The organism is Adonisia turfae CCMR0081, from assembly GCF_011009555.1.
GTDB classification, from domain to species: domain Bacteria; phylum Cyanobacteriota; class Cyanobacteriia; order Phormidesmidales; family Phormidesmidaceae; genus Leptothoe; species Leptothoe turfae.
Genome location: NZ_QXHD01000004.1, coordinates 1,036,314 through 1,093,984 on the forward strand (window position 1 = coordinate 1,036,314; position 57,671 = coordinate 1,093,984).

49 protein-coding genes, 1 tRNA gene and 2 pseudogenes are annotated in these 57,671 nt (G+C 46.6%); 30 read left to right on the top strand and 22 right to left on the bottom strand.

The annotated features are described in order from the left end of the window. The coding region (locus DXZ20_RS08670) for a TolB-like translocation protein (RefSeq protein ID WP_163703442.1) at nucleotides 1-1,193 on the top strand (1,193 nt) is incomplete at its 5' end. A gap of 24 nt (nucleotides 1,194-1,217) precedes the next feature. Here DXZ20_RS08670 and DXZ20_RS08675 read toward each other — a convergent pair. From DXZ20_RS08675 to DXZ20_RS08690, 4 genes are all read right to left on the bottom strand, one after another. Then, a complete protein-coding gene (locus DXZ20_RS08675; protein ID WP_006518130.1) occupies nucleotides 1,218-1,466 on the bottom strand; it encodes a helix-turn-helix domain-containing protein in 249 nt (82 codons plus the stop codon). 508 nt (nucleotides 1,467-1,974) lie between these two features. Further along, the gene (locus DXZ20_RS08680; protein WP_163697656.1) at nucleotides 1,975-4,683 is read right to left on the bottom strand and encodes a CapA family protein; all 2,709 of its coding nucleotides are present in this window, start codon (nucleotides 4,681-4,683) and stop codon (nucleotides 1,975-1,977) included. Nucleotides 4,684-4,844: 161 nt separating this feature from the next. Continuing rightward, nucleotides 4,845-6,161, bottom strand: a complete 1,317-nt coding sequence (locus tag DXZ20_RS08685) for a serine hydrolase (RefSeq protein ID WP_163697658.1) — start codon at nucleotides 6,159-6,161, stop codon at nucleotides 4,845-4,847. Nucleotides 6,162-6,213: 52 nt separating this feature from the next. Then, nucleotides 6,214-6,984: an RNA methyltransferase gene (locus DXZ20_RS08690; RefSeq protein ID WP_163664718.1), complete on the bottom strand. Its 771-nt coding sequence runs from the start codon at nucleotides 6,982-6,984 to the stop codon at nucleotides 6,214-6,216. A 92-nt stretch (nucleotides 6,985-7,076) separates the two neighbouring features. Between DXZ20_RS08690 and DXZ20_RS08695 the strand changes: the two genes are divergently transcribed. Further along, nucleotides 7,077-7,244, top strand: a complete 168-nt coding sequence (locus tag DXZ20_RS08695) for a DUF2256 domain-containing protein (protein WP_163664717.1) — start codon at nucleotides 7,077-7,079, stop codon at nucleotides 7,242-7,244. 16 nt (nucleotides 7,245-7,260) lie between these two features. Here DXZ20_RS08695 and DXZ20_RS08700 read toward each other — a convergent pair whose 3' ends face one another. Both DXZ20_RS08700 and DXZ20_RS08705 read right to left on the bottom strand, forming a co-directional pair. Next, nucleotides 7,261-7,884, bottom strand: coding sequence for a chorismate lyase (locus DXZ20_RS08700; protein ID WP_431732023.1), 624 nt, complete (start codon nucleotides 7,882-7,884; stop codon nucleotides 7,261-7,263). 193 nt (nucleotides 7,885-8,077) lie between these two features. Then, nucleotides 8,078-8,159, bottom strand: a tRNA-Leu gene (locus tag DXZ20_RS08705). A gap of 201 nt (nucleotides 8,160-8,360) precedes the next feature. Between DXZ20_RS08705 and accC the strand changes: the two genes are divergently transcribed. The 3 genes from accC (at nucleotide 8,361) to argJ (ending at nucleotide 11,718) form a co-directional block, all read left to right on the top strand. Further along, nucleotides 8,361-9,704 carry an acetyl-CoA carboxylase biotin carboxylase subunit gene (gene accC, locus DXZ20_RS08710; RefSeq protein ID WP_163664716.1) on the top strand — a complete coding sequence of 448 codons (1,344 nt, stop codon included), beginning with the start codon at nucleotides 8,361-8,363 and terminating at the stop codon, nucleotides 9,702-9,704. 32 nt (nucleotides 9,705-9,736) lie between these two features. After that, nucleotides 9,737-10,273 carry a hypothetical protein gene (locus DXZ20_RS08715; RefSeq protein ID WP_163664714.1) on the top strand — a complete coding sequence of 179 codons (537 nt, stop codon included), beginning with the start codon at nucleotides 9,737-9,739 and terminating at the stop codon, nucleotides 10,271-10,273. A gap of 92 nt (nucleotides 10,274-10,365) precedes the next feature. Next, complete coding sequence (argJ, locus tag DXZ20_RS08720) at nucleotides 10,366-11,718, top strand: bifunctional ornithine acetyltransferase/N-acetylglutamate synthase (protein WP_163697659.1); 1,353 nt, start codon at nucleotides 10,366-10,368, stop codon at nucleotides 11,716-11,718. Nucleotides 11,719-11,898: 180 nt separating this feature from the next. Here argJ and DXZ20_RS08725 read toward each other — a convergent pair whose 3' ends face one another. Continuing rightward, the gene (locus DXZ20_RS08725) at nucleotides 11,899-12,384 is read right to left on the bottom strand and encodes a tetratricopeptide repeat protein (protein WP_163697661.1); all 486 of its coding nucleotides are present in this window, start codon (nucleotides 12,382-12,384) and stop codon (nucleotides 11,899-11,901) included. 365 nt (nucleotides 12,385-12,749) lie between these two features. Here DXZ20_RS08725 and DXZ20_RS08730 point away from each other — a divergent pair, with 365 nt between their 5' ends. The 3 genes from DXZ20_RS08730 (at nucleotide 12,750) to DXZ20_RS08740 (ending at nucleotide 15,757) form a co-directional block, all read left to right on the top strand. Further along, entirely contained in the window at nucleotides 12,750-13,190 is a 441-nt protein-coding gene (locus DXZ20_RS08730) for a nuclear transport factor 2 family protein (RefSeq protein WP_163664709.1), read from the top strand. Between the two features lie 18 nt (nucleotides 13,191-13,208). Continuing rightward, nucleotides 13,209-13,964, top strand: coding sequence for a hypothetical protein (locus tag DXZ20_RS08735; RefSeq protein ID WP_163697664.1), 756 nt, complete (start codon nucleotides 13,209-13,211; stop codon nucleotides 13,962-13,964). A gap of 626 nt (nucleotides 13,965-14,590) precedes the next feature. After that, nucleotides 14,591-15,757: an aminotransferase class I/II-fold pyridoxal phosphate-dependent enzyme gene (locus tag DXZ20_RS08740; RefSeq protein WP_163703443.1), complete on the top strand. Its 1,167-nt coding sequence runs from the start codon at nucleotides 14,591-14,593 to the stop codon at nucleotides 15,755-15,757. A 732-nt stretch (nucleotides 15,758-16,489) separates the two neighbouring features. Here DXZ20_RS08740 and DXZ20_RS08745 read toward each other — a convergent pair. The 3 genes and pseudogenes from DXZ20_RS08745 to DXZ20_RS08755 form a co-directional block, all read right to left on the bottom strand. After that, nucleotides 16,490-16,783: pseudogene (locus DXZ20_RS08745) on the bottom strand (hypothetical protein); the annotation flags it as partial. A gap of 14 nt (nucleotides 16,784-16,797) precedes the next feature. After that, entirely contained in the window at nucleotides 16,798-17,664 is an 867-nt protein-coding gene (locus DXZ20_RS08750; protein WP_163697666.1) for a universal stress protein, read from the bottom strand. A gap of 142 nt (nucleotides 17,665-17,806) precedes the next feature. Further along, complete coding sequence (locus DXZ20_RS08755; RefSeq protein WP_250564950.1) at nucleotides 17,807-19,309, bottom strand: SulP family inorganic anion transporter; 1,503 nt, start codon at nucleotides 19,307-19,309, stop codon at nucleotides 17,807-17,809. Nucleotides 19,310-19,706: 397 nt separating this feature from the next. On the opposite strand from DXZ20_RS08755, the gene DXZ20_RS08760 reads away from it, so the two are divergent. The 4 genes and pseudogenes from DXZ20_RS08760 (at nucleotide 19,707) to DXZ20_RS08775 (ending at nucleotide 23,164) form a co-directional block, all read left to right on the top strand. After that, nucleotides 19,707-20,525, top strand: coding sequence for a TlyA family RNA methyltransferase (locus tag DXZ20_RS08760; RefSeq protein ID WP_163697668.1), 819 nt, complete (start codon nucleotides 19,707-19,709; stop codon nucleotides 20,523-20,525). Between the two features lie 84 nt (nucleotides 20,526-20,609). Then, nucleotides 20,610-20,842, top strand: a pseudogene (locus tag DXZ20_RS08765) (Uma2 family endonuclease); the annotation flags it as partial. A 196-nt stretch (nucleotides 20,843-21,038) separates the two neighbouring features. Continuing rightward, nucleotides 21,039-22,475 (top strand): sensor histidine kinase, encoded by a 1,437-nt coding sequence (locus tag DXZ20_RS08770; protein ID WP_163697670.1) that lies wholly within the window; start codon nucleotides 21,039-21,041, stop codon nucleotides 22,473-22,475. Then, complete coding sequence (locus DXZ20_RS08775; protein WP_163697672.1) at nucleotides 22,472-23,164, top strand: response regulator transcription factor; 693 nt, start codon at nucleotides 22,472-22,474, stop codon at nucleotides 23,162-23,164. Before DXZ20_RS08770 ends, DXZ20_RS08775 begins: the two co-directional genes overlap by 4 nt. 96 nt (nucleotides 23,165-23,260) lie before the next feature. Here the strand turns inward: DXZ20_RS08775 and DXZ20_RS08780 are convergent, their stop codons facing one another. From DXZ20_RS08780 to pgl, 5 genes are all read right to left on the bottom strand, one after another. Next, a complete protein-coding gene (locus tag DXZ20_RS08780; protein ID WP_163664697.1) occupies nucleotides 23,261-25,069 on the bottom strand; it encodes an ABC transporter transmembrane domain-containing protein in 1,809 nt (602 codons plus the stop codon). A gap of 185 nt (nucleotides 25,070-25,254) precedes the next feature. After that, nucleotides 25,255-25,956 carry a lecithin retinol acyltransferase family protein gene (locus tag DXZ20_RS08785; protein WP_163664695.1) on the bottom strand — a complete coding sequence of 234 codons (702 nt, stop codon included), beginning with the start codon at nucleotides 25,954-25,956 and terminating at the stop codon, nucleotides 25,255-25,257. A gap of 47 nt (nucleotides 25,957-26,003) precedes the next feature. Further along, nucleotides 26,004-26,462 (bottom strand): FHA domain-containing protein, encoded by a 459-nt coding sequence (locus DXZ20_RS08790; protein WP_163664693.1) that lies wholly within the window; start codon nucleotides 26,460-26,462, stop codon nucleotides 26,004-26,006. Between the two features lie 83 nt (nucleotides 26,463-26,545). After that, on the bottom strand, nucleotides 26,546-27,301 hold the full coding sequence (locus tag DXZ20_RS08795) for a double zinc ribbon and FHA domain-containing protein (RefSeq protein WP_163664691.1): 756 nt from the start codon (nucleotides 27,299-27,301) through the stop codon (nucleotides 26,546-26,548). 183 nt (nucleotides 27,302-27,484) lie between these two features. Continuing rightward, the gene (gene pgl / locus DXZ20_RS08800; protein WP_250565686.1) at nucleotides 27,485-28,246 is read right to left on the bottom strand and encodes a 6-phosphogluconolactonase; all 762 of its coding nucleotides are present in this window, start codon (nucleotides 28,244-28,246) and stop codon (nucleotides 27,485-27,487) included. Nucleotides 28,247-28,464: 218 nt separating this feature from the next. Here pgl and DXZ20_RS08805 point away from each other — a divergent pair, with 218 nt between their 5' ends. The 4 genes from DXZ20_RS08805 (at nucleotide 28,465) to DXZ20_RS08820 (ending at nucleotide 33,057) form a co-directional block, all read left to right on the top strand. Next, a complete protein-coding gene (locus DXZ20_RS08805) occupies nucleotides 28,465-29,199 on the top strand; it encodes a glycosyltransferase (protein ID WP_163664689.1) in 735 nt (244 codons plus the stop codon). A gap of 14 nt (nucleotides 29,200-29,213) precedes the next feature. Continuing rightward, nucleotides 29,214-30,083 (top strand): DNA repair protein RecO, encoded by an 870-nt coding sequence (gene recO / locus DXZ20_RS08810; RefSeq protein WP_163664687.1) that lies wholly within the window; start codon nucleotides 29,214-29,216, stop codon nucleotides 30,081-30,083. Then, nucleotides 30,073-31,569, top strand: a complete 1,497-nt coding sequence (locus DXZ20_RS08815; protein WP_163703445.1) for an MFS transporter — start codon at nucleotides 30,073-30,075, stop codon at nucleotides 31,567-31,569. The genes recO and DXZ20_RS08815 overlap by 11 nt, the downstream gene beginning before the upstream one ends. A 327-nt stretch (nucleotides 31,570-31,896) precedes the next feature. Further along, on the top strand, nucleotides 31,897-33,057 hold the full coding sequence (locus DXZ20_RS08820; RefSeq protein WP_163664685.1) for a glycosyltransferase family 4 protein: 1,161 nt from the start codon (nucleotides 31,897-31,899) through the stop codon (nucleotides 33,055-33,057). Between the two features lie 68 nt (nucleotides 33,058-33,125). Here the strand turns inward: DXZ20_RS08820 and DXZ20_RS08825 are convergent, their stop codons facing one another. The 7 genes from DXZ20_RS08825 to DXZ20_RS08855 all read right to left on the bottom strand — a co-directional run bounded on the left by DXZ20_RS08825 (nucleotide 33,126) and on the right by DXZ20_RS08855 (nucleotide 38,811). Further along, a complete protein-coding gene (locus DXZ20_RS08825) occupies nucleotides 33,126-33,722 on the bottom strand; it encodes a TIGR04282 family arsenosugar biosynthesis glycosyltransferase (protein WP_250564947.1) in 597 nt (198 codons plus the stop codon). Nucleotides 33,723-33,876: 154 nt separating this feature from the next. After that, nucleotides 33,877-34,722, bottom strand: coding sequence for a DUF547 domain-containing protein (locus DXZ20_RS08830; protein WP_163697675.1), 846 nt, complete (start codon nucleotides 34,720-34,722; stop codon nucleotides 33,877-33,879). Between the two features lie 78 nt (nucleotides 34,723-34,800). Beyond that, on the bottom strand, nucleotides 34,801-36,846 hold the full coding sequence (locus DXZ20_RS08835; RefSeq protein ID WP_163697677.1) for a glycosyltransferase family 2 protein: 2,046 nt from the start codon (nucleotides 36,844-36,846) through the stop codon (nucleotides 34,801-34,803). A gap of 342 nt (nucleotides 36,847-37,188) precedes the next feature. Next, entirely contained in the window at nucleotides 37,189-37,491 is a 303-nt protein-coding gene (locus DXZ20_RS08840; protein WP_163697679.1) for a DUF2973 domain-containing protein, read from the bottom strand. A 17-nt stretch (nucleotides 37,492-37,508) separates the two neighbouring features. Beyond that, a complete protein-coding gene (locus DXZ20_RS08845) occupies nucleotides 37,509-37,856 on the bottom strand; it encodes a DUF2605 domain-containing protein (RefSeq protein WP_163664675.1) in 348 nt (115 codons plus the stop codon). Nucleotides 37,857-38,052: 196 nt separating this feature from the next. After that, entirely contained in the window at nucleotides 38,053-38,322 is a 270-nt protein-coding gene (locus DXZ20_RS08850) for a TIGR02450 family Trp-rich protein (RefSeq protein ID WP_006518167.1), read from the bottom strand. A gap of 60 nt (nucleotides 38,323-38,382) precedes the next feature. Then, complete coding sequence (locus DXZ20_RS08855) at nucleotides 38,383-38,811, bottom strand: hypothetical protein (RefSeq protein ID WP_163697681.1); 429 nt, start codon at nucleotides 38,809-38,811, stop codon at nucleotides 38,383-38,385. Nucleotides 38,812-38,944: 133 nt separating this feature from the next. Between DXZ20_RS08855 and DXZ20_RS08860 the strand changes: the two genes are divergently transcribed. The 14 genes from DXZ20_RS08860 (at nucleotide 38,945) to DXZ20_RS08925 (ending at nucleotide 57,426) form a co-directional block, all read left to right on the top strand. After that, complete coding sequence (locus DXZ20_RS08860) at nucleotides 38,945-40,054, top strand: ABC transporter ATP-binding protein (protein WP_163697683.1); 1,110 nt, start codon at nucleotides 38,945-38,947, stop codon at nucleotides 40,052-40,054. Between the two features lies 1 nt (nucleotide 40,055). After that, nucleotides 40,056-40,856, top strand: coding sequence for an ABC transporter permease (locus tag DXZ20_RS08865; protein WP_036021651.1), 801 nt, complete (start codon nucleotides 40,056-40,058; stop codon nucleotides 40,854-40,856). A 139-nt stretch (nucleotides 40,857-40,995) separates the two neighbouring features. Beyond that, complete coding sequence (locus tag DXZ20_RS08870; RefSeq protein ID WP_163697685.1) at nucleotides 40,996-42,867, top strand: GldG family protein; 1,872 nt, start codon at nucleotides 40,996-40,998, stop codon at nucleotides 42,865-42,867. Between the two features lie 12 nt (nucleotides 42,868-42,879). Next, nucleotides 42,880-43,521, top strand: coding sequence for a DUF4340 domain-containing protein (locus DXZ20_RS08875; protein WP_163660706.1), 642 nt, complete (start codon nucleotides 42,880-42,882; stop codon nucleotides 43,519-43,521). Nucleotides 43,522-44,373: 852 nt separating this feature from the next. Beyond that, the gene (locus tag DXZ20_RS08880; RefSeq protein WP_163660704.1) at nucleotides 44,374-46,599 is read left to right on the top strand and encodes a GumC family protein; all 2,226 of its coding nucleotides are present in this window, start codon (nucleotides 44,374-44,376) and stop codon (nucleotides 46,597-46,599) included. 145 nt (nucleotides 46,600-46,744) lie between these two features. Next, complete coding sequence (locus tag DXZ20_RS08885) at nucleotides 46,745-47,773, top strand: polysaccharide biosynthesis/export family protein (RefSeq protein ID WP_250564715.1); 1,029 nt, start codon at nucleotides 46,745-46,747, stop codon at nucleotides 47,771-47,773. 155 nt (nucleotides 47,774-47,928) lie between these two features. Next, nucleotides 47,929-49,194 (top strand): lipopolysaccharide biosynthesis protein, encoded by a 1,266-nt coding sequence (locus DXZ20_RS08890; RefSeq protein ID WP_163660700.1) that lies wholly within the window; start codon nucleotides 47,929-47,931, stop codon nucleotides 49,192-49,194. Nucleotides 49,195-49,240: 46 nt separating this feature from the next. After that, complete coding sequence (locus DXZ20_RS08895) at nucleotides 49,241-50,176, top strand: glycosyltransferase family 2 protein (RefSeq protein ID WP_163660698.1); 936 nt, start codon at nucleotides 49,241-49,243, stop codon at nucleotides 50,174-50,176. An 86-nt stretch (nucleotides 50,177-50,262) separates the two neighbouring features. Continuing rightward, complete coding sequence (locus tag DXZ20_RS08900) at nucleotides 50,263-51,624, top strand: O-antigen ligase family protein (protein ID WP_163660696.1); 1,362 nt, start codon at nucleotides 50,263-50,265, stop codon at nucleotides 51,622-51,624. Between the two features lie 343 nt (nucleotides 51,625-51,967). After that, nucleotides 51,968-53,053, top strand: coding sequence for a glycosyltransferase family 4 protein (locus DXZ20_RS08905; RefSeq protein WP_163697687.1), 1,086 nt, complete (start codon nucleotides 51,968-51,970; stop codon nucleotides 53,051-53,053). Between the two features lie 142 nt (nucleotides 53,054-53,195). Next, nucleotides 53,196-54,248, top strand: a complete 1,053-nt coding sequence (locus DXZ20_RS08910) for a glycosyltransferase family 2 protein (RefSeq protein ID WP_163697689.1) — start codon at nucleotides 53,196-53,198, stop codon at nucleotides 54,246-54,248. A gap of 154 nt (nucleotides 54,249-54,402) precedes the next feature. Next, nucleotides 54,403-55,389: an NAD-dependent epimerase gene (locus DXZ20_RS08915; protein WP_163660690.1), complete on the top strand. Its 987-nt coding sequence runs from the start codon at nucleotides 54,403-54,405 to the stop codon at nucleotides 55,387-55,389. Between the two features lie 142 nt (nucleotides 55,390-55,531). Continuing rightward, nucleotides 55,532-56,281, top strand: coding sequence for a sulfotransferase family 2 domain-containing protein (locus tag DXZ20_RS08920; protein WP_163660688.1), 750 nt, complete (start codon nucleotides 55,532-55,534; stop codon nucleotides 56,279-56,281). Nucleotides 56,282-56,361: 80 nt separating this feature from the next. After that, entirely contained in the window at nucleotides 56,362-57,426 is a 1,065-nt protein-coding gene (locus tag DXZ20_RS08925; protein ID WP_163660686.1) for a sulfotransferase domain-containing protein, read from the top strand. Nucleotides 57,427-57,671 lie beyond the last annotated feature (245 nt).

The window sequence follows — 57,671 nt, forward strand, 5'->3', positions numbered from 1 at the left end:
TTCCAGCCCCCTACGGCAACGAGTTTACAGTTAGCCTTCCCGAAGCTAGCGACCGCTTTAGTGGGCCAGAAGCCAAATTTATGCCCTTTAAGGCTAGTTTTAAGTCTCGCAAGCGAGCCTTCGCCTACATTGGTGTAGAAGGCGAAGATCAAGGCCGCCTGATGCTCTATAACCTCAGCACTCAGTCCCAAACAGCTTTGACCCCCAAAAATCTAACGGTTATGGACTACAAGCCCTACACCCAGGGCGATCGCATTTTGTTTGCAGCCATAGAACGGGGGCAAAACACTCAACAAGACCAGGCACTATACACCGTAACCACTGGTTTAGGGGACGACACAAACAATTCAAGTGGTCAAATTGAGACGTTACTTGATAGCAGCGAATATCAGAATTTAAAATTTGATCTCTCTCCTGACGGCAGTACCATTGTTGTACAGCGAGTGAGTCGCAACAATCCAGGTAATTTTGGCCCTTGGGTCGTTACCCAAGATCAGCCTCCCCGCCGTCTAGAGACTGAGCCTGGCGGAGATTTTATAATTGCACCTGACAGTCAGTCACTCCTCCTGCAACAGGGAGAAGGCACCGCTATCATTGCTTTGAACAATGCTCCAGACGAGCAAAGTGGCGAAACGTTAGACTTTTTACCCCAATATGGGCTGGTCATGGATGTGGCCAGCAATGGCTCTGCAGCAGCCATGGTGAGCTTTAACCAGGATGACCCGGACAAACGCTTCACTCAAACATTATTTTGGGTATCCAATCAGGGCGATGAAAAGCCCCTAATAAATGTGACAGGGTCGATCTTAGATGCGCAGTTCGACCCCACTAATGAACTTTTATTCTGTTTAACCAGTCAATTACTTGAGGGTGAAACCTACCAAGTACAGCCATCTATTGCGGCCATTAACTTGAGCACTGGCGATGTAGAAACACTCCAGACATTATCGCCTCAGCCATCGGTGCACATGAGCCTAGCCCCTGACGGTTTGGCTCTACTTTTCGACGAAACAACACCAAGTGCCACAGCTGACAACTCGGTGGTTCTAGATGACGGCATTGCGATCGCAACCTCAAAGATATGGTTGCTACCGCTTTATCAGACAAGCGACGACCGATTAAACAAGAGGCCTCAGCCAGTTGAACCACAGGCACTACCTTTTGCCGGCATCAATCCTGTCTGGATTCCCTAGCGCACTTAACGCGCCTACGGTTAACTAGCGATGATCAGCAGTCGCCTCAGCACCTCGTTCCAGATACATGCTGAGAAAAATGCTAGCAGCTGACGGCTCTAATGTTTCAAGAGCGACAATGATCTCTGGCACAGAGTCTGCCAGTGGATCGCTGACTTCATTCACCCATTGGTTGACCGTCGAACGGGCTACACCCATTGTCACGGCCAGACGATTTTGACTAATTCCGTACTGAGTAAGTACATGCTTTAATGCTTTTCCTGCCCTTCCCATAGCGGTTATAAATCTCACAAAGATTACAACATGATTGGCTGGCTCAATTTATATTGACCTGCCTATGTTCTTTCTTCCGAGCCCCTGCACAACATCAGTATAAAACGGCTCACGAATGTGCCTTTTGTCTCAAAAATCTGCGCGCTTACCCGTATTTCTAAGCTTTCTACAAGGATTAGGGTGAGAAAGTAAAAGTATACCCGAATCTTTTACGAAGTGGTAAACCCCTTGTATCAAAACCGAAGAAATACTGAGTTCACATGTACTATGTACATTTCTGAAACAGATCTTAAAACCCTTTTGGAGGAAGAGTTTCAAGAGTTTGCCCACGTTTTCTTTTACTAAGAGCAAATGCCTGTCTCGTTCTAACAAATGAGCACAGTGATGTATCGAACCATTATGTTTTGTATATCGTTAACATACAAAACATCAATAATTCTTCGTCAATGTAGCTCTAGCAACCAGAGAGTGCCTATAAGTATATTCAAACGTTACTGTTATCTAAAAATTACCCAAGAGGTCCTACCAAGGGCTCATCATGGGGAGAGATAGCACCCGATGTATCCCTTATGTCTTCAGTTTCATCATCAGGCTCTACAGACACCTCTGGAGCCCCTATAGGAAAGACATCATCAGGAGATGCAGTAGGAACGTCAACCTCAGATGGGTCAAAGTTATTTAAACGTTCCTGGATAGGATTAAATTCTTTGTGGGGAGATGATTTTTCACCCCAATTTTCCAACATGTCATAGCCCGGCAAAGGCCCATCATTGGGAGCCAGAATATCATCCCCTTCCTGCTGGGGTATTAACTCCATACCGGTGCCATTATCAATGACGTTAGGGTTAGTGCCTCGCTTCGGCGCAGCATTAGGATTAATGGGTGCAGGTGATTCCCATATCTCATAAGGCACGGCATTATCAAAAGCGGGCTCACTATCGGGCTGAGTGTTAAAGCTATCTAAAGGGCTATTGCCCTCTAAAAGACCTGATTCTTCTAGAGGGCCGTTCTCGTTCATAGTTTGGGCAGGTGCCAGACCATCACTCCAGCTCTCTGACTCTAGATTACGAGGTTCAAATGGATTGGGCTCAGCTACATTACGCTCAGATACCTCTGGTTCAACGGTAAATCCATCAGAGGTATTTGAAAAGGTCTCTGAATCCAAGATCTCTGACTCAAAACTTTCAAACCCAGGGGCAAAACCGTCAAAGGTATCAGGGGGAAAACTCTCTGGCTGTATGAACTCCCCTTCCAAAGGGTTTTGACTATCCGACAACGGCCCAGGCTCTAGCTCACCTAATGTTTTCAGGGGAGCCACAGGCTTTTCAGGTTTTAGCAAAGGCTCCGTTGGAGGAGTGGCCTCTAAAATGGCGGGAAACTGCAACGGCGATGGCAACGTATTAGATGCTTGACGAATCTGCTTGAGAATAGCTCTAGCCGTTTCCCCAGAGGCAGTCTTTGGTCGAGCCTCCCTAACACTGACAGGGAGGAACTCTACTTTCATTTGGTTTTCCCGCAGAGAAACCCGCAAAGCAGCCGTGTCATGATCGCTCAGGGGTTCCTCTTCAAAAATAAAATCCCCCAAAGCGTAGACAATAGGTCGAGATTTATAGAGTTCAGCCCCCTGCAACTGTTGAGCATGATAGCCAACTACTAAGTCAGCACCGGCATCAATTGCGGATCTAGACAAATTAACCTGCTGTGCATTGGGCTCTGCTGCTAAGTCTCCGTACCAGCGATAATTCACAACTATCCAATCCACAGCCTCACGCAGAGCAGCAATATCTGCCACAATGTTGTCTCGCTCCTGAATATTCAGGCCAGCTCGATTTAGGGTCGCCGCATCATCACTATCCGGAGCGTAATTTAAGTAGGCAATGCGCTGACCTTTGACATCTAAAACTTCTGGACGACGGGCCTCCTGCTGATTACGACCGGCCCCCACTCGATAGATGCCAACACCGTCCAAAGTTTTTATGGTCTCTGTCAAACCATGGCTACCAAAATCCATTGTTTGGTCGCTAGTCAGCCCCACAATATCAATTCCCCCTTTGAGGAGGGCATCCGCCGCATCGGGACGAGAACGTTCAAAGTAATTTTCTTGCAGCGAGGTATCGGCACTGGCCAGGGAATTCCCGAGACCTACCATAGCCACATCAGCTTCTCGAAAAGCCTCTAGTTCACCCAAGACTTCTTCCACAGCATCGGGAGTTTGTAATGGGACATCACCCACGGGCACTTCTCCACCAAAAACCAGTGTAACCGTAGGATTTTCAGGGCTACTGCTGGGCTCATGGGACATCACAGCAACGGGTTCTAGAGCAGCGGAGACTGCCGGTCCTCGCATCGCGGAACGATAGGCAATCTCCTGAGTTTCTACGTCACTAAGGGGACGCCATCCACCTTCCTTGAAGGTAGGTAGAGACGGCGACTGCTTCTGAGCCACTTGGCCACGTTGGGAGAAAACAGCCTCAGTCACACAGCCCAGGATAAAGGCAGCAGCAGCGGAGCCAGTAACGACAATCGCCCTCATGTATTTGAACTGATGCTCAATAACGTCTTTAGGTGTAAGACGGCGGCGATTCATGCGGCGCTGAGTTGAGGTTTGAGTACTGTCAATATCGGTGGAACGAATTTGTACTAACGGAAAGGGAGCCACACTACGGTTAGGTCGCCGTCGTCGTTCTTGTAAATTCGTTTCACGAGGAATGAGGTAAGACGGAACTGTCTTCAGTGTCTCGCCACCGTAAGTGGTAGCGGTTATGGTTTCTGCTTGAGCATCGGAGACCTCGGGCGTCACGACCTGCTCAGTCACCGCAGGTTCAGGTGCCAAGGAAGGTGTTGTGACAGGGGCTGCTGCCGTGTCTTGGCTGGGCTGTTGAACAGTTGCACGTTGTTTACGCTGACTTAATTTCACCCGCTGCTGCCACAGAGGCTGATCGGTACCCACCAAACAACCGATCAAAGCAACACCCCGAATAACCTTCGACTCTAGCTGGCAAAGCCGATTACAGACAAATCGAATCAGTACATCCTTTTTGGGAGGACGCTCAAACTCTAGTAAAACTTGCAAATATCCTGAATACTGGTCGGTTTGAACCCGCGCATAAATAGACTGGGGCACCAACGGGTAGTTGAGCCACAAAGCTATGGACCGAAAATGCCCAGTAGCAGCTGATTGTCTTACCTGATTAATATCGACAGGGGTATTGACCATATTCCTCTAGCGCTCACAGGTATCAGAGTGTAGATGGACTACTAAATCCCCGAACTTGTGTGACAAAGTGTATCAAAGATGTCTACCTTGTCAACTGTATTCATACAGTTTTTGGCAAATACACGAAATTAATGAGATTTTGAACAAATTTTAAGTAGAGCTTAAATTTGTTCTTGGGGGTTAGGGACGTTTGAACCAGGGACCTCACCATTGGGTTGCAGATCTGGCTCAGTTTCGGTAGATGTACCTACAGGCAGTGGCACAGGCGCAGATTGGTTCATCGTCTGATACACTGCCTGCGAAATACGTCGGATCAATTCTTGAGCTCGACCATCATTTTCAGGGCGACGGACTAGGGCCGCGATCGCATACCGCTTGCCATTGGCAAGATCCATCAGAGCCACATCCCCGAGCACTTCACCAATATTGCCAGTTTTGTTATAGCTGATAGTGGTTTCACTCACGCCCGCAGGCAGTAGCTTCTTATTGTAGGTCCGCTGCAAAATATTCATCACCCGGTCGCGGGAGCGCAGGCTTAAAATATCCCCTTTATGAAGATGGGCAATCATTCGTACTAGATCTTGAGCACTGGTCGTGTTCGTGCCCTCTATATCTGGCAAGGGATTGCGCAGAATCGTCATCGTCAATCCCCAATCGGCAAACTGCTGATTGAGAACCTGGGGACCACCCAATAGATCGATCATCATATTGGTAGCGGTATTATCGCTATTGATGATCATTTGGGTGGCCACTTCCAATGCGGTATATCGGGTGCCTGGAGGCTGTCCTTGCATATCACCAGACCCACCAGCAATTTGGTTAGACTGCATAGCTAATGCTTGATCAACGGTGATGCGTCCCTCATCCACCGCCTTAAAAAAGGCAATCAGAATCGGTAGCTTTATAGTACTAGCTGCTGGCGTTTCGGCATTACCGGCCACCTCTACATAGTTGCCTGTATCTAGATCAAAGACATAGATTGTCGGCGTTAATTCAGGAATCAGTTCCTGTAACTCCTCCAACTTGGTTTTTAGAGCTGTCAGTTCCCGGGTAACTACCAGCACGTCATTGTCAGGAGCCGCTGTTACGGTAACTGCCGACTGAGTTTCAGCAGCGGTGCTCGTGGTTGACTGGTCATCAGCAGGTGTAAGTACTGACAGCACCGTACCCGCGATCGCAGCCACACCCAAACCAATAATCAGCAGTCTAATGCCGTAGACCAATGGTTTCGGCAACCTAGGTAATAAAGAAGCTTTAGGCTGAGGGGGCCAGGTAGACCGAGCGTTCCGACGAGTGCGGCGGACATGCCGTGACGGATCAACCATGTCACCGAACATGCCACCCGAGGCATTGGACCTGGCTCGTCTGGACGACCCTCGTGATCGGTCCGCTGGTCGCCCCAAGGAAGCCGACCGACGCTGCCGTCGCGGTCGACCAGTTCGACGTGATTTAGGATAAGGCTGCTGTGGATCCGTCATAGGTGAGAACACATGGCTAATCGTTACCCCAGCGTGAAAACTGATTGCATGGCTAGGGGGCGTTTGAATCAATTCCCTGATGTGTGGTAGCCCAGTCTATCTGCCGTAAGATACCGCGTAGCATAGCAACATCTTGAGTAGACAAGGCGGCACGATGGCCCAGTTGTCGAAACTTTCGCATACGACTAGGAGCTGTATGGGGATAAAGATAGCCGATTTTCAACAAAATCGACTCTAAATGGTGATAGTACCCATCAAGCTCGTCTAGGGTGGCAGCCACCACATTAGCTTGTTCACTCACGATTGGCTCAGGTGGTGTTTGCTGAGGTCGCTGCCCTACCCGAGATAACTCATAACAACAAATAGCAACCGCTTGAGCTAAGTTTAAAGACTCGTAGGTCGGATGGGTATCAATTTTAATAAACCGTTGAGCCTGCAGCATTTCATCATTGTTCAGGCCTCGATCTTCAGGCCCAAAGATCAGTGCGGTGGCTCCCGTTTCCAGCAGCCAAGGCAGGGCAACTTCGGGGGATTCAAGGGGTGTTTGCAAATCTCGACGGCGGGCTGTGGTTGCGATCGCACGCTGACACCCCACCAGAGCATCCGGCAATGTAGCCACTGTCTTCGATGACTCAATCAAGTCATAGGCATGGACCGCCATTTGCCTGGCATCGTCACTAAAAGGATCGCATTGGGGGTTGACCAAAACGAGTTGGGATAATCCAAAATTTTTCATCACCCGCGCTATTGACCCAATATTAAGTGGGCCAGCCGGTTCGACTAAGACAATGCTGAGATTGGGGAAAGGGGTGTCAGGGGACATGCGATCGCAAAAGCGCTAAATAGGCAGGCACCATAAGAAATGCCCTTTAGACTAGGTTCTGAGCATACCGTGCACCTTAGAAAACTACCAAAATGCCTCGTCAGCGTCGCAAGTCTGATTTACCTGAAAAAATATGTGCCGTTTGCCAGCGTTCTTTCACCTGGCGCAAAAAATGGGCCGATTGCTGGGATGAAGTGAAATATTGCTCGGATCGATGCCGTAAACGGCGTAATCAAATTTCCCACCCCGAAAACCATTAACCTCAGCGTTTTATCCTTACCGATGGCTCGTTTCGGAACGCATGGGACCCAAATAACGCATAAGGTATGGCGAAAACACCTCGTAAATCAGGGTCAGCGGTTTACCATGGTGCCAAAACAAATAATGACGGCCCCAAAACGGACCTTTTTGACCAAAGGCAGCTTCTAACGGTGGGCTCCAACCATAATAAATTCCTTGAATATCTCGATAAAGTTCGGTGCGCAAATTAGCCAGACTGGCCCAAATTGGTAGCGAACGGTTCTTCAGGTATTCATCCACATGGCTAGCTTCCCACCAGGATGTGGCATAGGCTAGCCGCTGCCCCGATGCTGTTCGTAACCACACCTGTCGCCTGAGACGAGGACCCGGTACATAGCTAATGATATCGGGGGCTCCATCATTGGCCATGCCCACTAAAGACATTTCAATGACATCAACCTCTGTGGGCTCTCGGGTCAACAGTTGTAGATGCCGCGTAGGAGAACCATCACCCAGCATCAGAATCTGCCACGCTGGTGATAGCTGATCGTGGGGCAATCCTTTCTTAACAACCGCCTCATCCCCTTGCCAGAGCATATCCAGAGAATACCAGCCAGTCGTTTTCTGAGCCTTGGGTGACGGTCCGAGCGTTGAAGTCAAAACTGTTTACAAAAATTCATGACTGTTTTCATGATATACGCTTGGCCTGAGCTGTGCAGCGGGTGATGATGGCTGACTTAGACAGGGGCATCAAACGTATTCAAACGCTTAGGGGTGCAGCTAAAACCACACCCCTAATACAAAAGAACTATACAGATCTAAAAACTAGACCAAATCTAGACCAAATAATTAATGCGGATGGCGAGAATCGAACTCGCATGGCATAAGCCACACGCCCCTCAAGCGTGCGTGTCTACCAATTCCACCACATCCGCAGAATACTGCTGAAGCAGCTTGCTGTTAAAAAAATGCATAACAGCATATAACAGTAAACCACAAACAGCCCCTTCAGTAACGAGATTTTCTCGACTCAATTTGCCCCATCTCTTCTGGGGAGAAATAGCCCACGTGGTACGATCAGCTTCCGTCATATGATGCACATAGATAAAAAGTTTCCTTAGGGTAGTGGCTGGCTGATGCGCTTTTCGAAAATCTTGATTGCGAACCGAGGTGAAATCGCGCTGCGAATTTTACGCACCTGTGAGGAAATGGGAATAGCTACAGTAGCTGTCCATTCCACTATTGATCGCCACGCTCTCCATGTACAGCTAGCCGATGAAGCTATCTGTATTGGCGAAGCACCCAGCAGTCGCAGCTATCTAAACGTTCCTAATATTATTGCTGCCGCCATGACAACGGGTGCCAGTGCTATCCACCCTGGCTATGGTTTCTTAGCAGAGAACGATCGCTTCGTTGATATTTGCGCTGACCATAAAATTGTATTTATTGGTCCCTCGGCAGCAGCAATGCGGGCGATGGGGGACAAATCCACCGCTAAGTCAACCATGCAACGGGTTAAGGTACCCACAGTTCCTGGCAGCAAAGGTCTATTAAACACCCCCGAAGACGCGATGACGTTAGCCGCAGACATCGGCTATCCCGTGATGGTCAAGGCCACGGCTGGTGGTGGCGGTCGCGGCATGCGCCTCGTGCGTCAAGCCGATGAGATGACGAAGTTATTTCTCTCTGCTCAAGGTGAAGCAGAGGCAGCCTTTGGTAACGGCGGCATCTATCTAGAAAAGTTTGTAGAAAATCCCCGCCACATCGAGTTTCAAATTTTGGCAGACAGCTACGGCAATGTGGTGCATCTGGGGGAGCGGGATTGCTCGATTCAGCGTCGCCACCAGAAATTACTCGAAGAAGCTCCTAGCCCTGCCCTCAGCCCAGATTTGCGGCAAAAAATGGGGAAAGCAGCGGTGAGGGCGGCTAAAGCCATCAATTATGTTGGGGCAGGCACCGTCGAGTTCTTGGTGGATAGCCAGGGAAATTTCTACTTTATGGAAATGAATACTCGTATTCAGGTAGAGCATCCTGTTACCGAAATGGTGACTGGCATCGACTTAATTGCTGAGCAAATCCGTGTTGCCCAGGGAGAACGCCTGTCATTTAAGCAAAATGACATCACCTTAAAGGGACATTCCATTGAATGTCGGATCAATGCGGAGGACCCTGATCATAATTTTCGCCCCAATCCCGGTCGCATTAGTGGCTACTTAGCCCCAGGTGGCCTCGGGGTACGAATGGATTCCCATGTATATACTGACTACGAGATTCCTCCTTACTATGATTCTCTCATTGGCAAATTAATTGTTTGGGGTCCCAATCGTACCACTGCCATTCAACGGATGAAACGGGCTTTGAGAGAATGTGCCATCACTGGCCTACCCACCACCATTGGTTTTCACCAGCAAGTATTGGAGCGTCCTGAATTTCTCAAAGGTGAGGTATACACCAACTTTGTTAACCAAATGATGGGCTAAGCTGGCTGTCCTCCGGAAAGAGAGAACCTTTTATGACTGATTATCCGGATCAGGTAAAAATCTTCCATCAAGCACTCTATCGCTTTCGAGGTGTCATGGAGGTGAATACGGGGTTAAAGCCCTTAAATAAGATTCCCCTGGAAGACTATGGGTTGCCAGGAAAAATGGGAGATTTACCCCATGCGCTGCTGCTCCGAACCCAAGGTGGTCTACCCAACGAAGCTTGGGCCAATACAGATGTTATTCTGTCTTATGACCGAGCTGGCTGGCTCACGTTAGAGTTTCTTGCCTGGTGGGTGAGAGAACAATCACGTAATGGTGAACAGATTCAAATGCGGCCCCAGGCTCTGTCACCATTGGTGGGTGAAGATATTCAGCTAGGGCAAACCCTCAAGTTTGTTATCGATCATTTTTGTTTGTTATCGAACAAAAATCCTGAAGATATGTTGGCATTGTTGGCTACCCATGGAAAGTCTCTTAATACTGCAATCAGCAACCACGTTGATATATTAGGAGATTTATTAGTAGAGGAACCCGTTGACCCAAACATCAGAGATCCAGAGCAATAGGTTCTAACTCTTTGATAGTGTTTCATCGCAGCTTAGGATAAGCTCAGATTGCGATCGCATTCATCAAAACAGCAGATACAGGGACAATAATCATGGGACAGGGTGAAACTCAGTGGCAGGTAGTGGCAGGTGGCGTGACTGCCCCAAAAGGATTTACTGCCGCCGGTATTAGTGCCGGCCTGAAGGCATCGGGTGCCCCTGATTTAGCCCTGATTGTTTCAGAGAATGATGCGATCGCAGCCGCAGTTTATACTCAATCCCACGTCAGAGCCGCCTGCGTAGATTACTGCCAACAACAATTAGACAGTCAGCCTTCAGCCCGCGCTATCTTCTGCAACTCAGGCCAGGCCAATGCCTGCACCGGTCAGCAAGGTTGGGAGGACGCCGTAACCATGGCCGAGGCAGCAGCCGAGGCTCTCAACACCAGCGCCGAGAAAGTACTGATCGCCTCAACAGGTGTCATTGGTCAACGCATCAAAATGGAGCCCCTGCTAGCCCATGTGCCAAAGTTAGTGGATCAACTTTCCGATCACGGAAACAATGCCGCTGCCCAAGCCATTGTGACCACAGATTTAGTCACTAAAACCTACGCCTTAGAAACCAAAATCAATGGCCGTCCGGTGAGGGTCGGCGGCATTGCCAAGGGCTCAGGCATGATCCATCCCAATATGGCAACCATGCTGTCCTTTATAACCTGTGATGCAACAGTTGCTCCTGGTCTCTGGCAAACCCTGTTAGCACGAGCAGTTGATCGGAGCTTTAACCAAATCACCGTCGATGGTGACACCAGTACCAACGATACCGTCATCGCCCTTGCCAATGGCCAATCCAAAACTCCAGCTATCACTCCAGGGCCAGATGCCGATCGGCTAGAAGCAATGCTGACAGAGCTATGCACCCATTTAGCCAAAAGCATTGCTCGCGATGGTGAGGGGGCCACATGTTTAATCGAAGTTCAAGTATCGGGCACTACTAGTGATCAAGACGCTCGACAAATTGCCCGTACCGTTGCCGGCTCCTCTTTGGTCAAATCAGCAATCTTTGGTCGTGACCCAAATTGGGGAAGAATAGCAGGGGCCGCTGGTCGAGCTGGTGTAACGTTAGATCAAAATCAATTGAAGATTAAACTAGGGGATTTTGTTCTGTTGAAGCAAGGCCAACCACAGGCATTTGATCATCCTGCAGCCCATGCCTACCTCAAACAATGCTCAGACCTCAGTTCGCAAGCACTGAAACAGCAAGACTTACATAGTCTAGATCAGGGGAATGATATGATCAGCACCGATGGTTTTCAGACCATTAAACGTCAGGAAATTACGGCTGAAGCCCTCGCCCATCCTGTACGCATTGAAATTAATGTCGGCAACGGAGCAGGCACTGGCAGCGCTTGGGGCTGTGACCTTAGCTACGACTACGTCAAGATCAATGCAGAGTACACGACGTAACTTTTCCAAAAATTCTCTCGTCAATTCCTTGTAACCTGAGTCATCACTTTAAAGACTTGTTATGGAATTGTGATAGCCCCTGATGATGCTTTTCCTATCATACTTCCATAGTCTCCTAAGTATTTAAAGCATGAACTAGCGTCTCAAACAACACCTCTAGTTCATCAGCCTGTAAATCTCTTAAGAGTAGTGCCGCGTCTGTAGCACCATTTCGTCACGGGCACTAATAGCCCAGCTGTTATGAGGATTTAACTTCAGAGAATGATTAAAGTCCTGTAAGGCCTCATCATAGTGACCCATCAATTTAAATGTAGTACCACGGGAAATCAACCACTGCCAACGTTTAGACTGATCGAATTTGACCAAATAACTAAAATCACTTACGGCGTTACCATAGTGACCCAAATCACGAAAAATAATCGCTCGATTAGCATAGGCCCATAAATTTTTAGGATCTAGATCAATCAACCGATCTAAATCAACTAAAGCTGCTCGAGTTTGTCCCAAATGCACATACGTTAAAGCACGATGCTTAAGCGCTTGCGGGTGATTAGGACTAAGGGCAAGCGCCCTCTCAAAATAACCTAGAGCTTCTTGATGAACCTGCCGTCTAGCTAATGCTAAACCTGCATCCACAAGTTGTTCAGGCGTTTGAATAGTAGACATCGCCACATCAGTTGTTACCCTGGAACGGCGATGAGCGCGGCGTCTGTTGGAGTTTTGATTAAAAGGCGGGAACATTCGAGGACATGCTCATCATGATCGATTAAACCTATTCTGGCAAAAACACCTAACTTCTTATATAAAAAAGTAAGAATACCCAGAAGATTTCAGGATAGCTTCAAGAAGATTAAAGTTCTTCCTAAGTAGCTAAACCCTAAATACAATAGGGCTTTCAAATACGCACAGCAATTTTGACAACAATCACTAATAGTTGTGACAACAGTCACAGTAGTGTATCAGGAAGATTTTTTTGAGCGATTAAACTTTTCTTATACTCACAGTTATCCAACTAATGTGAACAGATCAAGATGAATCAAGCCGTCCATAGCATTCAGTCTATCTATGAAGCCATTAACCATCGAGATGTTTCTCAAGCAGTAGCCTTGATCGATGACCAATGCTGTTACGAAGACCTGAACTTTTCAGCCACGTTTATGGGCAAAGCAGCAGTCCAAGGGTTATTTACTGAGTCATGCCAGGCCGTACCAGCGGATTTACAGTTTGTGATCGATGATATGGCCGGAGACGATTTAGCAGTTGGGGTCACCTGGCATGTCGAATTGGACGGGATCGCCTTCCCCAATGGGCGCGGTGTCAGCTTCTATCGCTTTTCCCCAAATAGTGGCAAACTCATTTTTGCCCGTGACTGCGTCGAACCAGCTCTAAAACCTGGCAAAGCTGCGTTTGCTATTATCCGCTTGGTTACGCCTTTAGTGCGCTATTGGTTAGGACGTCAAAACGTTCATTGAGCCCTGACAAATTCGACTATGCCTTCTTCTTCATCCTCCCCTGAATCCACATTACCCACCTCGAAACAAGAATCAGTCAGTCTATGTAGACTATTGTGGGTAGCCACCATTGTGTATGTGGGTCTACTCCTGCTATCACCCCCCAACTGGTTACCCGGGGAACCCATCTGGGCTATTCAGCCAGATACTATCCAAGAAATTACTAACGAATCACTTAATTTCTTTTTTATTCTTCCACTTTTAAATCTTGCAGGTGTTAGTTACTTACAAGCGCCGATGGTCAATCCAGCTGCGCAAGTTTTTTTTAACCTGGCAGAAGCCTGGATCTTTATGTTTCTGCCTCTGATGATGATGGATGAGCGTAGTCAGCACCTACCAAAATTAATGGTCTGGGGACTGGCAATGTTTTTCACCAATGTGTTTTTAATGCCTTATATGGCTCTACGCCTCCAGCAGCCAGTACCTGAGACTACACTCGAACCAACCAAAGGCATCCTTGTTCGCTTTTTCGGAGCATTAGGCCTAACAGTGGGTAATCTGGCCATTATCTGGTTTTGCCTTAACCGACCTGAATTAGGTGGCGCATTAAGTCGCTTTAGTTATTTGGGAGAGCAAATTACCCATAACCGAGTCACTCTGGCCTTTGTCGTAGATATAGCACTGTTTTGGGTATTTCAGAGCTGGCTGATGGGGGCTGTTATGCCTGTGGGGGGGCGGCTAAGAGGATTACGATTTATTCCATTCTGGGGCTTAGCAATCTGGTTATTGGTGTGATTGCCCCCCATGTCCAGAAAGGGACATGCCTCCATGCCTGGATATTCAGTGATTTCGCTCACCACTGAATAACTATCGATATCACTGGGAGTTATCACCTACGTCACCGGCATAGGCTAGTAATATCACAGGTTTTGAGCCACGAAATCACATCAAGGATGCCTTATCTGGGAGATTATTAAATCAATCCAATAAACGGATTTAATCCAAAATTGGAGTTCCTGAAAAGCGACACACAGTAATTACTGGCAATCTGCTGTACGCACTGTGCTCCTTGCATTGGGATCTTGCCTGGGCTAAGCCCTTGACAAATTCTCCTCACACTGTTTCCTTCACACAGATCAAGAACATTTGCTCTTCTAGTGATCCTAGGGGAGCTTTTTTTTAGACAAACACCTATCGTTTGGCGCACTTTATCGTTGGGTACCCATAGTTCACAACATCAGTTATTGCTGAAAGCTATCAATAGCAACCGCTGTGTGCGCAGCAAGTTCTTGAAGGTATTCAGCAGTTTGCTATAGGTCAGGATTCAAGCAAATCATAAAGATTTGCAATCTCCACTACAAATCGATCTAAGCTAATCAGAATAGGGTTTTGAAGCGAGGGTCAACAGCGTCCTAATGAGTATCAAGTTAGCTGCTAGAGTGCAGCAAGTCACACCTTCGATGACCTTGGCAATTTCTGCTAGGGCAAAAGCAATGAAGGCTGAAGGGCTGGATATTTGTAGCTTCAGCGCTGGTGAACCTGATTTTGATACTCCAGAGCATATACGTGAGGCAGCCAAACGTGCACTAGATGAGGGAAAGACACGTTATGGTCCCGCAGCTGGTGAGCCTCGTCTGAGAAGTGCGATCGCAACTAAACTACGCAACAAAAACAAGTTAGCTTACAACGCCGAAAATATCATCGTTACCAACGGCGGCAAACATTCTTTGTACGCACTGATGATGATCACCATTGAGGCGGGGGATGAAGTCTTAATCCCAGCGCCCTACTGGGTAAGCTATCCAGAAATAGTCAAACTGGCTGGCGGCACACCTGTGATTATGCCTACCACAGCGGAAAGCGGCTATAAAATCACCCCAAAACAGCTGCAACAGGCCATCACCCCCAAAACCAAATTTCTTATTTTCAACTCCCCATCTAACCCAACGGGAATGGTTTATAGCCCTGAAGAGGTTCGAGCCTTAGCCGACGTGGTGGTGGCTAATGATATCTGGGTAGTGGCCGACGAAATCTACGAAAAGATTCTCTATGATGGGGCTCAACACCTTAGTATTGGCGCGGTTAGCGAGGCTATGTTTAAACGCACCATTGTCAGTAACGGGTTTGCTAAAGCCTATGCCATGACAGGTTGGCGGCTCGGGTATTTGGCCGGTCCTGTGGAACTGATCAAGGCGGCCAATACGCTGCAAAGCCAAAGCACATCAAATGTGTGCACGTTTGCTCAGTATGGTGCGATCTCAGCCCTAGAATCCTCCCAGGATTGTGTCGAAACCATGCGTCAGGCTTTTGCGAAACGACGTACCGCCATTGTTAATTTAGTCAATTCAATTCCTGGGCTCAACTGCGTTATTCCGAATGGTGCATTTTATCTGTTCATCAATATCAGCAAAACCGGTTTGACGTCCCTAGATTTTTGTAACCGACTGCTGGATGAAAAATATGTTGCAGCTGTTCCAGGGGTTGCTTTTGGTGCCGACAGTGGCATTCGAGTCTCCTATGCCACTGACATGGCCACCATTGAGCAGGGTATGGAAAGACTCAATGTTTTTGTACAACAACTCACCTAAGCGATATAAAGCCCATATCTAGCCCAATATTGGGCTAGATATGGGCTTTATAGAGTAGAGAATGAACCTGGCCATATCCTCTGATATTGCTGGCACAACAGCAACTGTAAAACTGATGCTATGCCAATATCAATGGGCTGAGCCATCAAGAGATGATGGTAGTGTATACCTATAACAACGATTGGAGAACTCGCTAAAATAGCCTGCGTGCATCCAATAGGAGTAAATGTGCTTGGCAGATAAATATAGCTTGGCGCATATAGTCCACAACATCAGTTATTGCTGAAACCTATAACTAGCAACAGCTAAACTAGCAACAGCTATGTACACAGCAAACGGCTGAATGCATTCAGCCGTTTGCTATACCAAGCAGAAACCCTTTAGCCCTTGAGACAACAAATTGTTGTCAATCTCAAGCTTGCTATGAATGTTCTACATGAATGCCTGGGGCTTTCCCGGAGAATTGTTGTTGTTTTGCGTCAAGGCTTCATACTCGAATCACTAGAATTGTTGAAGTATGGCACGATAGCCTTGAATATAGAAGATTTTTCAAGCCTCTGAAGATTGTCGAAGGCATATCGGTCAATCTTGGCAGTTTTGCATATCTAAAAGGATTTATTTTGGAAATTCCGGACAAGAAAGAGTTTGGTGGTAAATCCATTCTTTAAAGTGTTTTTTGGTTGGGATAACTATTTTGGGGTGGTGCCAGGGAGCGGGGAATTGCGCCAATGCCTAATTTGCATCTCGTTTGTCCCGAAGGCCGTCACCAATAAAATTAAGGCTCAAAACCGTCAGAAAAGTTGCTGCTCCTGGAAAAATTGCCATGTGGGGAGCACTGTGGTGCCATTCTGGGGTCCCAGGGCAGGCCACAGCATCACCAAACAGATAAATCACCAGCAGGGACAGGGGTAGCTGAGGAAGGGATAGAAATAGATCGGTAAAGCGCATCAGGATTACACCGATCAGGCCACCGTAGAAACCTGCGATCGCACCAATTAATGGGCCAATACTTACCGCCATCGCCATCAATAAAACGAAACCTAACGGAATAAAAGCACCGGCACCTGAACACTTCTCAACAGTTGAACCGTGGTACTACCAATGACAAGATGGCGAATGCGGTTGTGGCCATAGGCACCCATTAATAACAGGCTAATTTTATTTTGTTCAATATAGCTACCAATTACTTTTTCAGGATCGCCACTGAGGAGTTGGGTCGTTGCCGTCAGCCCAGCCTGTTGCAACGTCTGTTGGGCATCCGCTAGCCCTTGTGATTTAGCAGCATCAGAGTCCGCCTTAGCCACCGTCAGCAGATGAATCTCAATATCCTTAAACCCTGCGGCGCTATCCACCAGGAAATTCAACACACGCTTACCCGTAGGGCTTCCGTCGTAGGCCAGCAGCAGTCGCTCAATTGGAGCAAAGGTTTGGGGTGTGACCAGGCAGGGCTTAGTGCTGCTGCGCACAATGCGATCAAGATTGGCCCCCAAATGCCCTGACGCAAACTCCGCCGCCTCACCCCGCTTGCCCAGCACCACCATGTCAGCCTCGGCCTCAAAGTCATGGAAGCAGTCCACCAAAAAACCAGTTGGGTTGATCAGCTCCACCTCTTTAAGACCTTCAGTCTTCAGCACCTCGTCGGCGTTTTGCAGAATTAACCGCGCTCGCTGGTTATTAAGTTTGGCCCTTTCATGCTCCAGGTTAACCAAATCGTTTAGCAGTTGATCCGATGCCCCCAGACCGATACTGCCGGTAAAATTGCCCGTAGAAACGACCTTTTGACTACGAATATCGGTGACAAAGAGCACCTTCGTCTGAGCCTGAAACTTGCGAGCAAACCAGGCACCATATCGATAGATGCTGTCCGCAAAAGCAGACCCATCGGAGCACAGAAGAATCGTTTTCATGCGTTGTATTTTCTTGAAAGGATGAAGTCTGGGAAAGCGCAGCGATGCTAGTAGTTTATCAGGATGCAATTTTACGGTGGAGGGCCATCCTATAGGGACATTCCCTGGAACGCCCTACAGGATTTTTTGGATTCTCTAAAATCTACGTCCGCCCGCTGGTGACCAGTTCTTCATCAGTGGCGAGACGGTTGAGCAGCGTGGCACTAGCTTTATTGAGGCCCTCCACAGTCACCTCCACACCTTTACGGCGAAACTTTTGCACGGTTTTATCCAGCACTTCCACAGCCCCTTGGTCCCACAGTTGGGCATCGCTAAGGTCAATGGTGACTTGTTCAACGGGTTCAGCAAAATTAAAGGATGCCGAAAACTCATCCCGAGACAGGAAGAAAATCTGTCCAGACACCTTGTAAGTACAGTGAGCCCCGTCTTCACTGAGCACCTTATCGACAAATACCAGCTTGGCAACTTTACGGGAGAAAAACACCGTACTCATGACAATGCCCGTCGCCACACCCAGGGCAAAGTTGCGGGTGACAATAATCATAACCATCGTGGTCAGCATGACGGCGACTTCACTGCGGGGAACACGGCGCATATTTGTAAACGAAGACCAGCGAAAGGTGCCGATGGAAACCATGATCATGACGGCCACCAGGGCAGCCATGGGCATCTGTCTCACCCAATCTTGTAAAAACAAAATGGCAATTAGCAAAAATACCCCAGCCGACAGGGTGGATAGACGGCCCCGGCCCCCGGACTGAACGTTGATCACTGACTGGCCAATCATGCCGCACCCAGCCATGCCACCAAAGAAGGCAGTGACCATATTGGCCACCCCCTGTCCTTTGGCTTCCTGATTTTTGTCGCTGGGGGTATCGGTGAAATCATCCACCAGCGAGGCGGTGAGAAAGGAGGCCAGCAATCCCACAATCGCCAGCGTCAGAGAGTAGGGCAGAATTATTTGCAGAGTTTCTAGGGTGAAGGGTACCTGGGGTAAAGCAAACCCAGGCGGTGCAGTGGGCAGTTCACCCATATCACCGACGGTGGGGACGTCTAAGCGGAGCGCGATCGCAGCAATGGTCATCACCGCCAGGGCTACTAGGGGTGAGGGCACCACCTTAGTAAAGCGGGGCAAAATATAGATGATCCCCAAGGACAGTAGGGTAAGCACATAGACCATGGACGGCACATCAGTCAGCTGGGGCAGCTGGGCTAAAAAGAGCAGCACAGCCAGGGCATTGATGTAGCCAATCATCACCGCTCTGGGCACAAATTTCATTTGACGACCCAGTTTGAGCACCCCAAATATCACCTGAAAAATGCCGGTCAAAAAGGTAGCTGCCAGCAGGTATTGCAGCCCATGATCTTTAACCAGGTCCACCATCAACAGAGCCATGGCCCCAGTAGCCGCCGAGATAGAGGCTGGCCGGCCACCCAGGAAAGCCGTAATCACCGCAATCAGAAACGAGGCATACAGACCCACCTTCGGGTCTACCCCAGCGATGATGGAAAAGGAAATCGCCTCAGGAATCAGCGCCAGCCCCACCAAGGCACCTGCTAAAAGGTCATCCTTTGGGTTGAGCAACCACTCCCGTTTAAGGGCGCGCAAATTTAGGGACCGAACGTTGAGATTCCGAGTATTCAAGGGAGCTCCTTATGCCTGAAAAACCTTGGTGAGTAGGACACCACCCAGTCAATATCACCAGCCCGCAGCAGGCGAGACACGTAAAACGCTCAAACCCACGCAGCAGGTCAGAGTCTTTTTGAGAATTGCAGCAACCTGTTCAAAGACTAGAGCCAGTTGAAACGATATGGCAGGGGTCAGAAAACTACAACCTCATTTTTGGCACTCAGCTAGGACGACCAACGAAGAACACCACAGGTCATGAGTACATTTACTTAACATTTCTTTAGCTACTCCTATCTAAGGGCAATTTGGCAGCAGTGTCTAGGGGGCAACTAAAAAGAGCCGATGAAGACAGCTGTAAGCAAAATGGTAGGGTGGGCAATGCCTATCATTCTTGAACACCCATCGACCGGCAATGGCCAAACAACGCTTGGACGTATACCTAGTTGAGCAAGGACTGTGCGACTCACGCCAGCAGGCTCAGCGCTGTATTCGAGCAGGGGAGGTCAAGGTGAATGAGGCAGTGATTGATAAGCCGGGGACAACCATCAAGGATAATGCGGTGGTGGTGCTGAAGCAGAAGTCGCCCTATGTATCGCGGGGTGGTGAGAAGCTGGCGAAAGCGCTTAAGGAGTTTGGGGTGGAGGTGTGCGATCGCATTTGTCTGGACGGCGGCATCTCCACGGGCGGCTTTACTGACTGCCTACTACAAAATGGAGCAAGACAGGTCTACGGCATCGACGTGGGTTATGGCCAGGTCGCCTGGAAAATTCGCCAGGATCCACGAGTTGTGCTGCGAGAGCGCACCAACCTACGTCATCTCACACCTGAAGAATTATACAAAGACAACACCCAACGTCCCGACCTGGGGGTAATAGACGTGTCCTTCATTTCTCTCACCAAAGTTCTTCCCGCGTTTTGGGATCTGATGACAGGGGCAAGAGAATCTGTTTTGTTAGTAAAACCTCAATTTGAAGTCGGAAGAGAGAAAATTGGGAAAAAGGGTGTGGTAAGAGAGCCCAAAGATCACGCAGAAGCTATCTGGCAGGTATACGTGGCTGCGCAACGACTGGGATGGAAAGCGCAAGGTCTCACTTGGTCACCTATTCGTGGGCCAGCAGGCAATACTGAGTACTTGTTATGGCTGGTGGCGGACGCTGAAGATATGGGATTAAGCGAGGATGCGACCCTAAAGGTGACTCAGACCGCATGCAATTCGTTCACCATTGACTAGAGTTACAATAGGCCCATACAGAAATCTGCCAAAGTTACTATGGTTGCTTGATTTGAGCAGCATCTAAGCATCGATGATTATCTGCGGCTGTATATTTCTAATATGAATACACGTGTAGAGGCGCGGAATCGCTTTTTTATCCGGATGTGATGGTTACCTGTGATCCACATGACCAGAAAACGTCCACATACCAATGATTTCCAAAACTGATCGTCGAGGTGTTGTCTAAATCAACAGAAGCATTTGACCGGGAAGACAAGTTTGCAACCTATCAAACTTTAGAGAGTTTGCAAGAATATGTATTGTTCAACCGTTACAACAACAGCTACGACACTTGCCATTTAGCATGAATGTTTTTTGAAACTTAGATGAAACTTTTTTCATTTAACACTAAATTACTTACAGTCAAAGGATTCGAGATTTAGGCCACTTCTCTTTTAAGATACGTCAGCTATCATAAGCGCGCCATTTAGATTAGGATCGGTGTTAAACAGTCTTAAGTAAGGCATTTTTATGGCCTGGCGCTGGCATAGACTTCTTTCTAGTGTGCGAACTCAGATTATTTTCTGGCTTGCAGCATTAATTTCTCTGTCAATTGTGATATCGATAGTCACCATTAGACAAATATTATCAGCACAGATGTTGGAGCGCATTCATCGCTCACTCGATCAAGAAATTGAAGAAATTCAACGCCTTGTTGATGGCAGAGATCCATTGACCGGAAAACCCTTCGGAGACGATGTAGCGGCTATTTTTGACGTATTTTTGTCACGTAACGTCCCTGAAAATGATGAATACCTGATCGCTTTTCTGAATGGAGAATTGTACAAATCTAGCCCCATTGCATTACCAGAAAATCTACAAGAGAATGATGCATTTCTCACCTCTATTGCACAGTTAGAGAGCCCCCATCACAATCGAAACCTCGATACATCAGGCAACATCATTTATTCGGCTCATCCCATTCAACCTCCCGGCAACAATCGAGGTGTCTTTATTGTTGCTTACTCTCGCAAGAACTTGCAATCAGAAATTGATCAGGCTGTTTTAGTCGCTACTTGGGTGATTGGTATCGTCTTTTTAATCGCCCTTGTTTTAGCTTGGGGTGTCATTGGACGAGTGGTTTCACCACTAAAACTGTTGACTGAGACAGCCCGTTCTATCCACGATTTAGACCATACTCCCAAACATTCTATCCCTGTAAAAGGTCCCGATGAAATTTCTGAGCTGACCATAACCTTCAACAAGATGCTGGATAGGCTCCATGCCTCATTTGCCAGCCAGCGAGAGTTCATTAATGATGCCAGTCACGAATTTCAGACACCCATCACTGTGATTCGGGGCCATCTTGAAGTACTAGGTCAGTCTCTAGGTCAACATGACGACACCCTAGATTTGTTAAAGGATGAGCTCAACCGCATGAGTCGTCTGGTCGACGATCTATTATTACTAGCCCGCGCCGAGCGGCCTGACTTTTTGAACCTGGAGCTCGTTGATGTTCATCGGCTGACTGAAGAATTGTTCGCTAAAGCTCAAGCCTTAGCAGCGCGCAACTGGCAGCTCACATCAAAAGCGTCGATTCGCATTGTGGGCGATCGCTATCGGATTATCCAGGCAGTCATGAATCTGCTGCAAAACGCAGCGGAGCATACCGATGAAATGGGCATGATTACCCTCAGCTCTAAACGAGTACCCACAGGGGTGTGTTTTACAGTCTGTGACACAGGCACAGGTATTTCACCTGAGCATCAAGAACGCGTCATGCAACGCTTTTCTCGTGTTGAAACCACTCGATCCAAGTCCAAAGGAGCTGGATTAGGGCTCTCGATTGTTAAAGCCATTGCCGAAGCCCACGGTGGACATGTAGCTCTCTCTAGCAAACTGGGGCAGGGCTGCCAATTCAACATCATTTTCCCCTTAGACCCTCCTTACGAAGCTAAAACACCATGACTCGAATCTTGATTGCTGAAGATGAGCCCCGTATTGCAGCCTTTCTGGCAAAAGCACTACAGGCCCATGGATTTGTTACTCTGGTTGCCGAAACAGGTCAACAAGCCATTGACCTGGCTTGTGACAACCCAACTGAACTATTAATTTTGGATTTGGGTTTACCCGAAAAACGGGGAATTCAAGTAATTGAGGAGCTAAGAGGACGGGGAGCACAGTTTCCCATCATTGTGCTTACCGTTATTCAAGATGTGCAGGATAAAGTGACTGCGCTCGAAGCTGGAGCCGATGATTATGTAACCAAACCGTTTTCACCCCAGGAGTTAATTGCTCGTATTCGAGTGCAGTTACGCAATCAGCGGTTACCCGCCCCTTCTGAAATGCTAATCTTACGTGTAGGTCACCTGACGTTGGATTTACGTCAGCGCACCGCTCGATACCACAACAAAGCTGTTGAGCTATCGACGCGTGAGTTTACTCTTCTGGAAATGTTGGCACAACAACCTGATCGAGTTTGGAGTCGCCAAGAATTACTCAATCAGGTCTGGGGATATGATTATGATCCCGGCTCTAACATTGTTGATGTTTACGTAGGTCACCTGCGCCGCAAGCTGGGCAAGGGTCTTATTAAAACGGTACGGGGGGCGGGCTACCGATTACAATCGGACGCTAGCCATCCAACACCGTTCTAGGGTCAGCCACTCAAACTATGGCCATTGTGAGACACTGAACGTACGCCAGCGAACCTGTCGCGCACGTTCACGGTTAATATCAGTCACTAGCTATTGTTATTCCAACAGCTCCCCCGTTTCCTGTAGCTGGTGCAAACGCTGATATAGACCGCCTTGGGTCAATAGCTCATCGTGACTGCCAACCTCACTAATGCTGCCCTGGTCTAGCACCACAATCTGGTCGGCCTCACGAACGGTGCTCAGCCGGTGGGCAATAATGATCAGCGTACGGGTCCCAAATAGCGATCGCATCGCCACCTGAATCGCCCGTTCCGACTCATAATCCAAACTAGACGTGGCCTCATCAAACACCAGCACATCAGGATCCATAATCAACGCCCGCGCAATCCCAATGCGCTGACGCTGACCACCAGAAAGCCTGACACCGCGTTCACCCACAGTGGTCAGATAGCCATGGGGCATCTGCTGGATGAACGCATGGGCCTGGGCAATTTTGCAAGCGGCCTGCACCTGCTCCACAGTGGCGTCTGGATTACCATAGAGGAGATTTTCCATCAGGGTACCGTTGAAAACGTCGACCTCCTGGTGAACAATCGCCAGCCGCCGTCGATAGCCGGTAATGTCCAAACGACGCAGGTCTTGACCATCCATTAAAATGGCCCCATTGTTGGGCTCAAAATAACGGAAGAGTAGCTTTACCAACGTCGATTTACCTGAGCCTGATCGACCAACTAATGCCACCGTCTGACGGGGTTGAATCAACAGCTCAATATTGTTGAGCACAGGCTTATCAGGTACATAACCAAAGGTGAGCTGATGAAAATGCACCTTGCCCGTAAACCGATAGTCAGGCACATCATCGGTCAGCTGACCTGCATCCATCCCCGGTGGCAGCGCAACAAACTCCTGAAACCGAGCCATAGCACCATACCGGCGGACAAACATTTCCGCCAGGTTACAGATAGGATCCACCTCGGCGTACGCCATACTGGACAGGGTAAGAATAGTCACAAAGTGCCCCAGGGAAATACTCCCCCGCATAGTGGCCCAAAGCGTTAGGGCGAGAACAGCAAAGGTACAAGTCTGCACAATAGTGCGCTGAAGGGCACTGAGCTTGACGTAACCCAAATGGATGCGGTAGTCGACCACCTTAAATTCTCGGTCCAAACGTTGCTGCTGACGTTTAAGCTCTCGACGTTCTGCTGCGAATGCCTTGACCGTTTTGATATTGGTGATAATCTCCGAGGTACGACTCTCGGTATTTTCTATGTATTTATCAATTTTCTCCTCTTGATAAGACAAGCCCACGAGCCGCGAGAAACTATAGCCAATAATCAATAAAAAGGAACACAGAACAACCAGAGCAATCGGCCAATCAATACAGGCAATCACCACAAAAATGCCTAACACCCGAAAAATCTTAGGAATAAACTGGCCAACAATTTCCGGGTAGGTCCATGTGTAATTAGCCAACCCCTTAGCCACTCGCGCAGCAATGCGGCCAGGGTTGTTTTCATCGTAAAATTCCAGTGGCAGCGTTAGAATTTTCTCTAGAGAGCGCTGTGACTTATCCCGTCGGGCACGCAAAGCCGTATCCCAATTAAACCAGGGGCCAATCCAGGGCTGAATTGGGGCACGACCAACGGAAAGTAGCCCCACCAACCCCAACAAAACCAGCAGAGAAAAGGTAGGGCTTATGGGTTGTTGCAACAACCGACCCATAATGGCAATAAAACGCTCTAACGGCCTATCAAGAGGCTGCTGAGAGAGAATATTGAGAATTTGGCCAATGGCATAGGGCACAAAGAGATCCAGAATTTCAAAGGCCCCCATAGCAGCGGCATTAAACGCTGTAATCAGCCAATATTGGCGGTAGTACTGAAGGATAGTGAATAGCTTACCCACGGGATGCCTCCTGATGTCATCCGCGAAATGACCTTGTATTACAAACAGACTACAATCGTACTTCGCGATTTAAGAATCGACAAGATGATCAAACGGTTGATCAAAATAGACCGGGCTAGAGGTCGTCACAGACCAGCCTCTAACCACGGTCTCTACTTGTATCTTAGTATTTCTACAGAAAACAGTTAGTACGGGGACGTAGCTTCCTCACTTAGGCGTTCTAGCGCCAGCATTTGGTCAGTTTGAATGGAAATTTGCAAATCAGAAAGAGATTGTAGCTGTTCTTGAATGGATTCAGCTTTTTTCTGGGCATCACGGCGTTTATAGAGGGCTGCGCGCGCTAGATCTTCACGCCCTCTGCCCAGGGCTGCCTCAGCCACTCGTTTCCACTGAGCGCTATCGGCTTGGGCTTGTTCGTAGTCGGGAAGGAGAGTATGAGTTGCGATCGCAATATTCCCCAAGGCCTTTTCAAACAAATCTAAAATCGCCTGCGGGCTTTCTTGCTGAGCGGCTTGTCGAGTTAGCCCACTGGGTACCTTCAGCTGATCCAATCGCAGACCAAATTCATTGAGCTGAGGGCTCACATTGTCGCCATGTTTACACCAATTGGCAAAATGCTCACAGTTATTAAAAAACAGATTGTAACGCTGCTCTCCAAGACGACTTTCAGCGCGACTAATCACCACATCTGGAATAAATGATACGGGCGGGTTGAGCGTAAACACCGGGTTACCCCGAGTAAACGCATCAATACTGGTACGTGTGACGGTCGCCGTACCCACCTTGCGATAGTGAATAATGGTTCCATCACCACAATGAATACCGTGATGCTGGTAAGGAATGCCCATCACATCCCGCATCACATAGACCTGATCACCTCTTTCCATAGGCAAGTTAGTTAAGAAAGACCGTCATTATCTACAGAATTTGAAGTTCAAGTTTTACCACCGGACGGCGATGTCCTATCACGAATGTCAGTTTTGACAACATCCAGATCAGTCCTCACAGGTTGATCCGATGCACCTTGACCAAATTGGTGATGTTTGCGGCGAGCCAATAACTCCTTAATAGAAGCAACCGAAGATTTTTCAGGCTGATCAATAGTGATTTGTAGATTGGGCCCAGATCGTGCCAACCTGACCACTAGACCATTTTCTGCCGTTACATTTTGAATGCGCTTGCCATCCAGATAGGTTCCATTAGTACCTATGCTCTGGATTGCCCAACCAGCAACCCCTCTATGTATCTCTAGATGATGTCGAGACACAACAGCACTGTAAAGAACAACATCATTATCAGTAGAACGGCCAATGCGAATGACGTCTTGCTCCTCAAAGGACCAGTTCTGTATGGGGGTTTTATTGAGCGGGTGAAGTAACGATAAGGTAATCACGTTAATACATCGAAGGGCAATGTAACACAAATGACAGGGCAAAAGCAGCAACTAAACTAGGAACTCGATACCTTTGCTAATTCTCATGCGAGTTGAAAAATAAAGCTCACCTTATCACCTTTTCCAAGGGCAATGCGATCGCCAGGGCGCAAACGATGACGATTGCCTACAGCAAGCGGTAGATTATTAATGTACGTACCATTGGAACTGCCAACATCCTCAATATAGTAGACATCGCCCTCAATACGGATATTGGCATGAACACGAGACACAATTTCCGATTCTGGAAAACCCGATACATCTAAATCTGGTGGGATGCGATCGTTGGGTTTACCCATGTGAATCAGATCTAAACCGAGCGGCAGCTCCAAAATCGTATCGGTTTGAATATGTAGCAACCTGGCAGTCTGGATCTGGATCTGTGTTTGGGGAGTTGTCACACTCGCCATTGGCTGTGTAGTTGGCGGTTCGCTAACAATGTCAACAGCTGTTGGAATAGTTTCTGGAACTGGATCCGCAGGCAGCGGCGGTGGTGGAGCCACAGATAAGGGATCTGGTGGTACCAGGGGATCAGGCTCAATCAAATCTGACGATGACCCAACCGGTAAGGGAGTCGGTGGGTCATCTGTGGAAACCGGTTCAGCCGGTGCTGAAGGCTCCGCCACTGGCACAGCCTGATTAGCTAGGCTATGACCGCATTGACCGCAAAAACTCGCATCTGCCTGAACCGTTGCTCCACAATTTGAGCATGTGAGCAATTCTGGGAGTGGCGTGTAACATGCTTCACACTGAGAAGCTCCTTCTGGGTTTTGGTAGTTACAATTTGGGCAAATAATCATAGCGGTCTGGTTTGCGCTCTAGCCATGTATAAACTACACGGTTTCGACGATTTTCTGATGATGCTTTGGTAGAAATATAGGCAATCTTTGCCTTTGCTCCGTATTCTTAGTTTAGATAAGCTTTCAGGAGACAGAGGGGCATTCCCCCTGGAGGTAATACACATCCAGGGCAGGACCAGCAGTTTAATGCAATGTGCGCTCTATCGATGCAGGTAATCCTGCGCTCGCATCTTGATCCAATAGCCATCTCAGCTCACCCGTTGGCGAAACCAACCGAGCAGGATAGGTAGCGCTATTGGCAGTGGGCGCAAACACCTGAGATAAGGCTGTTTGCTTGTTAGCACCAGCCACTAAAAACATCACATGGCGAGCCTGATTAATCACGGGCGCAGTCAATGTAATTCTGGGTTGATCGGCTTTTTGGCCCACGGTTACCCAGCGTTCAGTTTCATTCAAAGCCTCTGTATGGGGAAACAGCGAGGCTGTGTGACCATCGTCGCCCATGCCCAATAAGATGATGTCAAAGGCGGGAATTTCAGTAGTATCAAAACTTGTCGCTAACGCCTGCTGGTATTGGTCGGCACTACTGTTAGGGGAATCCGTCTCTGTCGGCACTGTAAAAATATTCTCAGCAGGAATCGCCACGTGGTTCAGCCAAGCTTCGTAGGTCATCTTGGCATTGCTATCGGCATGGGTGGCTGGCACATAACGCTCATCCCCCCAGTAAATATAGAGCTGTTCCCAGGGCAAATCGGTTTGGGCCAGGGCCTGGTACAAGGGCTTGGGTGTACTGCCCCCTGACAGAGCAATTGAGCAGCGGCCACGGGTTGCGATCGCATCACGAATCAGCTCTATCACCTGGTCAGTCGCTGCCGCCACAAGCGCAGCCTTATCAACGTATACATGAACCTGAGGCATGGCCAAAGAGGATGGAGCGACAGTCATAGGTCGTCAGAATTAAAACTCATTTCCCTGAACGCTAACTCAGCTTATGGGGAGTCTTCGCTACTCTTAATAGACTTTGTATTATTCTGAGCAGTCGTACCACTAACCAAGATGTGCCCCTAAGAGTGACAACGCCCAACTTGGACTTGAGTAGGTCTAATACATCGCTCACTGAGGTCCTACCATCAGAGTTAACCATGCCGGGAGAGACATAGGTAGTGAGTTTAATTTCTGTTGTTTTGCCTTGCCTCAATGAAATCAGACATGGCTATTTGCCACGCATTCTGGATAACCTCGCTCAGCAATCTGGGGAGAAGCAGCTAATCATCGTCATGAGCCCGAGCATAGACGGCACCTATGACGTGATTACCCAACATCCAGCAGCAGATCAATTTAAGCTGATTGATTCTGACGCCACCAATCGTGCCCAGCGGCTGACCGTTGGGATTGAAGCCAGCCAGGGAGACATTGTCCTGCTGCATCATCCGGCCACGTTGCTCCCACCCGATGCCCTCTCTCAAGTCAGAGGGCTCATGGCAAACACCATGCTCACCTGGGGAGGGTTCCGCCACAGCTTTGACTTCGACCATTGGCTGCTGCGGTTTACCTCCTGGTACTCGACGACCCAACGGCCACGCTTTAGCCGGATTCTCTATCTAGATCACTGCATCTTTGCCCGAAGAGAGGCCCTTATGGCCATTGGCGGTGTGCCTGACATGGACATTTTTGAAGATACCGCCCTCAGCCATGCCCTGGGTAAGTTTGGTCCACCTTGTATCGCTCCAGGCACCATCGTTACCTCGGCCCGCCGGTTTAGAGAACGAGGAATCTATAAGCATGCTGCCTTAAATCAGCTTCTAAAGCTGATGTATCACGCCAAGCTAGATCCTAAAAAAATGAACTGGCTATACGAAGGGAACAGCCAAATTAACGTAAACTACGACGAAAAGTAAGTCGTGAGTGCTTAATGTCCCGCACCTATAAAGCCACTGGTATCAACCTTAAAGCTGCTCCGATGGGTGAGACCGATCGGTTGATCACTATTTTGACTAAAGAACATGGGCTGCTGCGTGCGATCGCACCTGGAGCCCGCAAGCATAAGTCTCGTCTAGGAGGTCGCAGTGGTCTTTTTGTGGTGAATGAGCTGATGTTGTCCAAAGGGAAATCTCTGGACAAAATGATTCAAGCTCAAACTCAGCAGTCATTTCCAGGGTTAAGTCAAGATCTGGTACGGCTAACAGCGGGACAGTATCTTGCAGAATTGGTGCTATGTGAAGCCAGCGAACAACCTCAAGCAGAGCTGTTTGCGCTACTGGTTGCCCATTTAGAACGGTTAGAGACTGCTCCATCAGGAGCTGTGCTGGCTTGTTTGGCCCACGGGACCTTTCACATTTTGGCCCTTGCCGGAATCGCCCCAGAATTACGCCACTGCTGCCTGAGTCGCACCCCCATCAAGCCCCAGCTGGGGAGCCAATGGCAGGTGGGGTTTAGCATTTCTGCAGGTGGGGTGATCACCCTAGAGCAACTAGAGCGACTAGAAAATAATGCTGGACCCATGGATTATGAAGCTGGGCGTCGCAAACGTATCTATGGTTCATTAACAACGACCATTGGAGCCCCAGAATTAGCACTTTTGCAACAATTAGGGCAAGCAGAACTTGTGTTCACCCAGGATAGTTCTTTACCATCTATAGAAGGAGTTGGTACAGCCCCCCATAGTTTGTGGCGTCGTGTTGAACGTCTGCTGAGAAACTATGCTCAGTTTCATTTTGATCGCCCCATTCGATCGGCTGCACTACTCGATAGCTGCTTTGCTTCACCTGTTTATGCTTCGTGAGTCAGACCCAAGTGCATCTAAGATTTCTGACGGTTCTGGCTACCAGCCAGGCCTGGATGAGGCTGGGTTGACCGAGAGATCACCGGCTTCAGAGCATGGGCATCCAGACACTCTAACGGCAGACAATCGATTACCAGCTGTATCAGCAGCAGTGGACAAAGATACTTCAAACACTGGTGCTACTGGACCACAAACTGGCTTTTGGCCAGTGCTACAGAACCGTAATTTTCTCACGCTTTGGTGTGGTCAAGTTTTTTCGCAACTGGCCGATAAGGTGTACCTGGTTCTAATGATTGCCATCATTGCCAGTCAGTATGAAGTACCGGGTCAAACCATCAGTGGTTGGGTATCGGCTGTGATGATCGCATTTACGATTCCAGCGGTCCTATTTGGCTCATTGGCCGGGGTCTATGTAGATCGCTGGCTGAAGCGGCCAGTCTTAGTGCTGACTAATTTGCTGCGAGGAACCTTAGTCATTTTGTTGCCCTTAGGACTATGGCTAAGCCATGACTGGGGCACGATAGCAGGTATCCCCGTAAGCTTTTGCCTGCTGTTAGTGGTCACCTTTTTGGTGTCGACGCTCACCCAGTTTTTTGCCCCAGCAGAACAGTCTGCCATTCCGCTAATTGTGGACGAGCGCCATCTGCTATCGGCAAATTCCCTCTATACCACCACCATGATGGCATCGGTGATTATTGGATTTGCGGTGGGGGAGCCGCTGCTTGCGATCGCAGATAAACTCCTTGCCTCTTTTGATGGCAACAGCGGCATTGGCAAAGACATCTTAGTCGGGCTGAGCTACTGCCTGGCTGGCGTCATCCTGATGCTGATGCGTACCGGCGAATCTTCCGAGAATCTCACCAAAGACAGCCATGTCCTGACCGATATCAAAGAGGGTTTGCGCTACATCAAACAGCGCCCTCCCATTCGTAACGCCATTATTCAGCTGGTGCTACTATTCTCTGTATTTGCAGCACTGGCAGTGCTAGCGGTGCGTCTAGCTGAAGTTATCCCTGCGCTCAAATCGTCCCAATTTGGCGTGTTACTAGCCTCAGGCGGCGTCGGTATGGGCATAGGCGCAGCCCTGATTGGTCACGCGGGTCATCGCTTTGCGCGACGTCAGCTGAGTCTGGTGGGTCTATTGGGCATGGGAGCTGCCCTAGGGGGTCTTTCGATGACAATTCATAGCCTGTGGGGTAGCCTAGCGCTGATCGCCATACTGGGCATTTTTGCAGCCACGGTTGGTATCCCCATGCAAACCACAGTGCAAGAGCAAACCCCTGAAGATATGCGCGGTAAAGTTTTTGGACTACAAAACAACCTTGTCAACATTGCCTTGAGCTTACCCTTGGCCTTAGCAGGCGTCGCAGAAGCGTTTCTAGGGTTACGTTTAGTACTGTTGAGTCTCGCAGCCATCGTCATTCTAGGCGGTATCTTCACCCAAACTGTTTTCACTGTCCCAGCAGAAACCTCCTCCCCACCCTAGAACCAGGACAAAACTAGAGTCCTCAAGCTCCGATCAGGGCTATCAGCATGGTTAACTACTCCCCATCGTCCCTTCTCCAATCCCCATCGATTCCCAAATTCCAATCTCTCTGAGCAGTCATTACCAAGGAAATCCTAAAATCCTGATAAAGTCATATAAAGCATTCGTACGGTTGCTTAAGCAGCATTAAGTTACGTTACTTAAACAGTTGCTTGAGTAAACAAGGGTTCCTAGGGGCGTCTTGCCAAGCGGTTGAATTCGCAAAGCCGTTCATGTCTGCTTTTGAAAACGCCCTTTTATAAATGTCTGATTTATAGACCCGTTTAGATGCACATTGCATGGATTGGTAAAAAGTCTCCATTTTGTGGAAATGTCACCTATGGTCGAGAGATTACAAATGCTCTACTAGATCGTGGTTATCGAGTGACATTTCTCCACTTTGCTACCGATGCAGAGTCAGAAGGTGAGCACGTTGGCTATGAAGAGGTTTCATTACCCTTTATTTTCAAATCGCAGATCCTCATTATTCCCAGCTTTCGTTCAGCACGCAGGCTGGCTGAGGTACTGGCAGAACTCAAGCCAGATCTAGTGCATGCATCGTTATCTCTATCACCTTTGGATTTTAAGCTACCGGAAATTTGCCACGAGCAGGGAATTCCGCTGGTAGCTACATTTCATCCTGCCTTTGATCGCAAACGCCGCAACCTGACGTCAGGAACTCAGCATTTTACCTATCAGCTGTATGCTCCTCGGCTGGCCAACTATGACCAGGTGATCGTTTTTTCTCGCATGCAGCAAGAACTCTTAGTCAAACTTGGAGTACCTGCAGAACGGGTAGCCGTTATTCCAAACGGTGTGGATATCTATCGGTATGCTCCTGGCCATTCCCGCATCAAACAAGAATTTAGGGCGGACCAAATCTATGTTTATCAGGGCCGACTGGCTATTGAGAAAAATGTAGAGTCGCTGCTCAAGGGTTGGAAACTGGCCAACATGAGAGGCAAGAACAAACTTATCATTGTCGGCAGTGGTCCCCTAGAAATGGCCTTAAAGACGGCTTACGGAGCCGATACTTCAGTCATTTGGCTAGGTTTCGTTGCCGATGAGAATCGCCGCATCGAAATTTTGCAAGGTGCGGATGCATTTATTTTGCCGTCCTTAATTGAAGGACTATCGTTATCGTTATTGGAGGCGATGGCCTGTGGTGCAGCCTGCATTGCTACTGATGCGGGGGCCGATGGCGAAGTGCTCGAAAACGGAGCAGGTATTGTGATTGATACTCAACGTGTAGCACAGCAGTTACAAACTATTTTGCCCTTACTGCGAAATCATCCTGAAATGCTTTCAATTTTGAGCAGCAAGGCTCGTCAGCGTGTTTTGGATCGCTATACCCTCAGCCAAAATATCACCCAGCTAGAAAATCTTTACGCTCGTATGGTGCCGAGCAAGGCCCGATATTACATCCCTAAACAGGTCAGCCGCATCTAATGAAATATCCATCGTAGGGACGTTCCAGGGAACGCCCCTACGAGGATTACCCTCCAATGGCACAACCCTTAAATATAAATGGGAATTTGATTGAGCAATTCCAAGTCTTCTGGGCGATCCACATCCCGCAGCTGCTCCAGGGTAACAACGGATAGGTTTAGATGATTTGCGATCGCAATCGTCCGCTCAAAGACCTCACCAGTGCCCCATGGAATATTCTCAAATAGTTGGAACTGGGGTCGATTTAACCCAATCAAGTAGTACCCCCCATCCGCCGCTGGCCCTAACACCACATCATGGGTTTTGAGCTGTTTAAACGCCTGCTCAAAATGGCGGGTACTCAGCTGAGGGCAGTCAGCCCCAATCGCAACCACAGCATCCCTGCCTGACCGAAAATTCTCTACAAATGCCTGGTGCAAGCGACTGCCTAAACCACCAGAAAACTGCGGCAGATAGGTAAACTGCCGCCCTAACCAGGCTTGCATCTGCGACAAACTACCGCCAGAAAAATGGATTTGCCGATCAATATCTGGACGCAGAGCAGCCATTTCATTGGCCATGGATGCCGTCATCCATCGCTGGAGTTCAGCCGCCTGCGCCGCACCTAAATAGGGAATCAGCCGGGTTTTAGTATTGCCAGCTTCGGGGTACCGTGTGAACAACATCAGACAAGCACTCGTATGCACGATGTCACCCCTCATTGTTTTGATGTTTGTTTAATGCCGTTGCTGATCTGCCATGGGCATCGATCAATAGCAGGCAGAATCTACCCAAACGCTACAGATAAAATCACATTGAGGATCAGCAACACCTGCTTTACTATGGCTGGTTGTTGAGAGTCCAATCGTAGTCGAAATAACTAACCTGATAATCACCAGCTTCCAAATAAGCCCGATCCTCATCACTAACGTACTGGCTAATAAAGTTCAGAACAGCTCGCTCTTCTTTGCTGCCGGTAAAGCCACTGTCTACACCATAGCTAGGGATCCAATCGCCGCCAAACCAACTGAAAATTTTAGACACCTTGACTTCGCCAGCTGCTTTATCGATTTTGAGGCCGTCAGGTCTTGCTAGCCATTGCTCTACTTGTTCATCCAGCTGAGCGTCAAGGTTTTCGCCGGTAAAGGCTTCGTTACGCAACGGGGGGCAGCTAATGGCAGCACAGACAATGGCCGCATGGAGTCGAGGTTCATCAAAGTCAACCCTCAGAACATCATGCTCAATGTTGTTTAACGTCTTTTCTTTTTCATTAATCGGATGCTTACGCAGACGCCACACCCCTGTAATATCTTTAATACTAGGCTTTAGAGGAGTTTGGTCAACAATCGATTTTAGTGTTAGAGAGTTATAAGCATTTATCCAAAAAGCAATTTGTTCTTCCTCACTCCAGCTGCTCAAAGTGGCATCATCCACAGTGGCTAAACCATTGTTGAATGTATCCAACGCCTGTCGAGATTGTTGCAAATCAGCATAGTTGACCCAGCCAGAGTCGTCCACATAGGTACTCAGTACATCATCGTAAAGGGTGTAATCGACCCCCTGGGCAGACGCAATTTCTACCTGGGCTGAAGATGGGTCAGCGGTTGTAGTCACAGCACTCGTGGAGCAACCAACTAAACCAATGGAGCAAGTCAGAAAAAGGGCGGATAAATGCTTACGTTTCATAACTATTCTTGAATGAGGAGTCAGCGAGCAGTCACTTGCAATCTCTCATTGCCAACTGAACAAATCCTGAGAAGTGCATTAAGTTCTGTTCAATTTTGGTGTCAGCGCCAGTTGCGGCCACGTTACCTTAGCACTACTCCAGGCAACTCCTAGAACAAACGGCCACCACAATATATGACGCTGAGCTTCTGGCAAAATCCAGCTATGGTCTCCTGCAGCTGACATATATAGCAAGGTGAAATACACGTAGGCAGAAAGACTGATGAGCCGAATGCCCAGGTTGCGACTCAATACCAAAAAGGGCATCAGCCAGCTGAGATACCAGAAATGTACGATGGGCGAAATCACCATCAGGCCAATCAGGTACCACTCTGTAAACTTGTGAAATGTGGTCGCTCTCAGCAGCAGCCACACGATCACTAAGGCCAATGGAAAAGCATAGAGCCAGTTGGCCCAGCGCGAGGGTGCCCACAGTTGTTCCACAATGTAAGGAATAAGCTCTGCACAACGGCCCGTGACCACAAACGAAGAGCCGAATCTGACGAGGGGACAGGATGTGGGGCTACAGAAAGGAATAGCCGCCAGAATCACAGGCAGCAGGCCGGTAACACCACTTAGCAAGGCAATACCGATACGGCCTCGACGTAGAGCATGCCACACCAAAAAAGCCAGTACGGGCAGTGAAATCCACTTAACAGCAATGCTAATGCCCACAAATAAAGCACTGCCCAAATAGGTGAAGAGTGGCAGGGAACTGGATTTTTCAGGTTGATGGCTGGGGCGGTCAAACCACAGCCAGGCCATCACCAACGGCAGGACAAACCAACTGTCATAGTGCCCACCACCGGCAAAGCTATAGAGCACCAGTGGATTCCAGGCATAGAGCAGTGTGGCTCGATAACCAAACCGCCGACTCAGCAACCAACACACTGCCAGATCTGCTGCTGCAAACGCCGCTTTAAACAGCGGTACCGATAGCCAAATACTGGCCAGGGTGCGAAACCCAAACTGGGTTACCGGTGGATAAATGGCTGAGGCATAGGGGTGATTAATTTGGTCCCACCATTGCGTACGTAGATGCTCCAGCACATCAGCCGTCGGCGCAAAGTCATAGGGACTAAATCCTTGGAGCTGAACGTAGCCCTCCCACAGATAACGCCAGATATCATTACCGGGATACATAGCCAAGAGCAACAGCCGAGTAACAATGGCCACGCTCCAAAACCACACACCTGAAATACTACGCACCCCCCAGGCCAGAACAAAGCCTGCCGCCATAATGGCGCTACCAATCCAAAATTGGATCACCGAGGATGGCTCACTAAAGGCACCATGGGGCAATGTGTAAACGGCGCCAGCAACCAGCAACAGGGCACTCATCCACAGTAAACCAGGGGCATTAGCTTGGGCCGATTCTTGATCACTGCCTCGCCACAGATTCTGCCAATATAAACTCGCCAGCGTGGACAAAATAATGGTTCCGGCTTTGAAGCTACCGGACACAGTGCCTGAAATTTTGGACTGACCGCCCTGACGGGGCAGATAATTGACGGGTAGCTCACGGATACGTAGGTTACACTCTACTGCTCGGGCCTGCATCTCTACGGTCCAGCCAAAGTTGCGATCGCACATCCCAATCTGTTCTAGAGATGTCTTCCGCACCAATCGCAGCGGCCCCAAATCATGAAAACGATAGCCCCACCCCCAAGCAATGAGCGTACCGGATAACCCATTACCAAAGTTTTGTACTGGACTCAGTTGCTGACGCCCAGATTCCGTGCCCCGACGGTTCCCCAAAATCAGGTCATAGCTCTCTCGCTGAGCAAAGAACTCTGGCAGCTGGCTTACATCATCACTACCGTCAGCGTCACAAAACAAAATCCACTCGATACCTTCAGGGACTGACTGCAATCCTCGCCAGCAAGCTTGCCCATAACCTTTCAGGTGTTCCTGGACAACATCAGCCCCCACCTGAGCAGCTACGTCCGCAGTGCCATCTTGACTACCATTATCCACCACACGAATGTGGGATAATCCTTGGTTACGCAAGGATTTAACTACATTGCCAATCGTGGTGGATTCATTCAGCGCTGGAATAATGACTAATGTATTCTCTAAATCCATAGGATGCCATGGGACAATATCAGCTCCAATTAAATAGGTTTTGGCTGAAATTCAGCTGAGCTAAGCCCAAGGAAATATTCAGATTTAAAGGTGAGCGGATCTTCGTACAGGTTTATAACTATGTTGAACGTGAAATGATGCCAATCCCATAGGGGCACTCCCTTATAGGCTTTGCCCTTCTAATACCGGGTGCTATCAGTCAAGATTTCGCATCAGAAACATAAGAAATACCCCTGAAAGTAACCCTGTTAGAGATACAAAAAGAGCTTAGAGCACAGTAAAGTCATTTACAAACTTCGCCATGCTCTAACTCTTTAAGAATGTCCATTGCCCTAAAGGAAACTAATCGTCCTTTGTCTCATCCAAAGGATTGCCACCACCAGATGAATCGTAAATCGCATCTAGTTGCTCACGGGCATCTTTGATGGATATGGAGCGCATGACTAGCAGAGGCTCATCCAACACATTGCCATCGCTGTCCAACAGCTCAGGATGAGGCACGCGACGTTGACTGGACTTTGATTCAGCCGTATTACCACTCACCCGTCGGGTTTCGATACCCAAGCTAATGAGATTGCGGGCCAAGTTGACAATTGCCAATACGGCCAGGATAGTAAAAGCGAAGATATAGAGTAAATGCAGCATAGGGAAAAGCGATTGCGCTAATTATCCTCTTTAGGTTTGCTGGGGGCCGCTTGGGCTTGCTGCTGTCGAAAGCGGATACCCACATTCCAACATTCATGAACTAACTGATGCCAAGACATCACAACAGCCATATCTACACCTGCCTGGTTGCCTATAGCCTGAGATAGTGACTGGGATGCACTCACCAGTTGTTGAGCTCGACGCACCCGATTGAGTAAATCCTGTTGCCCATGCTCGCCTAGGAAATCGATAGTCTCAGATTCCAATAAATTAATGGAACGACTAAACCAATGCTGAAAATCATCCAACAGTGGCTGTAAAATCGCCTTCATTAATTCAGGTTCGGGAGCGTTGGAGCTGTACATCAATCGCACTTAAGCTAAATAATTCCAAAAGGCCCATGTAACTATTTCAAGAAACACAAACTGTTACTAGCTTAAACAGAACCTTTAATGAATGCCACTCAACATATGTCCAAACAAGCAATGGACAAATGCAATGCACCTTCTGTAAAGATTATTACTCAATTAATATACTAGCGTTCTTTCTCCAGAAGAATGGTTAAGATATGCCATCGATTTTGTTTTGCCCGCCAGTTATTTGATCCAGAGTTTGCCATCCTGAGCTCCACAGCTGTCGATTCTTGAGCACGTTGGCATTAATCCAAAATCGAACCGCTGGATCACAAGATGCCACTAGCTCTGCAAAAACGAGCTTGCCCTCATTTTTACGATTTGTGACTTGAAAATGCCGCCAACCCATGGTGCGCTGCTGGGCCGTCCATTTTGACCCAAGGAGATGGGGAAATTTTTGTTTCTTAGGTTTAGCCATCTTTAGATAATGAGCACAGGTTGAATGTAAAGGAGGAAAGAAACCCAATTACGCACAACTTTACAGCTTTTGCTTCAGGCCACGAATATGGACAGCTCGGCTAGTGATATAAGCTGTTTTGCCATCCAATCGGATATAGATTTTTCCCGATAGTAACCCCCGTATATTGTTACGGGCATACATTACAAGGTCAGTCGGCAAGCTATCGTCTTCCACACGACTGTAGCCCAGCTCAGTCAAAGGTTGTTCAATCTGATTAAGAAATACTTTATGTCCCTTAATTGACTGTTTGAGGGTGATGGAGCGATTAAAGTACAGTCCCAGTCCACCGCCCACCAGCCCCATAACTAAACCCAGCTGATTCGGTACAACACTCATTGGGCTGAGGTTAAGTACCAGACTAGCTAAGACAATCGTAATCAGGGTGGTGGTGCCAAAGTAATAGAGAAAAGTCAGAGAATTCTCAGGGCCTAGGTTATTACTGGTCATGGTGGACTGCTGCATTCTTTCCGTATAGGGTTGCACAATTTTGCAGCAACCGTTATGAAATTCAGTGGCAGAATGGTCAAGCGAGATCAATCGCCTTTGATTTGATATTCGGCTTAGTTCTATTGGGTGAACCATGATTGAGGTAGAGCAGCTTAGCAAAGCCTACGGCTCGACCATTGCGATTAGTGATGTGTCCTTCAAAGTAGAGCCTGGAGAAATCTTAGGTTTTTTAGGCCCTAATGGGGCCGGGAAAACCACAACCATGCGCATATTGGCAGGGTATTTACCAGCCACCAGTGGAACAGCCCGTATTGCTAACCACGAGGTGCACACTGATTCGATGGCGGTCAGGCAAAACATTGGCTATTTGCCTGAGACGCCACCGCTGTACCCAGATATGACCGTGGAGGCGTTTCTGTATTTTGTAGCTCGAATTAAAGGCGTGCCCCTTGAAGATCGGGACAAGCAGGTGGCCTCGGCAATGGAGAGATGCAATCTCAGCGAGAAGAAGAAGGTCTTAATTCGCAAACTTTCCAAAGGGTTTCGTCAGCGGGTGGGCATTGCCCAAGCCATCGTCCACGATCCACCGGTCATTATTTTGGATGAGCCCACCGTAGGTCTCGATCCCAAACAGATTATTGATGTCCGCAATCTGATTAAAAGTCTGGCAGGACAACATACCATCATTCTTTCAACGCACATCTTGCCTGAGGTGAGTATGACGTGCGATCGCATCACTATTATCAACAAAGGCCGCATCGTTGCCACGGACACCCCAGACAATCTCACGGCCCGTCTGGCAGGTCAGCTAGGCTATGCCATTGAAGTGGCTGGTGACCCAGAGCAGGCTCAAGCCGTCCTGAACAAACTGCACCAGGTGGACTCTGTAAAATCGCTGTCGGATGAAGGCTTAGCGGACAACCACCATCGATTTCAGGTGATGGCAGCCACTGACCAAGATCCGGGCAGTGCGATCGCATGGGCTATCGTCAACGCCAACCTCGGTCTCTATGAACTATCCCGCAATCGCGTCAGCTTAGAAGACGTGTTTATCGGCTTAACAACTGAAGAAGCCACTGAGGCCGTTCCTGAATCTGCCCCTCAAGCAGACGCACCGCCTACAGATAATGCAGCCGATTCCAGCCCTGACGCGCCACCCCCCTCATCCCTAGAAGACAAAACTGACACATTAGCCCCAAATAGCCCAACAGATAGCCCATCGGACCCAGACAGCGATGAATAGCATTATTACCGTCATTAGCAATATCCTTGCCATCTACCGCCGAGAGCTACAAAGCTACTTTGCCTCACCGTTGGCCTACGGCGTCGCCACTATTTTTTGGTTACTGGCTGGTTTTTTATTAGTCATCCTGGTATTTGGCCCCCAGGGCGTTGTGGCCCAGGCAGCTTTTGCCGATCAGGCTGGACTACAGACCACACCTATCGATCTGCCCTATGAATTTATACAGCTTTATTTGGGACTTTTGGGCTCCCTAGCCTTGTTTATTCTGCCTGCCCTATCCATGGGGTTATACACAGAAGAACGCAAACAAGGCACCCTCGAGTTATTAGCCACTTCTCCAATTACCAACTGGGCCGTTGCCCTTGGCAAACTGCTAGGTGTGGTGACCTTCTTTTTCACCATGGTGTTACCGCTGCTCGTACTCGAAGCGTTAATCGTTGGAGCCTCTGATCCCCCCTTTGATATGCGGTTGCTATTTTTGGGCCATGGCGGCCTCATTTTGCTAGCTGCGGGGGTGCTTTCTCTGGGGATGTTTATCTCCTCGCTGACTGAAAGCACGGTGCTCGCAGCCATTTTAACGTTTGCCTTGATATTGGTCTTATTTTTAATTGAAGGCGTTGCCAGTGGGATACCAGGTCCTCTAGGTGAGGCGATCAGTCATCTCTCCCTGCTCACACATTACAACGACTTTATCCAAGGGGTTTTTGACATTAGCGGTCTCATACTCTTTCTCTCCTACAGTGTTTTAGGCTTGTTTTTAACCGCTCAATCCATTGAAGCATTTAGGTTTCAGAGAAACTAAAAAAGTTTTGAGGTTTAAGTTATTGGTTTTGAATTAGTTGCCTTTGGCTCAGTTAAACCTTGTAAAAGGACTGAAATTCAAACCTTAAAGTTCAAAACTCTTTACCTTCATTCTGTTTTTCTCCTTTTGCCCCTCACTTATGAAAGCGCTATCTACCTCTCGTAAATATCTTCGCTGGCTGCTATGGCCCGGATTAGCCTTAACCACGGCAGGCCTGGTTGCTGGGTTTATAGATACCTGGAGCATTCTACCCATCGTTCTTCTGATTGTGGGTTTAGTGCTGACCCTGATCAGTTTGGTTTTGGGAGGTTTTGGCTACCGTAGCTTCTGGCAAAGCCGCTCTACCCAGGCTGGAACCAACGCATTGTTGGCCACAGTCTCAGTATTAGTAATCTTGGGCATTATTAACTTCTTAGCGGTGCAGTACGGGCCTCGCATTGACTTCACCGAAGGCGGACTATTTACTCTCTCGCCGGAATCAACGGCAGTCGTAAAAAATCTAAACCAGCCCGTTAAGGTCGTGATTTTTGACTCGACGTTAAATCCTAACGATAAGCAGCTCTTAGACAGTTATCGCCAGTTTAATGATCAGCTCACCTACGAGCACATTAATCCAATCCAAGACCCAGCAGCGGCCCGTGATTTTAATCTTAGTGGTGAAGGACGTGAGGTACACCTCGCTGTAGGCGATCAGAAAGTTTTTGTTCAACCCCTAGGAACACAAGGTTTAACAGAACAGGACTTGACCAATAAACTGGCCCAAATTAGTCGCGATCGCAATGCCATCGTGTACTTCCTTCAGGGTCATGAAGAATTTGTCATCGATGGCACAGCTACAGGCTATGCCCAGGCAGCCGCAGCCCTGGAGGCAGAAAATTTCACCGTTGAGACCCTGAACCTGGACCAAACAGCAACCGTACCTAGTGATGCAAATGCAGTCATCATTGCAGGCCCTCAGCAAGCCTTCTTTGAACCTGAGGTAGAAGCATTAGAAGCATATCTCAACTCAGGGGGGAGCATTCTACTCATGGTAGATCCCCAAATGGATCCAGAGCTAGACTCTCTATTAGAAGCTTGGGGGGTGTCCCTAGACGAACAACTCATTGTCGACACCTCCAACACTGGACAAATTGTTGGGCTAGGCCCAGCAGCCCCATTGGTAACCAACTATGGTGCTCATCCCATTACCGAAGCCTTTAACAATGGCCGCTCATTTTACCCCCTAGCTCGGCCAGTTCTGATCGAACCAGTAGCAGGGGTAGAAGCTACTCCCCTACTTCTCAGCAACGCCCAAAGCTATGCTGAACCTCTGTCAGAAACAGGAGAACTTAATGTTGACACCCAGGAAGCACCCGAGGGACCATTTAATATCGGTGTCGTCTTAACCCGAGAAGCCGACAAATCTAGTAATACGGTTTCGGAAGGGGTTTCAGAAGAGGTATCGGAAGAGGTATCAGAAGACATCTCAGAAGAAGATGCAGAGGAGATCTCCGAAGCGAGCAATGAAGAGATTCCAGAAGAAGACACCGAAGAAATCCCTACCAGTCAAATAGATGAAGAACAACAAGAGACCTCATCAGAACCGGAGGTAGAGCCAGCAGCAGATATAGAAGAGGCAGCGGCGGGAGAAGTCGACAATACACCAACAAAAGAAACACAAGAAACAGAAGAAGAAGATACATCTGAACAACAGCCTGAAGATGAGCCAGCAGACAGTAGCGAGCCCTCTGACGATGCAGAGCAAGAATCCCGCCTTGTTGTTATTGGTAATGCCACCTTCGCCACTGATGGCTTGTTTGACCAGCAACTAAACGGCGATGTCTTTCTCAACAGTGTCACCTGGCTGAGTGACTTAGATGATGCCATATTGTCAATTCGCCCAAAGGAAATCACCAACCGTCGCATCACAATGACGATATCTCGGCAAATCGTGGTTATTGTTTTAGCAATGCTGGTATTCCCCCTAGGTGGACTAGTTGGTGCAAGCATTGCTTGGTTCCGTCGTCGCTAAGGAGTTATTAAAATGAAGCTACAGCGTAGTACAGGAATATTAATAGGGGTTGCGATCGCACTTGTCGCCACCGTCACCATCCTTGAAATCCCCAAAGGGCCTCAAGCCAATAATGGTAATACCTTATACAGCTTCACTGAGACTGACGTCAGTGAATTCACCGTAGAACGAGACGACAACACGCTGTCCTTCATCAAGACTGATGATGCATGGCAAATGACTTCCCCTGAAAAAGCTTTAGCCGATCCATCATCAGTCGCTTTTTTACTCAATATCATTACGAGCGACACCATTAAAGAAACTATTTCCACCACTCCCGATCAGCTAGCCACCTACGGCTTAGATACACCTACGGCTAAAATTCAACTCATAGTTGATGAAGAAAGCTATACCTTAACCGTCGGCGATGAAGACTTTAGCAGTACGTCACTATATGTGATGACAGCCAATGACATCGCAGAATCAAATCCAGTTGACGTTCACCTCATTCCTAAAGGCTTAGAAAACGGTATCGAACGCCCAGTCAGCGACTGGCTTGCCAAAAATGATGATGCAGCCTCAGAGGCAACTACAGATGCTGAAACTACTAACGAGCCTGAAACATCAGATACATCCTCCACTACTGAGAACTCCGATGACGAGTCGGCACCGTAACTTTCAGTACTCCAGCTGTAAAAAATCAGCCTAGTGATAAATCACTTGAACTTTAAAGAAGCAGGAAAATCTAGTCAGGAACTATATCAGCATCTTTTGATTCATAACCTCTAGTCGGGTAGCATTGGTCTACATATACTTACGTATGTCTTAGACACGGGCTATTAGCGTACTGGGTCATCAGCCCAGAGTAACTTTGATCTCACCATCAAAATTGCAGTTTAATGTGGCAGTTTTTAAAACGTGTCAACTATCCACTGACATAGTTTAAGAATCGCCTAGCCTGACTTATATAGGGTGCTTACTAGTAGTGACTTCGCTTGTTGCAATTTGAGGAACATCACAATTTTCATACTCTAGATGCCAGTTAATTGTTGATTTCAGTCAGTTTACTGATTATTTAGCAAAAGTTCGTTAAACATTAGTGGAATGTTCTGATCTACAGCGTCCGACCGAGAAATACTGAGTCCTGGCTACGCTAATTTGCAGTGATCAAAATCGGTTTTGATACTGTGACCTGCTCCTAGGCTTTATCAGTTTTTTAGAAAATTGATGAGTGCCATGAAGTTCTGATGTCCCCACCGAATTCTCACGGTTAGTCACTGGTTCATTTGAAAAGATGGGCATAATTCTATTGAAGATATCTGGGAATAGTTGCTAGGTGTCTCTGGGGCCAATTTCGTATGGTTACAGCTAGTCAAGACCTCGATCTAGAACTTAGTCCTATCCTTTTTCTATCAATGGGATTGCTTGTTGAAATCTATATACCTTAAATTTCAGATTTAATCTCTGATATTGCTCAGTATTATTACCCTCTCCGTCCTACTTAGTTCCTTTCCCCAGTGAGGTTCAATGGCATCTCAAGATAACTCTGTTAAAGAGATAGAAATAGATTTACAGAAATATTGGCGAGTTCTAAAGCGTCGCTGGCTAATCGCTCTGACTGTTTTCGGTCTAACGACAACCGCAGCGGTTGGCGTTGGTATTACTCAAAAACCTGAGTATCAAGCCGAATCAAAACTTTTATTCGAGTTGTCAAACCAAGCGTCTGCTCTAGTTGGACTGGAGGGCGGTAACAGAGAACTCAGAGCACTTACTAATCTAGATAACCCCCTGGACACCCAAATTGAGGTTTTCCGTTCCATTCCCCTTGTCCAAAAAGTCATCGAAACATTAAAACTACAAGATGATGAGGGTGAGCTACTTCAGCCTGAAGACCTGCTAAAGAGCCTTACGGTCACTGGAGTTCCTGGAACAGATGTTCTAAAAGTTACATATACGTCTGAAGATCCAGAAATAGCAGCCACTGTTGTCAATACATTGGCAGATATCTACATTGAAAATGATATACAGACCAATCGCGCTGCGGCATTAGCAGCCCAAGAATTTATCACTGCACAACTGCCTGAATCTGAAGAAGCAGTTGAAGAGGCAGAGGCTTCACTACGACGCTTCAAAGAAGGCAACAATATCGTAGACCTTGAAGAAGAGTCCCGTAACCTGGTTGAGTCACTGTTTACACTGGACAACGCCTTAATTCAGCTAAAATCTCAGTTAGCTGATAGCTCAGCTCAGGCATCTCAACTACAGCAGAAGCTCAAACTTAGTTCTGATGAAGCATATGCTGTGGGGCTTGTCAGTGAATCACCTGGCATTCAGACCGTATTAGCACAACTACAAACTGTTCAGTCTGATTTAACGTTAGCCCGTACTCGTTACCGAGACGAACATCCTGAGATTATCACCCTACGCAATCAGGAGGCTGGGTTACAAGCACTACTTCAAGAGCGCCTTGATGTCACCCTTGGTGCCAATGAACTGAACTTGCCTTCAGATGATCTCCAATCGGGCCAGTTAGAACAAGATTTAATCGCCGAGTATTTACGCCTCGACGGAGCGACATCTGGTTTACAACAGCAAGTTGAAGAATTGACAACTGCTCGATTGGGTCAACAGAGTCGAGCTCGTGTTATTCCGGTTTTAGAGAAACAAGAGAGAGCATTAGATCGCCAACTTGCTGCAGCTCAGACCACCTATGAAACCTTGTTACAAAACCTCCAGCAAGCTCAGGTCTTAGAGAATCAAAATATTGGAAATGCTCGCATAGTTTCCCCAGCCTTAATACCTAACGAGCCCCTTGGACCCTCTCTGAAACTCTTTTTAATGACTGGCGGCTTTGCTGGTCTTCTTTTAGGGTTAATTACTGCCTTTATGGCCGATCTCCTGGACCAATCTGTGAAAACGGTTCAAGAAGGTCAAGAGTTGTACGAATATCCCCTCTTGGGTATCATCCCCGCCTGGAAGCGAGGCAATGCTAAGGGTTCGGATATTCCTAGCATATTAGTCAAGAATTCCGAATACAGCTCTATTCTGGATGCTTATCAAGCTCTACAAGCCAACCTTAAATTCTCCTGTGTTGATACCCACGTTAAGACAGTCACAGTTACAAGTGCAGTGGGTGGTGAAGGTAAATCAGAAGTTGCTGCCAACTTGGCCTTGACACTAGCTCATTTGGGCCACACTGTCTTGCTTGTTGATGCCGATCTACGTAAGCCAACACAACATCATATTTGGGATTTGCCCAATGTACAAGGTTTAAGTAATTTTGCTTCAGGGCAAGTTCCCCTTAAGGATGTCATTGTCTCTCAGGAGCCAAACTTACACATCTTGACAGCCGGAGTTATTCCGTTTAATCCTCTGGCAGTTTTGGAATCTCAGCTGATTACGTCCCTACTACAGGCAAGTGAAAAAGCATATGACTACATTATTATTGACAGCCCACCAATTTTAGGGCTAGTTGACGCGATCACCATCGGTCGGGCAACAGATGGCGTGCTGCTCGTCATGCGCCCTGGCATGGCCAATGCCGAAAACATTCGTGCAACGAAGACAATGTTGGCACAGTCAAAACAAAATGTGCTTGGTCTAGTTGCTAATGGCATTAACGTGAAAGGCAACACCGATCGTTATTTCTACAACAATCAGGACTATACACCTATTGAAAGGCAGGCCAATTTTGTCAATGTGCCGAATAGTCAAAGCGTTAGCGATCCTGCCAACGTAAACGGTCGACTCTAATTATTGGGCTAGGCCAGCCTACTTTCCTTTTATACAAAAGAGACAACACCGTCCTCAAACGCTCTTTAGACTTATGTTTCAACTGACTTATTATCGGCTAACTGCAGTAGCTCCCTTAGTCTTGGGGATAATTTGCTACGCCTCCATGCCAACTATCGCACAAACTACACAGTCTCTTGTATCACTTGAGACTACCTCCAATGAGTCAACTCGTGCGAACCTCAATGAGCTTGCTGTTAATACTGGCTCATTGAGATCTACAGCAGCATCCTCTTACTTATTAGGTCCTGGCGATCGCATCGAAGTCAGTGTTTATGGGTTTCCAGAGTATACAGGTCCACTCTCTGTATTACCGGATGGAACTATTGCCCTACCCATCGTAGGTAAGGTTGCTGCAGCTGGGAAAACCACCGATCAGTTAACTCAAGAGTTGAGAATTATCCTCGACCGAATTCTAGTAGATCCTGCCGTTTCGGTCTCCTTAAATTCACTTCGTCCCGTTGTGGTTAATGTATCAGGCGAGGTCTACCGTCCTGGCCCTATTCAACTGCAAGATACAACCAACATTAATCAAGATACTCAATTAGCTTACGCGCCACCTTCAGTGAGTGAAGCGTTAGTAGAAGCAGGTGGGGTGAGACGCACGGCAGACATCCGTAATGTCGTGGTTATACGCGAGCTTCCCAATGGTGAAACAGTCAATACAGAGATTAATTTGTGGGATGCCCTCTGGTCCGCCAGCTTACCAGAAGACATGTTGCTTAGAGATGGAGACTTAGTTTTTGTTCCCAGCTTACCAGAAGGCGAAACCATTGATAATCATTTATTGGCAAGATCCAGTCTAGCACCAGACACCGTAAGGGTTCGAGTTGTTGGAGAGGTCACGAGTCCCGGAGAGGTTGCAGTACCGCCTAATAGCTCATTGTCTAGTGCTGTTGCGATCGCAGGCGGCCCAACCGATGATGCAAGGCTCAAAGAAGTTGCCTTTATTCGAATGGACGACAACACTGGTGAAGTTGTCCAAGAAGTCGTCGATCTGCGTAACCTTATCGACACCTATCAGATTCAAGATGGGGACGTCATTGTTGTACCTAAGACAACCAGCGGTTCAGTTTTAGATTTAGCAGCGCGCCTAGTTAATCCTCTCAATTTCTTATTTAGAATATTTGACTAATGCTTGGGCAAGGAGATAGCTAGTCTATTTGAGAATATATACTCGTTTATATCTTTTCTGAAATGTCACACAATGCTCTTTTCCCATATATTACCGCTGAGAGCAATATCATCAACTACTATAGTTAGCCTTATAAATATTCTTGCACCATCATAATGCAACAAAAACTAAAGCGCTTGTTCTCTGACAAGCTCGTCAAAAATATGGGCTGGCTAACAGCGAGCCAAATATTCAGACGCGTAATTCGCATCGCCATAGTAGTTGTTTTAGGTCGTGTATTTACCCCTGAAGAATATGGCTTGATGGCGATCATTTTTGCCGTCACTGAGTTTTCTACCGTCTTCGTACAAAAGGGTGGAGTTGCACCTAAGATCATTCAGGCCACGCAAGAAGAGCTTGACTCAATAGTAGAAACAGCATATTGGAGCAATTGGATTCTATGTATTGGGATCTTTTTATTCCAATGTCTACTAGCATTTCCTATTGCCACTTTTTATGGAAATGAAAAATTATTATTCCCTATTATCGTCACCGCTGGCAATTATCTTCTCAATCCCTTTTATGCGATTCAAGATGCCTTGATTCGTCGAGAAAACAGGCTCAAGATCGGTGCGATCGCAACAGCTATCAATGCCGTTTTCAGTCAGTCTTTGGTCGTTATTCTTGCACTATTGGGCATGGGTATTTGGAGCATTGTATTTGCCCTAATGCTTTCTCAATTTTCCTATTTAATTGTCTATAACAGGAATCACTCCTGGCGACCAAGTGGGAAAATAAGTTTGAAAGGATGGCGAGAAATTTTTAATTTCTCCAAATATACATTGGGCATTGAAATGCTCAATTACTTGAGATCAAATATTGACTATCTACTCATTGGTCGATTCTTTAGCGTTGAACAACTTGGCTTATACTTCTTCGCTTTCAATGCAGGACTAGGGCTTAGTCTGACAGCTATTAACATGCTTTCTAATTCTGTATTCCCTTATCTGTGTGCAGCACGGGATAACCTATCTGCGTTGAAGCAAAGCTATATCCGAAGTCTCAAAATTTGCGCAGCAATTATATTTCCCCTAGTTCTATTACAAAGCAGCCTGGCTCCGATCTATGTCCCTATTGTTTTCAGCAAGCAGTGGATTCCAGCAATTCCAATTCTTATTATGATTTGCCTGTCAGCTATCCCTAGACCTTTTGCTCTAGTTTCAGAGCAGTTGCTCTTGTCAGTAGACCGTGGAAGTGATGGTCTCAAGTGGAACATTTTCTTCACGATTATATTTACCATTTCTGTCATTGTAGGTGCCCAGTTCAATATATTCGTAGTAGCTGGAGTAGTCTTAGGAGTGCATCTATTACTCTTACCGATATTCACCTTCTTAGTTGCTAAGTCTGTATTCTCTGGCCGAGAAAAACTTTCGCTTTCCTAAACAGACGCAATGCTAGATTCCAGCATGTTTTTTCTAGTATATGATTATGGAAATTAAGCCATCTATTTCTGTCGTTATACCAGCTTATAATGCGGCCAGATTTCTACCAGAAGTCATCCAATCTGTACTAGATCAGACCTATCAAGATTGGGAATTGCTAGTCATTGATGATGGCTCAACAGATAATACCGCCACATTAGTTAATAAGTATTGTCAGTTAGATTCACGCATTCGTCTTATTACCACAGAGAATGGTGGTGTTTCCGCAGCCCGTAATTTAGGCGTTGAACTGGCAACTACAGAACTTATAGCATTCTTGGATTCAGATGACCTCTGGCTACCAGATAAGTTATCAGTTCATGTTGACTACATGAATACTCACCCTGAGATAGGTGTCAGTTTTGCAAGGGTGGAACTGATAGATCCTGATGGAAAAAGCACCGGTAAATTAACGGCAAATATATCTAAAGATCTCCAGCCATACACTTTTTTCTATACAAACCCAACCGTCACAACATCAAATGTTGTTATACGAAAATGTATCTTTCAATCTTTAGGAGGATTTGATAAATCAATAAAGTATTCTGAAGATATTGACTTACTTTTTAGAATTGCGTTTCAAAGTCATTGGACGATTGAGGGAATTGATAAAGTATTAATTCAATATCGTCTTCATTCGTCTGGTTTGTCTTCAGATATCATGAAAATGAAAGAAGGTTGGATACAGTTAATGGACAAAGCACGAAAAGAAGCTCCAAACCTAGTAGATGAGCATTATCGTGCTGCCGAAGCAGCTCATTTTCAATACTGGGCGAAGCAGACACTTCGGCTAGAAATTTCACCGTTTGTAGGGATATCCTTAATTAATCAAGCACTTATTTCTAGCTGGCGAAACATTTACCAAAAGCCCAAGCTTATTGTACTGACTATACTCATTTATCTCAGACTGATGACATTCAACCTAGTAAGAGTCAAGATTTAATTTTAAAAAGATTACCTAAAAGACGATCAAAATATTTACTTTACATAAAGAACGTGATCACTTAAAAGAATAATGCCTAGGGGAATATGACGCTAAAAATTCCGAGAACATTAGAACACATATTCATGTGTTTTACCCTGTGGTTTCTACTGGGTAATCCTATTAACTTGATTACCAATGGAGCCGGAGGGGGGCAACTTGTAGATGTCAGTCAAGCTAACAGCAATTTCTTACTTCCGGCTATTAGCATGTTGCTATATCTTATAGCCAGCATAGGCGTACTACTGCGCTGGAAGTTGATATTAGCTCGATTACGTTCTAATCCTCAATTTTTGCTGATCGTTATTCTCCTAATCATCGCTTATATTTCAGCAGGATGGTCATTTTATCCAAATATCACTTCACGTCGCACCATATTATTGCTAGGCTCAACCGCTGTTGCCATATATTTTTCACTGAGCTTCAGCTTGAAGCAACAACTTAGATTTCTGATCATAGCCTTATGTATTAACACTATTATTTGCGTTCTTTTTGGCGTGCTGCTTCCAAAATATGGAGTGATGCACTTACCGCCCCATACAGGAGCATGGCGAGGAGTATACAGCCATAAAAATAAGTTTGGTGCTCGCATGGCATTAACTACAGTTTTTTTACTCGCTACTCGCTACTCAAATTTATTTCAGGGGAGGTCCAAGCTAGCTATTAATTGCATAATGATTTTGTCGGCTTCTCTGGTCGTAGCCTCTAAATCAACAACTGCTTTATTTGCCACCGTAGTGTTGGCTCTACTCTTCTTCGCTTGTAACGCTCTAAAGCTCAACTACAAATCGATGGTGATTGCCCTTAGCTTCATCATATTCGTTGTCGCCTTTGGGTTTATTTATCTTCAAACCAATGCAGACACGTTACTTTCTGCATTTGGCAAAGGTACTGATTTATCAGGACGAAACGAAATTTGGCCCGCTTTATGGGAGATGATCTCTCGAAAGCCGTTTTTAGGGTATGGATACCAAGGTTTTTGGGGGCCAGACGGTGGACCAGCTGATCTTGTCAGACAATTAACTGGTTGGCCTGTCCCTAATGCCCATAATGGCTTTCTTGAGGTTTTTCTATCACTAGGCTGGATAGGAGCTCTCCTCTTCCTTACAAACTTCGCAATTACCCTGATCAGATCTTTCCAGTTAATCCGACTGACCAAAACAACTGAAGCTATCTTCCCAGTTCTTTTCCTGGGCTTTTTTATCATCAGTAACATGACAGAGAGCAATCTCTTTAAACAAGATTCCTGGACACTATATATATGGGCATCATTGGTGTCTATACAAATCATGTCAACTTATGCAGAGAGAAAAGCATCTCAGGTTCGCACCACAGGGATTGACTCTGGCTATGGAAAAGTTGCACCTTATAAAAGCCCCCATACAGAATCTGCTCTGTCAAAGAGATAGAAATCTGACATTAATTTGCACAGACTGTTACTAAAAGGAGATGTAGAATAATACCAATGTAAAATACTCATCTTAGAGAGAAGATCATCTAAAGTTTACCTATTTAAACTTTTAGAAAGCACCTAAATCAGTAAGAATACTTATAGAGAACGCAATGCTTTCTCCTAACAAGAGCTTAGCATTACTGATTAGCTAAAGCTTTTTAATTTAACTGTAAACATAAAGAATACTTATTTTGCTTTGTAAAGACTCGAATAGTTAAATCCATTACCTACGGATTTTAGCTTTTACCTGTGCAATTGAAACTAGAGTTCACTATGTTTAGTATGTCTGAGGTCGCCGTATGAAATGGACCGTCATTGCGCCTTACTTTACCCAAGAATACATTGACAATAATCGATGGCTAGTCGGGCATATTCCTGAAGGGAAATATGACTTTGAGCTTATCCCTAGGCCACAACCCATTACTAAATGGCATGAGAGAAAAGTAAAATACACAACGTCTTCCCAGTGGTTTCGCCACTGGGAACATGGTGCCCTCGCCTTAAATAGCGATTCCGACGGAATTATCACTTCATACCCGCAGTTGCCAACAGTAATTGGCCTACAAAAGCTCCTAAAATGGTCTAAAAAACCAGTTGTCGCTTGGACCTTCAATGTTGGAAACTACGAAGTTGGGCCCCTGCGTCAATGGTTATCAGGCATCGGATTAAAACAAATTGACCGCTTCATAGTTCACAGTTATCGGGAAATCGACATTTACAGCAAGTGTTTTAACTTACCGAAAAGTCGATTTTCTTTTGTGCCTTACGCAGCTCCAGACATTGAAATTCAGTACGAAGAAAATAACAACTCTCCATTTATTGCTGCACTGGGGTCTGCGCATCGCGATTTCCCTTGCTTCTTTGAGGTGGTTGAAGAGCTTGACATACCTACTGTTGTTGCATCCAGCAAAGTAGCTTTAGCTAATCTTTCCATCCCTAAACAGGTCAAAACACCTTTTGGTATCACCAGAGCGGACTGTTGGAAACTGGCACAAGAAGGTCGGATTAGCGTAATACCTCTAAAAGTCAAAGATAACGTTACAGCGGCTGGGCATGTAACAGTGATAGAAGCGATGTTGATGGCCCGTGCAGTAATTGTGTCTGATGCCTATGGCATGAGTGATTATGTTAAGCATGGAGAAACAGGTTGGTTAATCAAACCCGGTTGTAAACAGAGTATGAAGGAAGCGATTCAAACGCTATGGAACGATCCGGCATTACGAAATCGCTTGGGCCAAAATGCAAGAGCATACGCTAGAAAGAATTTTTCTCATGAGAATGCGGCGCTCTCTTTAGAGAAAATTTTGGATGAGGTTAGTGGTCGTACTAGCAAGGTAACTGAAGCTTATGCTAAGCCTCCTGAAGTTCTGGATGCTTGTAAGTAAATATAATCGTCTACTGCTATCTACAGCATTGGCAATAGTTTACTGATATGAGCTAAATTTTGGATTGACTTGCAAGCCTAGGATAGCCCCAACGCAACTTGGCAATTTCAATATCCATCCTTGTCATCTAAAGAGTGAAAACATGAAAAAGGTTTCTATAGTTATACCTCTGTATAATACTGAGAAGTATGTCCGACTGGCACTCGAATCAGCATTAGCTCAGACGTATCAGAATTTGGAGATCATAGTTGTTGATGATGGGTCTACCGATGAAGGTGTAACTATATGTCAACAATTTACTGATGACAGAATCAGAATTATTCAGCAGGAAAATAGAGGCCTTTCAGGTGCTCGTAATACAGGTATTCGCCATGCGGAAGGAGAATATGTAGCTTTTCTTGATGCAGATGATCTTTGGGTTCCAGAAAAGGTCGAACGCCATGTTGAACACTTTGAAAAACGACCTGAGATTGGCATAAGTTTTAGCTACTCTACATTTATAGATGAGAATGGCACACCGTTAGGCATTTATCAGATATCCAAGGTTAGCCAAATTACTCCACTTGATATCTTATGTCGCACACCCATCGGTAATGGATCTGCAGCGGTTTTCCGCAAGGAAGTCTTTGAGAATATCAAGTTCCCAGTGCAAGTTGATGGCATTATAGAAGAGCACTACTTTGATGAAGCATTTAGAGAATCTCAAGATGTAGAGTGCTGGATGAGAGTCGCCATTAAAACCAAATGGATTATGGAAGGGCTTGCAGAGCCCTTAACTTTATATCGGGTAAATTCGAAGGGTATTTCAGCCAATTTAACCAAAAAGATGAAGGCCTGGGAGCGTTTACTCAATAAAGTTAGAAGCTATGCTCCCGAGGAAATGGAGCAATGGGAAAAACCTGCCATGGCATACCATTGTCGCCATCTGGCTAGAAGGGCTGTAACGCTGAAAGATGGAGGACAGGCCATGAAACTCTTCAGCCGAGCAATCGCTACATATGCACCAATCTTGATTGAAGAACCATTCCGAACATTTCTCACCGGAGCTGCAGCTAGTGCGTTGTGGATTCTACCCATTAACGTATATCAGAGGTTATTTGAAGTAGCTGCCAACCTGACTGGTTCAAGTCAAAGACGCCGTATGACCAGATACTCAACCGTGTATCAGTCATCGTCTCAGAAGGTAGCCTCCTAGCCCTCAAAACAGTTCTCGTGTATTAAGACACATGAATCATAAGAGAAGTACGCTAGGATGGTTACAATCCCTTACTTTACGGGAAATCGATGCAACAGCAATTCAAGATTCTTGTGTTGCATTGTATGTCTAAATACTTATTTTTATAGTTAGCATGAATGTTTTAGTAACGGGCGTAGCTGGTTTCATTGGTTATTTTATAGCTAATAAACTTTTAAAGGCTGGGCACAGTGTTTATGGCATCGATAATCTTAATGACTACTACGATACTTCCTTAAAAAAAGATCGATTGGAGCAACTTCTACCCCATGCTTCATTTACATTTAATCAGCTTGATCTAGCCGATCGTCGTGGGATGGAAGATCTGTTTCAACAACAGTCTTTTGATCGAGTTATTCACTTGGCAGCACAGGCTGGGGTTAGATATTCTCTAAAAAATCCTCATGCTTACGCAGATAGCAATCTAATTGGATTTGTCAACATTTTGGAAGGTTGTCGCCATAGCAAAGTGGCACATTTAGTGTATGCATCATCCAGTTCAGTCTATGGTGCTAACCGAACAACTCCATTTTCTGTGACTGATAATGTGGACCATCCAGTGTCCCTTTATGCAGCAACCAAAAAAGCCAATGAGCTAATGGCTCATTCGTACAGTCATTTGTATGATTTACCCACGACAGGGCTCCGTTTCTTTACGGTATATGGGCCTTGGGGTCGACCTGATATGGCCTATTTTAAGTTTGTTGATGCGATCGCAAACAATCGCCCTATTCAGGTTTATAACCACGGTAAAATGCAGCGAGACTTCACATATATTGACGATGTAGTAGAAGGTATTGTGCGAGTCATGGACCATCTACCTAGCCCTCTCGCTGACGAAGAATTTAACACTGCCGCTCCCTACAAAGTCTATAACATTGGCAACCATAACCCTGTCAGCTTGATGCACTTCATTGAAGTCATTGAGAAGGTGCTTGGGCAAGTTGCCGTCAAAGAAATGATGCCCATGCAGCCAGGGGACGTCACTACAACCTATGCCGATGTAGCTGAACTTACGGCAGATGTGGGCTTTGCTCCCAACACCCCCTTAGAAGAGGGTATCAAGAACTTCGTCACTTGGTATAAAGACTACTATCAATAGCCATATTCTAGTACCCGATGGCAGAAATTTGGCAGCTATTGCATCCACCCATCGACTCATCCACATTTGATAGTGGGCAAACTTACGCCACAGAGTATTAGGGCCACACTAGCCATACTATTTAAGTTGAAATTGCGTAACAATGGCATTTATTTCTAATAGCAAGAAGTTTGTATTTATTCACCTACATAAATGTGGAGGCACGAGTGTTGAACGTGCTTTAGCTGCTGATATGCAGTGGAATGACATTATTTTAGGCAGTACTGACTATGGTGAACTAATACAGCGATCCTACGAAAAACAGTTTGGCATATATAAGCATTCATCTGCAGCTACTATTAAAAATGTGATAGGCGATGAATTATGGGATCAATATTTTACGTTTTCAATCGTAAGACATCCGATTGATCGCATGGTTTCATATTATGCATATCTTAAAACACACTATTTGGGGAAGTATCGGGGCTCGGCCATTAAATTGATGTACTACGCCGACCAGATCCATACCTTACCAAAGCCATTAACCCGTATACCCAAGCTATATGATGCGTTTAGGTGGCCCGGAGTTACAGATTGTATAAAAACTAATAATATATCTGACTTTATTCACTCAGAAGGGTCTTGGCAATCTTATGGCACCATGCCTCAGTTTGATCAACTTACAGATTCAAGTCGTGAGAATGTAATCGTTGATTATGTCGGTCGCTTAGAAGACATATCTGAAGATTGGCAATTTATTTGTGATAAAGTCGGACTTTCTACATCATTACCCCATTCGAACAAATCAAAACGTAAGTATAAGGAATGGCGAAAGTATTTTAGTCTAGATGACATTAATTTCTTGGCAGAAAAATATCAAAAAGATATGGAGATTTTTGAATATTCTATCTAGGTATTAATGTATCTTACATCTCAACTCTAAGGTATATTATTAGCGGCATTGCTTATCCTTGAGATAATTTTAGTTGTGAGATGCGGTCAGATAGCAATGGCCCTAGACCAATTCATCCCCTAAATCAGCAATCGCTTCTTAGCCAATTCATCAGGCCTTATCAGAAATATTTTCTTGTAAAGAAGCTAACCAAGAAACTCTATTCTCTGATTCTCGAAAACGCACTGCCAGTTTTAATTCAAAAAGCTTCCCCTGTAGATAAGTTATTTGTAATTATGGTTAGAGCATTTCTGAGGAAAAATGTCCCAGAGCCTATTAAGGAACCTGTCAAAAAAGTATTAAAGGACTATGGTCAGGCTACGAGTAAATGGAGAGCACTGCCAGATTGGTTAATTATAGGAGCACAAAAGGGAGGAACCTCATCTCTTTTCTTTTATCTCCAGCAACATCCTGAGATTGGCTTTGCCCCAGAAATCACAAAAGAAGTTCACTATTTCGATTGGCATCACCAACATTACTTAGATTGGTATCGGGCTCATTTCCCACTAAAAATCTCCTATAAGCTCTCTAATATACGTTCGACAGGCGAAGCTACACCTGAGTATCTTTTTCACCCTTTAGCCCCCAATAGGATATCGAAGTCCCTGCCAGATGCAAAATTTCTCATTATTTTGAGAAATCCAATTAATCGGGCCTACTCCCATTGGAAAATGAGTATTCGCCATGGTCATGAAACGCTAAACTTCCTTGATGCTATCGAGGCTGAGGAAGATAGACTGGGGCAAGAGAGAGAACATCTTAAAACCCAAGGAGATGAATACTCTTGGCATAGCCCATTAGCTTGGTTCTCATATTTAAGTCGAGGTAGATATACAGAACAGATAGAGCATTGGTTAAAGTTTTTTTCTAGGGAAAAACTTCTGATTCTTCGCAGTGAAGATATGTTTTCCAATCCCCATGAGGTGTTATCAAAAACAACCCATTTTCTAGAACTGAAGGAATTTAAAAGGATTGACTTAGAGCCAATGAATACTGGAGGTTATCAAAAGAAGATGCCACCTGAAACATATAAAAAACTAGCCGCTTATTTTGCCCCTCACAACCAGAATCTTCTTAAATATGTTGATTGGGATCCTAAATGGTAAATAGCATGATCTAACAACAACACAAGTAAAATAATCTGGAAATTTGCACACGCATTTTTTCTTCAACCGCTCGCGATTTAATGATGGCAAGCGGTTTTTTGCTATCTCAAACCAGAGCTAGCCCTGATCACGACTGCTAATAGCAGAAGCTCATAAACTATTAAGTCGATTTTCTTATATTTATAATCGAGGCTTGTATTACCAATTGCTACAGAGTTGGCTTGATGGCAACGATGCTAATCAGC

Excerpts from the sequence above, each read along its gene's own strand:
- DXZ20_RS08675 (WP_006518130.1), bottom strand. The coding sequence starts at position 1,466 with ATGGGAAGGGCAGGAAAAGCATTAAAGCATGTACTTACTCAGTACGGA.
- DXZ20_RS08680 (WP_163697656.1), bottom strand. The coding sequence starts at position 4,683 with ATGGTCAATACCCCTGTCGATATTAATCAGGTAAGACAATCAGCTGCT.
- DXZ20_RS08685 (WP_163697658.1), bottom strand. The coding sequence starts at position 6,161 with ATGACGGATCCACAGCAGCCTTATCCTAAATCACGTCGAACTGGTCGA.
- DXZ20_RS08690 (WP_163664718.1), bottom strand. The coding sequence starts at position 6,984 with ATGTCCCCTGACACCCCTTTCCCCAATCTCAGCATTGTCTTAGTCGAA.
- DXZ20_RS08695 (WP_163664717.1), top strand. The coding sequence starts at position 7,077 with ATGCCTCGTCAGCGTCGCAAGTCTGATTTACCTGAAAAAATATGTGCC.
- accC (WP_163664716.1), top strand. The coding sequence starts at position 8,361 with ATGCGCTTTTCGAAAATCTTGATTGCGAACCGAGGTGAAATCGCGCTG.
- DXZ20_RS08715 (WP_163664714.1), top strand. The coding sequence starts at position 9,737 with ATGACTGATTATCCGGATCAGGTAAAAATCTTCCATCAAGCACTCTAT.
- argJ (WP_163697659.1), top strand. The coding sequence starts at position 10,366 with ATGGGACAGGGTGAAACTCAGTGGCAGGTAGTGGCAGGTGGCGTGACT.
- DXZ20_RS08725 (WP_163697661.1), bottom strand. The coding sequence starts at position 12,384 with ATGTCTACTATTCAAACGCCTGAACAACTTGTGGATGCAGGTTTAGCA.
- DXZ20_RS08730 (WP_163664709.1), top strand. The coding sequence starts at position 12,750 with ATGAATCAAGCCGTCCATAGCATTCAGTCTATCTATGAAGCCATTAAC.
- DXZ20_RS08735 (WP_163697664.1), top strand. The coding sequence starts at position 13,209 with ATGCCTTCTTCTTCATCCTCCCCTGAATCCACATTACCCACCTCGAAA.
- DXZ20_RS08750 (WP_163697666.1), bottom strand. The coding sequence starts at position 17,664 with ATGAAAACGATTCTTCTGTGCTCCGATGGGTCTGCTTTTGCGGACAGC.
- DXZ20_RS08760 (WP_163697668.1), top strand. The coding sequence starts at position 19,707 with ATGGCCAAACAACGCTTGGACGTATACCTAGTTGAGCAAGGACTGTGC.
- DXZ20_RS08770 (WP_163697670.1), top strand. The coding sequence starts at position 21,039 with ATGGCCTGGCGCTGGCATAGACTTCTTTCTAGTGTGCGAACTCAGATT.
- DXZ20_RS08775 (WP_163697672.1), top strand. The coding sequence starts at position 22,472 with ATGACTCGAATCTTGATTGCTGAAGATGAGCCCCGTATTGCAGCCTTT.
- DXZ20_RS08785 (WP_163664695.1), bottom strand. The coding sequence starts at position 25,956 with ATGGAAAGAGGTGATCAGGTCTATGTGATGCGGGATGTGATGGGCATT.
- DXZ20_RS08795 (WP_163664691.1), bottom strand. The coding sequence starts at position 27,301 with ATGATTATTTGCCCAAATTGTAACTACCAAAACCCAGAAGGAGCTTCT.
- pgl (WP_250565686.1), bottom strand. The coding sequence starts at position 28,246 with ATGACTGTCGCTCCATCCTCTTTGGCCATGCCTCAGGTTCATGTATAC.
- recO (WP_163664687.1), top strand. The coding sequence starts at position 29,214 with ATGTCCCGCACCTATAAAGCCACTGGTATCAACCTTAAAGCTGCTCCG.
- DXZ20_RS08815 (WP_163703445.1), top strand. The coding sequence starts at position 30,073 with ATGCTTCGTGAGTCAGACCCAAGTGCATCTAAGATTTCTGACGGTTCT.
- DXZ20_RS08820 (WP_163664685.1), top strand. The coding sequence starts at position 31,897 with ATGCACATTGCATGGATTGGTAAAAAGTCTCCATTTTGTGGAAATGTC.
- DXZ20_RS08825 (WP_250564947.1), bottom strand. The coding sequence starts at position 33,722 with ATGTTGTTCACACGGTACCCCGAAGCTGGCAATACTAAAACCCGGCTG.
- DXZ20_RS08830 (WP_163697675.1), bottom strand. The coding sequence starts at position 34,722 with ATGAAACGTAAGCATTTATCCGCCCTTTTTCTGACTTGCTCCATTGGT.
- DXZ20_RS08835 (WP_163697677.1), bottom strand. The coding sequence starts at position 36,846 with ATGGATTTAGAGAATACATTAGTCATTATTCCAGCGCTGAATGAATCC.
- DXZ20_RS08840 (WP_163697679.1), bottom strand. The coding sequence starts at position 37,491 with ATGCTGCATTTACTCTATATCTTCGCTTTTACTATCCTGGCCGTATTG.
- DXZ20_RS08845 (WP_163664675.1), bottom strand. The coding sequence starts at position 37,856 with ATGTACAGCTCCAACGCTCCCGAACCTGAATTAATGAAGGCGATTTTA.
- DXZ20_RS08850 (WP_006518167.1), bottom strand. The coding sequence starts at position 38,322 with ATGGCTAAACCTAAGAAACAAAAATTTCCCCATCTCCTTGGGTCAAAA.
- DXZ20_RS08855 (WP_163697681.1), bottom strand. The coding sequence starts at position 38,811 with ATGACCAGTAATAACCTAGGCCCTGAGAATTCTCTGACTTTTCTCTAT.
- DXZ20_RS08860 (WP_163697683.1), top strand. The coding sequence starts at position 38,945 with ATGATTGAGGTAGAGCAGCTTAGCAAAGCCTACGGCTCGACCATTGCG.
- DXZ20_RS08870 (WP_163697685.1), top strand. The coding sequence starts at position 40,996 with ATGAAAGCGCTATCTACCTCTCGTAAATATCTTCGCTGGCTGCTATGG.
- DXZ20_RS08875 (WP_163660706.1), top strand. The coding sequence starts at position 42,880 with ATGAAGCTACAGCGTAGTACAGGAATATTAATAGGGGTTGCGATCGCA.
- DXZ20_RS08880 (WP_163660704.1), top strand. The coding sequence starts at position 44,374 with ATGGCATCTCAAGATAACTCTGTTAAAGAGATAGAAATAGATTTACAG.
- DXZ20_RS08885 (WP_250564715.1), top strand. The coding sequence starts at position 46,745 with ATGCCAACTATCGCACAAACTACACAGTCTCTTGTATCACTTGAGACT.
- DXZ20_RS08890 (WP_163660700.1), top strand. The coding sequence starts at position 47,929 with ATGCAACAAAAACTAAAGCGCTTGTTCTCTGACAAGCTCGTCAAAAAT.
- DXZ20_RS08895 (WP_163660698.1), top strand. The coding sequence starts at position 49,241 with ATGGAAATTAAGCCATCTATTTCTGTCGTTATACCAGCTTATAATGCG.
- DXZ20_RS08900 (WP_163660696.1), top strand. The coding sequence starts at position 50,263 with ATGACGCTAAAAATTCCGAGAACATTAGAACACATATTCATGTGTTTT.
- DXZ20_RS08905 (WP_163697687.1), top strand. The coding sequence starts at position 51,968 with ATGAAATGGACCGTCATTGCGCCTTACTTTACCCAAGAATACATTGAC.
- DXZ20_RS08910 (WP_163697689.1), top strand. The coding sequence starts at position 53,196 with ATGAAAAAGGTTTCTATAGTTATACCTCTGTATAATACTGAGAAGTAT.
- DXZ20_RS08915 (WP_163660690.1), top strand. The coding sequence starts at position 54,403 with ATGAATGTTTTAGTAACGGGCGTAGCTGGTTTCATTGGTTATTTTATA.
- DXZ20_RS08920 (WP_163660688.1), top strand. The coding sequence starts at position 55,532 with ATGGCATTTATTTCTAATAGCAAGAAGTTTGTATTTATTCACCTACAT.
- DXZ20_RS08925 (WP_163660686.1), top strand. The coding sequence starts at position 56,362 with ATGCGGTCAGATAGCAATGGCCCTAGACCAATTCATCCCCTAAATCAG.